This is a genomic window from Paracoccus sp. SCSIO 75233, from assembly GCF_027912675.1.
In the GTDB taxonomy this organism is placed as follows: domain Bacteria; phylum Pseudomonadota; class Alphaproteobacteria; order Rhodobacterales; family Rhodobacteraceae; genus Paracoccus.
In genome coordinates this window covers 1-56,874 of record NZ_CP115761.1, presented here as the reverse complement: position 1 = coordinate 56,874, position 56,874 = coordinate 1, and the positions used below count along the sequence as shown (strand labels likewise).

Below are 56,874 nucleotides of genomic sequence, written 5' to 3'. Positions count from 1 at the left end.
GCGACTTCGATGTTTTGCGCTGGACGCTGCTCAATGACATCCTCCGCATCTTATTGAAGCAATATGATTGTGTGATAATAGGCGATGTGGACGAACTGGTTGTGCCGGATCCCCGCTACGGTGGTAATCTGACTGAGGCGCTGAAGACGAGAGGGCATGCGCCTGCATCTTTTGTAACAGGTGTCGAAATTGTTCAAACGCCTGAAGACGAAGTCATGGATGATTCTCGTCCGATTTTGGCACAACGGCGAACCGGCCATTGGAATTGGCGATACACGAAAGCATCAGTGGTTTATGATCCTGTTGTCGTCGGACGCGGCGCACATTTTTTATGGCATAGCTCCTACTATAATGCAGAGAGCTTACTTTTGTTTCATATGAAATTTGCTAACCTTGATAACTATGATCAGGTGTTGGAGAGCAGGAAAGATATTCGGCAGCTTGGAAGTGATGGAAAGACGCGCACTCCTCGCGGGAATGGCTGGACCCGGGATACTGTAGATAACCTGCTGTTAAAAATGAAAAAACAACCCATAATCCCGTTTTATCAGGGGTTGGACACCTTCAGGGAGCAAACGCAAGTTTCTGCTGAGATTGTTAGCAGGCGGCTTTTCCCGAAGAGATATTTTATTAACTCTTGGTTCGAGCTTCCCGATGAATTCGAAAATGTTGTGTAGTGCGCGCCGGATCGATTTTTGCTCGTGTTAAGAAGGAATTTTCAGGCGCCAAGTTCTACGGTCGCGTGTATATGTTAATCATTGGAGATTGGAGCTACCATGAGGGACGAAAGGCGCTAAATTTGGTAACAGGCCTTAAACGCGCATTTTGAAGAACGAGCGTCACAGGGCGGGTGGCGAGATTGCCTCGCACACCAAGGCGCCCCGATGGCCGATCACCCGGCAACTGAGATCATGGCCCGCGCGGATTGCTGTGGCGGGGTCGGCGCCACGTAGTGTGGCGGCCAGATAGGCGGCGTTGAAGCTGTCACCTGCGGCGGTGCTGTCGACAGGCGTCTTGCGCGGCAAATCAACGATGCAGCCATTACCGGCGATGCCGCCGAAAGTCACCGGGCCGCCGCCATTTTTGACGATGACCTGATCCGCGCCCGCGTTCAGATAGCGCAGGATCGTTTCGTCGGGGTCTGCGTCACCGAAATGAGCGCTTTCATCGTCGAAGCTGGGCAGGACCAGCGCGGAGATCGAGGCGGCTGTATCTATCCAGTGGCACATCGTGGTTGCGGCGTCCCAAAGGCGTGGCCGCAGGTTGGGGTCGAAGACGATGCTGCAACCGGATTTGCGGGCGCGGGCGAGTGTGTCAAGGAAGGTGCTCCGGCGATCCTCGGGCAGAATGGCGAGGGTAATGCCCGAGAAATAGGCCAGATCGCAGCCCTGCAACGCTGCGGTCAACAGCCCGGGATCGTCAGCCAGATGGCGGGCGGCGGAGTTATCGCGCCAGTAGGAAAAGCTCCGCTCGCCGTCTTTCAGTGAAATTGAGTAGAGGCCGATTTCGTGATCGGGGTCGCGGCTGACATGGTCTGTGGTAATGCCTTCGCACTGCAGGAAATCCAGCATCCGTTGCGAGAATTCGCCCATGCCAACGCGGCTGAAATAACCCAACTGCCATTCGGGGCCGAGCAGCCGGCGCAGATACCATGCCGTGTTCAGCGTGTCGCCTGCTATACCCAGACGCCACAGGTCGCCGTCCCCGGTGCCGGAAAGCTCGACCATAGCCTCGCCGATTGACAGGATCCGGCCCCCGGTCATGACAGCCGCTCTCGCGGTACTGATCTCCGCCCCTTCGGTCATCTCAGTCCAGCGGCTTCCATGCCAGAACGTCAATTTCGACCTTGGCATCCACCATAAGTGCCGACTGCACGGTCGAGCGGGCTGGCGGGTGGTCGATGAAATGTTTTTCGAACACGGCGTTGAAGGAGGTGAAATCGCGGGGATCGTCGAGCCAGCAATTGACCTTCACGATATCCTCCATCCCGCAACCGGCCAGCGCCAGAACGGATTTGATATTGGCGATTACCTGTTCGGTCTGGGCGACGATGCCGCCGGTCACGACCTCGCCATCCACGGTTGGGACCTGTCCCGAGATATGGACGTAATCCCCGGCGCGGACGGCCTTGGCAAAGGGGCGTTTGGTGCCGCCGGCCTGCGTGTCGGCGGTGTCGTAGCGGATCAGTTTTTGTTGGCTCATCTTGGGTTCCTTAATGGATGATCTTGGTTCACCAGACCTTGCCGCGCGCGATGACGGGGGCGCTGGTCTGATACTCGTTGCCTCGGACGAGCTCGATCTGGTCGAGCATATTGCTGACGACGCAGGCATGGTTGGGGACGATGCGGACCCGCTCGCCCACGGTCAGGCTGATATTGTCGGCCTTCAGTGTGCCGTGTTCTTCGGACAGCGCCTCGATACGAATGTCGGGGCGGCCCAGCACATGTCCGTAGCCCTCCAGCCCCAGCAGGTCGGAGGTCAGCACCTTTGATCCGGCGTCGATAATGGCGCGGTCGGGGGCCGGGACCGATACCACGGTCGCCAGCACGGTCAGGGCGCAATCGTCCCATGTACACAGCCCGCGCGCCTCAAGCGAGCGATCGTTATAGATATAGGTGCCGATGCGGTATTCGGTTGCGACAGGGACATCCTGCGCCTGCCACATGCCGGGCGTGCCGCCGTTCGAGATGACGTCGACGGTCAGCCCCGTTCCCTCGATCAGATCGCGGGTGCGGCTCAGCCATTGCTGGACCTCGGCGTCGCGGCCAACGGGCGGGTAGGTCATCAGCCCGGCAAAATGCAGGCCCGGCTGGCGGTCGATCAGGGCGGCCAGATCGGCTGCGGCCTCTGGCGTGGCGACGCCGCAGCGCCCGGCGCCGGTGTCACATTCGACCAGTACGCGAAGCGGTTCGGGCGCATCGGTGAAGGCCTGTGACAGCCCTGCCACGACAGCGGCGTTATCGGCCACGACCGAAAGGCGCACGCGGGTGGCAAGCTCGCGCAGCCGGCTCAGTTTTTCTGCGCCGAGGATGTTATAGGTGATCAGCACGTCATCTATGCTGCCTTCCGAGATCATCGCCTCGGCCTCGCTAATCTTCTGGCAGGTGATGCCAATCGCCCCTGCCGCGAGTTGCTGCTTGGCCAGCATGGGCAGCTTGTGGGTCTTGATATGGGGGCGCAGTTTCAGACCGTGGCGGTCGCAATGGTCCTGAAAGCGGGCAATATTTGCTTCTGCCACATCCAGATCGACCAAAACGGCTGGCGTTGTCAGCTCTTCGAACATCATGATGTCCTCTCATGCGGGTTGTCCACGATTGGCCAGATCGCGCGTTTAAGCCGCTTGTAATCGTTGCGCTTCGGATCGTTGGGGTAGGGGCCATCGACCGCGCCATAGAGAATTTCGGAGGCGATGGCGGCGAAAGCGTCGTGGAAATGGTTGGTCGATTTCACGACCAGAGCCTGTTTGCCTGCCGCGTCGATGCCGAGATTTGTGAACAGATCGGGCGAGAAGGATTGTGAGCGGTTCGAGTTCAGCACGATCTCGATCCCGCCATCGGTGCGCACCACGGCGCAATCGCCCATTGGCACGACGGAGGCACCGAAGCTTTGCACCGCGTCCTTCTGGATGCGCAGCACCGTCACATCGGTATCGACCGGCGCGCCCGCCTGATCCGAGGTCTTGCCGCCGATGCGCAGATGCAGCCGCGCGCCTTCGCCTGCGGCATGGCACAGCCGGACCGCCATCGGGTCCCAGATCGTCCCGAAGGCGATATTGCTGAGGCCGAGTTCCATCGCCTCGCGCAGCATGATGGTCGAATCGCCCGCGACACCGCCGCCGGGGTTATCCCAGACATCGGCGACGACGACCGGGCCCTTGGGCGCGGCTGCTGCGCGTGTCAGTGCTTCATGCGCGGTCAGGAAATCGGGGCGGGTGCGGCCGCGGAAGGAAAACAGCTCCATCCCCAGATCGCCGGCGAGAGATGCGCCGGGGGCCGGGTTGCGGTCCATGATGACGATGATCTTCGCCCCGAGATCGGGGGAATCGCCCGCCATGAAACCGTGGATCGCCGAGATCGACAGCACCCGCCCGGAATTCTCAAGCGCCACCATGCGGTCGACAAAACTCCGCATGGGATCACGGCTGGTCGGCAGAACCTCGATCATCCGGACATCGAAAACTGAGATCACCGGCTCGATCTCGCCCCGTGCGGCACGAAGGGTCAGTTCGACGCAGGCCTCGCCGGTTTCCACGAAATCGGTGTGCGGGAATTCCTTGAAAACCGTGATGATGTCTGCGTTTTCATAGCGTTTCGCGCTTAGATGGCTGTGCGGGTCGAAACTGACCCCGATCTTGGCTTCCGGTCCGGCAATCTGGCGGACCGCCTCGATCAGCTCGCCTTCGCAGTCGACGCAGTTATCCGCGATCATCGCGCCGTGCAGGCCCAGAACCACAGCATCGACCGGCATCGCCTCGCGCAGTTGCTGCAATACCTCGTCGCGCAGCCGGTCCCAGGTCTGCCCGTTGACCAGCCCGCCGGGTTCGGCCCAGGTCGCCGTGCCTTCGATGAGTTCGATCTCGCCTGCCGCCTGCCGCTTGCGAAGGGCCGGAAACACGGCGGAGCACAGCGTGGGCGTTTCCGGATGCTGTCCCGGTGCGGCATAGAAGCTTTGCGCAAAATCGTTCAGATCGGTGCGCAAGGGCGAAAAAGTATTGGTCTCCGTCGCGATGGAGGCACAGAATACGCGCATTGATGTGTTCCTGATAGATCGTGAAGGCCAAGCCGGTGACCGCCCGTTCACGGGCGGGACCACAGAAGGCCCCGCCCGATTATGTTATTGCAGGTAGGTCGTTTCGTTCGCCTGCGCGACGGCATCCTTGAACATGGCCAGCAGCTCTTTTGCCTTGTCGTCCAGATTGCTTTGAACATGCTCTTCAAAGGCAGGCTGGGTGACGTCGGCCAGCGCCTGACGTTCCTCCGGCGACAGCGCCGTGATCTCCATCTGCTCCTTCAGACCGGCAAGACCGCGATCCGACGCCTCGATCACCCGGCTGAGACCACGGCTGGCCTCGACACAGTTCGCCGCCGCTTCGCGTACCGCCGATTTCTCGCTGTCATCCAGCCCGTCATAGAAGGCCCGGTTGAGAATGAAGGTATAGGGCGAGAACAGGTGGTTGGTCAGCGTCATGTATTTCTGAACCTCGGCGAAGTTCGAGAAAGAGATGATCGGGATCGGGTTCATCTGCCCGTCGATCACGCCGGTCTGAAGGCCTGAATAGACCTCGCCCCAGGCGAGCGGATACGCCTCGGCACCCATGGCCTGCACGATCTTCTGATGCGAGGGCAGGGTCATGGTGCGGATGCGGATGCCGTCGAATTGTTCGGGCGTGGTGGCGGTCTGCTTGGAGTTGGTGATTTCGAAGAAACCGCCGGTATCCGGGAAGCCCAGCACGACGACATCGCCCAGCACATCCTCGATATCGCTGGCCAGCGCCTTGCCGAACTCGCCGTCAAAGACCTGATAGGTCGCGGAATAACCGTCAAAGGCAAAGGGCAGGTTCAGCACATCGACACGCGGGTAATAGCTGGCCAGCGCCCCGGTCGAGGTCAGCGTCGCCTGCAACACGCCGTCGCGGACCATCTGCACATGCTCCTGCGCGGTGCCGAGCTGGTTCGAGCCATAGACCTCGACCGTGATGCTGCCATTGGTGGCGGTTTCTGCTTCGCTGGCGAAGACCGCGGCGCAGGCCTGGGCGGGGTTCTCGAACGGGTCGATCTTGTTGTCATGGCCGAACTTGATCAGCCCCCCGGCAGATGCCGTCCCGGCGGTCAGGCTGCTGGCAGCGATCAGCGATGCAATCGCAAGGCCATTGGTCAGGTTTTTCATCTTTTTTCTCCTCTTTGATAAGATGAAATATGTCAGGCGAAGCCCAGAAGGCGGGGCAGCAGCAGGGCCGCATCCTCCCAATAGGCGAAGATGAACATCACGATGATTTCGGCGATCAGGAACGGCATCAGCTTGACCGAGATGCGTTCCAGCTTTTCCCCCGTGACCGAGGACAGCACGAACAGGCAGGCCCCCACAGGTGGCGTCATCAGCGAGATGTTGAGCGCGAGGATGAAGATGATCCCGGCATGGATCGGCTCCAGCCCGACCTGTTCGGTCAGGGGCACCAGAACCGGACCGAGGATGATCAGGATCGCGGTTATGTCCATCACCATGCCGACCAGCATCAGAATGCCGATGATGATGGCGATGATGACGAAGCGGTTATCGGACAGGCCCATCACCGCCTCGGCAATCGCCTGCGGGATCCGCTCGAAGCTGAGATACCAGCCAAGGATGCCGGCAAAGGCGATGATGACAAAGATCACCCCGGTAATCCGCGCCGTGCGCACCAGCATCTGATAGAAATTCTTCAGCTTCAGCGTACGATAGACGAAGATCCCGATAAAGGCGGCATAGGCGACGGCGATGGAGGCCGCCTCGGTCGGGGTGACGATGCCGCCCAGAATACCGCCCAGAATGATGACCGGCATGGCCAGCGCGGTTAGCGAGGACAGGAAGGTCTGCCAGATCTCTTTCAGCGTCGCGCCGCGCTCGGCCACGGGCAGGTTTTCGCGTTTGCCGCCGAGGAAGATGACGAACATGCAGACCGCACAGATGACCAGCCCCGGCAGAATGCCCGCAGCAAACAACCCGGCAATCGACACGCCCATCAGCGAGCCATAGACCACCATCAGCCCCGAGGGCGGAATGGTCGGCCCGATGATCGAACCGGCGGCGGTCACCGCGCAGGCATAGTCGCGGCCGTAACCCTCTTTCTCCATCGCGGGAACAAGGGTGCGCCCGAAGGCGGCGGCATCCGCCGTGGCCGAACCCGTCAGCCCCGCGAAAAACACCGAGGCCAGCATATTCGCATGGGCCAGCCCGCCCCGGAACCGCCCGACCAGCACCTGTGCCAGCTTGACGAGGCGCGAGGTGATGCCGGTGTCGTTCATGATCTCACCTGCGAGGATGAAGAATGGCATGGCGAGGAAGGGAAAGATGTTCAGCCCGTTGAAGATCTTGCCCGGGCCGACGGCGAGGAAATTGGTGCCGCCCATGCTGACAAGGCCCAGCACGCCAGCCACGCCGATGGCGAAACCGATGGGCAGGCCGAAGGCGACGAAGAAAACGAATGCGAGTGCGGCAATCATTATTCTGCCTCCTCCTCAAAACTGGGCTCGAAGTAGTCGCCCATGTCGCGGATCATGGTCAGAAGGATCTGGATGGCTGCGATGCCGGCGGATACGGGAATGGCGGCGTAATAGGGCTGCAGGCTGGTGCCGAAGATCATCGCCTGCCGGGTCGCGCCGCTTTGGGCGAAGCCGATACCGAACCAGAACACATAGAGAAACAGCGCCAGTGCGACCAGATCCATCGCGATCAGGATCACCCGTCGCGCGCCTTCGGGGATGGCCCCGACCAGCAGCGTCAGCCCGATATGTTCGCGGCGCGAAATTCCGCAGGACACGGCCAGCATCGCCGCCCAGATCATCAGATAGCGCGCCAGCTCTTCCGGCCACGGCAATTGCCAGTGAAAATAATAGCGGTCCGCGACGCCCAACCACACATCCAGCACCAGCAGCAGCATCAGGGCTGCTACAATCGCCTCGACGATGGCATTGATCCGGTCACCCGCGGTTTTGCACCACGCCCTCATCCTGATTCCTCCCTGGATGTACCTTAATTACATTTATAGGGGACGTGTCAAACAAAAGGCAACAAAAATGTTACTGAAGTAGATGTTAAGAGGTAAAAATGCGGCGCTTAACGATTGAAACTTCCAGTGGTGTAACTAAGGTACAATGGATACAAGGTTTGCCGGGGAGGAAGCCGTGACGGAAAACCGTCTGTCAGATCTGCAAAGAAGGGGTGGCGTGATCGTCGCCGATGTTATCTCTGCGTTAAGGGAACAGGACGGCCATCTCGCAGCGCGCGAGCAAAAGGTTGCCGATTACGTCAAGGAGCATCTCGACCAGATCAGCACCATGACGATTGCCGAGCTGGCCGATGCCGCAGGCGTCAGCACGCCGACGGTCATCCGCTTCTGCCGCTCACTGGGCTGTGACGGGTTTCGCGAATTTAAGCTCCGCCTCGCCCAGAACCTCGCCGTGAGCATGCAATATATGCATGTCAACGAAGAGGGTGAACCGCCCGAACTGAATTCGGTTATCGACAGGGTGACGTCATCACTTCTGACAACAGTCGAAACGCTGCGCCGCCAGCTTAAGCCCGAGCCGCTGGAAGAGGCGGCGCGCGATATCCGCCTGGCCCGGCAGGTTGTCATAGGCGGAATCGGTGGCGGTTCCTCGATGGTGGCGGAGGAGGCCGCGAACCGCTTCTTTCGGCTTGGCATTCCGACGGTCGCGGTCAACGACAGCTATTTGCTGCAAATGCGCGCGGCGACGCTTCAGAAGGACGATCTGCTGCTTTTGATCTCGGCCAGTGGCGAGGCCGATGCGCTGATCGCAGCCGCCCGGATCGCGGCGGGTTATGGTGCAAGGGTCATTGCGATGACCCGATCTGACAGCACGCTGGCCAGAACGGCGCATGTCCTTATCGGGCTCGATCTCTCAGAAGACACCGACATCAACAAACCTACGGCCTCGCGCTATGCCTTTCTGGTCGTGCTGGACGCCGTGGCAATGATGCTGGCCCGTGCTCAGCAGGAGAAGAGCGCTGAAAATCTGCGCCGCATCCGTGCATCGCTGACCGCCTATCACGGACGCACGGGCCCGCAACCGCTGGGGGATTGACCGGGGGCGAATTGCGTCCGGCGGCCCCGAGATCTTTGCGATTGCCATTCCCGCGAAAAAGAACGTGGCGTAATTGTGGCGTGAAATGAGAACCCTCAATACCTAGATGCTGGTTCTGTGGCGGTGCAGCGCGCATGGGCGGAGATGGCCGAAAACCTCCGGCTAAACGGCTGTTTTGGGTCACAGAAGCGTGTAGGATGGCAAATTGGACAAGAATATTTGGCGTATTGCTGTAGCTCTCTGGTTTTTGTAGCCAGTTGTAAAAATTCAACTAAAAGCAGAATAGCCCGCCAGATTTCAGGCCGCCATGAAAGGAGCCGATATTAAAATGTAGGATTAATTGGTTGTTTTAAATATAATTCTTGATTTGTAGAAATAATTTCAACCAGTGCGGCCTGCGATGATATCGCGGAACGATTCTATCTAAGGCCGTTCGGATAGGCGGCCTGGTGCCATAGCGGTAATCAGGCGATCCTGCCATAAGAGTGATCTAATCGGATAACGATCAGACCGGCAGCGCGCCAATATAACTCGTACCCTTTTATCGAAATTGACCAGTTCCAATGCCTGGCACGGGGCCGAATGACGGACCCGCGGTATTTTATTCATGGGACGGAGCGTCAGGCCGAATTTGTAAACCCCGTTGGTAGCGGCGGGGTTGTGCATGTGAAGATTTAAGTGACGGAGACTGTCGGTATGGTCCGATATATTGGTTCTGAAAATGGCGACCTGATCCAGATTTCTCAAAAAACGGGCGCCGATGGCGTTCCGGATCGGGAACTCAATACGCTGAGGACCGTCAGCGACCGGGTCGTCATGCAGGATGAAGGCTCGTATTTGGCCGGCTATTTTCAAGCGATAGCGACTGGAGGTGGTGACGATACCATCACCGGCGAAAACATGATCTGGCTGAACGCCGGTACGCCGACGATCGCTTTTGGCTTTATCGATGCCGGTGTCGGGAACGACTATGTTTCACTCTACCGAAGCGCCGCGCGGGAGATCAATGCCGGCGATGGCAACGATACCGTCATCGGGGAGCTGACCGGTGGTGCCCAGGTCGATATGGGGGCTGGTGACGACCTGACCCGCATTGGTGGTGAGCCCGGCTCGACCGTCAGCAATGACGAGATATATCAGAAGCATAATGCCATATCCGTGGGTATGGATGGCGGCGTCGGTGTCGATACGCTGAACCTTCAGGGTGATTGGACGCTGACCCTGTCGAGTGGCAGCGTGACGATTGATACAGATGGCGACGGCCGTGGCGATCTGATAACCGATATCTTCGATTCCAGCATGGCGAATATGATCATCGGTTTCCCTTCGGTGCTGAACGGCACGGTGACCTGGGGAACGGTTACGGCGTTTCAGCCCGGCTATCCGCATATTACGGTCGAGATCGCCAACGACTCAGTGTTCTCCAATTACGAACACATCAATGCCGTGTGTTTTACTGCCGGTACGGAGGTCGCAACACCGAATGGCCGGGTGAATATCGAGCGTTTGCGCGAAGGCGATCTGGTGATGACCCGCAACGGCCCGCAGCCGGTTCGCTGGATCGGCAGGCGACGGCTCGACAGTATCGATCTGGCGGGCAACCCGAAGATCATCCCGATCCGGGTCGCCGCGGGGGCCTTCGGTAACGGTCTCCCTCGGCGCGACATCTGCTTTTCGCCGCAACATCGGGTTCTGATCCGTTCCCCGATTGCGGAGCGGATGTTTGGCACCCGAGAGGTTCTGGCGCCGGTCAAGCAACTGCTCGGTGTCGACGGGATCGAGATCGCCGGTGACGCAAGAAAGGTCGAATATGTCCACATCATGTTTGCGGAGCACCAACTCGTCGAGGTTGAGGGGATCGAGGCGGAAAGCCTTTATCCCGGCAAGCAGGCACTGAGCTTTCTGAGCGACGACCAGCTGAATGAATTGAGGGAGATATTTCCGAACTTCGATGAAATCGCACAATGCGATTACCCCTCCGCCGATCACATTCCTTTTCTGAAGGGTCGCGAGGCCAGGTCTCTGGCGGCGCGGCATATGAAAAATGGGCGCCCGTTCTATTGCTGATCGCGGCGGCGTCCCGCCTGGTGAAGGGGTCCGCCCTGTCGCCGGGAGAACATGGGTGAAATGATGACATGAACAGGCACTTCAACATCCCCGAGTCCGAAATCCGCAAGCTCGACATTCGGTTCGGTGAAGACACGGCTGACCTCCAGAAAGTCCTGCCGCTGGCGCGGCAGATGCACAAGGAGAGCATCTTTTCCGATTTGCCGTTCGATCAGCCCTATATCGAGCGCATGGTCGACAAGCTGAAGAACGACACCGGGTTCCACGGCGCGGTATATATCGAATATGACGCGGAACCTGTGGCCTTTGCCTATTTCAATTTCAGCCCCATGCTGGGCAGCCGCAAAACCTGGATCACGGTGATTCACACCATGTATATCCGCAGCGATGTCCGCTCGACGGATCTCGGCGGCTATCTGTGGCACCGTATCATGCTGGCCATCCGCGGTTGGTCGACGCCCCGCGGATCGAAAGGGGTGATGTTCAACGTCATCTCCGGGATCTCCCTTGAGGAGACGGATCTGCTGATGCGGGGGAATGGGGCGACCTATCTGGGCGGCAATTACTTCATGCGATTGTAACGTAAGGCTTTTTGGAAAAATCCGGCAGGACGAGATGTTTCTGAACGATGGACATTGAAAGACGCCATAGACATGCCTGAGTCTCAAAGCACGCATTTAGCGCAGGATGGCGATATCCCGGTCATCTCCGGTCTGAGCTGCCGTGTCAGCGGGGCGCGTGGTCAGGCGGCGATGTGGAAAGCCCTTGCCGAGGGGCGCTGCACGATCACCAGCCTGCGGGAGCAGAACTACGATCCGGCCATGTTTCTGGATTTGCGTCAGACACGGCGGGGCAAGGCCTATACGCTGGCGTCGGGTCAGTTGGACGGGATCTATGGTTTTGACGCCGGTTTCTTCGGCGTCAGCCCGCGTGAGGCGCAGGATATGGACCCACAGCAGCGGTTGATGCTGCAGGCTGTCTGGGAGGCGATAGAGGATGCCGGGCTGAACCCGGTCGATCTGGCCGGGGATCGCACCGGGGTTTTCGTTGGCTCGTCGCTGGTCGAGAACATGTCGCTGTACTACGCCGACACGGCGCGGACGAATTCCGGTTTTTCACTGGGCAATACGCTTTGCATCATTGCCAATCGCGTTTCCTCTTTCTTCGATTTCGGTGGCCCCAGCTATGTGCTGGACGCGGCCTGCGCCTCGTCGCTTTATGCGCTGCATCAGGCGTCCGAGGCGCTGTGCCGGGGTGAGTTGGATACCGCAATTGTGGGTGGCGTCCATGCGTTGCTGTCGCCATGCGGGTTTGTCGGTTTCTCGCTGGCACGGATGGTCTCGCCGAGCGGGGTTTGCCGTGCCTTCGATGCCGGCGCCGACGGTTATGTCCGGTCAGAGGCTTGCGTGGCACTGGTTCTGCAACGCCCGGAAGTCGCGCAGCGGATGCAGGCCCGGCGAAGGGCACGGCTGCTGGCGAGCGGGGTCAATACGGACGGCGCGGCGTCGTCGCTGACGGTCCCCTCGGCGGCGCGGCAGGAGGCGCTGCTGGACCGGGTTCTGCTGCAAAGCGGTCGTGACCCGGAGGAGTTCAGCTTTTATGAGGCCCACGGCACCGGCACGCAAATCGGCGATCCGGCTGAGGCGCGGGCGATTGGCCGTGCCCTTGCCATGCTGCGTCGGGAGCCGCTGCCGATCGGATCGGCCAAGACGAATTTCGGACATGCTGAACCGGCTGCGGGACTTGTGGGCGTCGCCAAGCTGCTGTTGTCGCTGGAAAAGCGGTCCCTGCCTGCGTCGCTGCATTTCAGCAACCCGAACCCCGAGATTGATTTTGAGGGGCTGAATCTGCGGGTGAACACGACGCTGCGCTCGCTGGGCGATGACAGGCCTCTGCTGGCGGGGGTCAACTCCTTTGGTTTTGGCGGGACCAATGTCGCGGCGATTATCGAATCCGCCAGTCCCGTGACGCCGCGCGTTCACGGTGGCGCAGCCCTGCCTGCCAGCGATCATGCGAAATGGTTGCTGCTGTCGGCGGCGTCTCCGGTTTCGCTGGCTGCTCTGGCGTCGGGCTGGGCGGATCGGCTTGATAGAGCTGGTGTCGAGGAACAGGTCGCGCTTTGTGCGGCAGCGGCGACGAGGGCCGGCCTGACGCACCGGCTGGCCGTGCCGCTGAATACGTCAACGCCCGCGACCCTGCGGCAGCAAGCGGCGCTTGGGTGTGAGGAGCCGGTCGCCGGGGCGATCCTCGGAAAGGCGGGGTTTCAACGCAGCCGAACGGTTTTCGCCTTCCCCGGCAATGGCGCGCAGATACCGGGCATGGGGATCGAGCTTTATGACAGGAACCCGGCTTTCAGAACCAGTTTTGACCGGGTCGCGGCGGCAATGGCGGAAGAGGCTGCACAGGACCTCGTCGGGCTTATGCATGCGCCGGATCTTGGCGACAGGCTGGGCTGCCCGGAAATCGCGCAGCCGCTGCTTTTTGCCTATCAGGTGTCACTGACCGACTGTCTGGCGGCCGACGGTATCAGGCCCGAAGCCGTGATCGGCCACTCTGTCGGCGAGATCGCGGCGCTTCATGTGGCGGGCTGCTTCGATCTGCCGACCGCCGCACGGATCATCATGACCCGCTCCCGCGCTTTCGAGACGCTGCGCGGTCGTGGCGGGATGGCGGTCATCGCGGCGAATGAGGCGGATGTCGTGCGCGCGATCTCTGGTCTGGATGAGCCGGATCTGGCGATTGCTGCCGTCAACAGCCCGCGCTCGGTCACGGTGTCCGGGCCGGATGACGCGATTTCACGGCTGGGCCGGGTGACGCTGCGCGGCAAGCGTATGGCGATGGTCCGGCTAAAGGTCGAGCTTCCTTATCACTCTCCGCTGATCGAGGCGCTGCGTCAGCGGTTCAAGGATGATCTGGACGGGTTGAGCTATGCAGGCCAGACGATCCCGGTGGCCGGCTCCGCCCTTGGCCGGGTGCTGCGTCCGGGGGAATGTGATGCGGAATATCTGTGGCGGAACGCCCGGGATTGCGTGCGCTTCTTCGATGCGTTCAAGGCGCTGGCTGGTGACGGGGCCTGTCAGGTCGTGGAGATTTCTCCTGCCCCGGTTCTGCGCCGCGATGTTAACGAAATGGCGCGGTTTGGCGGGATCGCGCATAACCATTTCCTGCCCGCCGAGGTGATCGCAGATAAGGGCACAGACAGCGATCTGGCGGATGTCGACGGGTTGCTGACGGCGCATGCTTGGGCACAGGGGCTGACGGTCGATCTGGAGCGTCTGACCGGCCCGCGTGGCGGCGCGCTGCCCGACATGCCGTCCTATCCGTGGGATGAGCGTGAATATCGCAGCCGCCTGACCCCGGACGGTTTGGATGCGTGGAGCGAACTCGGACCCCGCTACCTCACCGGGAAGCGTGCTGACCAGGATAGCCCGGTCTGGGTACGGGATCTGACCCCGACCGGGCCGGTTTGGCTGGCCGATCACAAGCTCAATCAGGAGATCGTGCTTGCCGGTGCCGTGCTTGTCGAAATGGCGCTTGCTGCGGGCTCGGAGCTTTGGCCGGATCATCCGGTCGAGCTTCAGCATTTCGACATCCTGGCCCCGACCGTGATCGAAGGTGACGGCGTGCGCATCCGGACTGAGGTCGATTTGGCGACCGGCAATATCACCATTTCGCGGCGGCCCCGGCTGACCCGGACCGACTGGCTGATCGTTGCGCGAGGGGTCTTGCGTCGGGGTGATGCTTCGGTGTCCGCCCCGGCCCGCCCTCTGCGCGAGGGGCTGTTGCCCGCAGATGATGTTTATGACGTCCTGTCCGCCCGCGGCCTGTCCTATGGTCCCGCTTTCCGGCGAATGGCGGCAGTATCCGCGCGAAATCGCAGCACGATCCGGGTTGCGTTGTCTGAACCGTTGATCGGTGAAAAATTCGTCCTCGACCCGACTGCGCTTGATGCGGCGTTTCATGGTCTGGCGGCGATGGCGCTTTCCGGAAAAGCCCGCGCGGATGAGGCGTTGACCCGGTTGATTCGTGAAGATGCGGTCCTACTGCCGACCCGGATCGAGCATCTGCTGCTGTTGAAGCATGGGGCATGTATAACACATGCAGGTTTAAAGCTGCTGCGGACGCGGCAGCGGTCTCTGGTCGTTCAGGTCGATCTTTATGACCGGGACGGGGTATTGGCTGCGCGGATTGCAGAGGCGGATTTCACCGTGGTCTGGCCCGATGCGGCGCGCCGCATGACCCCGGACCGGATCGCCACACGCCTGATCAGGCTGCGTGAGGATGGGCAGAAGGTGGTTCTGCCGGTCGGTTGGCGGATGCCTGCCCGGATTGTCGGGCGATTGGCCCCGCTGGCTGAAGCGCCGGACAATCCGATCAGCCGGGCGATCAGGGCGTTTCGGGGGCAGGGTGGTCTTGCCGGGCCGGAAACGGATGTGGCCTTGAGGGCGGTTCTGGATATGGCGCCCGATCTGGCCGATAATCTGCGCGCCCTGATGCTGCGGGCAGCAAATGAGGCAGGCCAGGATGTCGCGCGGTTCGGTTCGGTGCAGCGCCGGATATGGGCCCGCTTCGGCCTGATCGCTGCTGAGTTGCAGCGCAAATGGCCTGAGACGGAGCGTTTCAGCCTGTTGCTGTCAGGTATGCCCGATATGGATTTGCTGCGCCGCTTGGCGTCCAGCGGCCGGATCGACCGGATTGGGGTCACGGCATTTACGGCTGAGGAACGCAGCCTGCTCGCACAGCTTCTGCCCCCAGATCTGGCGGCTTTCTATGTCGAGGCGCCCGAGCCGGGCGGCTTCGACGTGGTGCTCGCCGCCGGTCAAAATGCGGCTGCCGTTCAGGCGGAGGAGGCGCTGGCACCGGGCGGGTTGTTGATTGGTATCGCTGCCCCCGATTTTAGCCCGGGTGCCGCCTCCCCTATGGGATCAGCAACCGGGTATCTCGACGATGCGGGCGTGGCTCTTGAGGTTAATGTCCGCCGTAAACCAATGACGACAGGGCCTTGCCAGCCAGCATCCGTGCGCCCGGCCCTCGCCGCGCCACTGCCTGACAAGGTTTCTGCGGCGATAGACTGGGCAGGGCATCCGGACAGCTCGCCCGATCAGGCGACCCATCGGGTTCTGTTCTGCGATTGGCAACCGGGCCTCGATCTGGCGCAGCAGATTGCCGCGCTTCTGGTTCAACTGCGCAGCATCATCCCGCAATCATCGTTGCCATTGGTGCTGATCGCCGTGAATGGGGAACCGGGCAGCGCCGGGTTCAAGCCCTTTGCGGCGGCCCTGCGGTCGGCCTGTGTCAGTGCCGCGAATGAATATGGCGATCATTCGGTTCGCTTCATCGCCCTGCATGACGGAGTGGGGGGTAATACGGCCTCGGAGCTTGCACGGCTTCTCCGCTGGTCGGATCAGGAAAGCGTGCTGCATCTGCGTGAGGGGCGGCTGCTGGCCGAGCGGCTGACGCGACTGCCGACCCGGCCGGTTATCGCGCCGGTCCTGCAGTTGCGGCAGCGCATCGCGGGCCGGCTGGATACGCTGGAATGGGGTCCGGCCCGCAAGCCACGTCTCGGCCCGGAAGATGTCGAGGTCGAGGTGCTGGCCACCGGGTTGAACTTTCGCGATGTCATGAGCGCGCGCGGTCTTTTGTCCGAACGCATTCTTGAGGCCGGGGCCTCTGGTGCGGGGATGGGAATGGAATATGCCGGGATCGTCCGGCGCGGCGGTGCAAAGACCAGATTGCGCCCCGGTACGCCGGTGATGGGGTTTGCCCGCGCGGCCTTCGCATCCCGTCTGGTACTGCCCGAGGCGGCGCTGTTTGGGATACCGGACGGCATTTCGGCGGAGACCGCCGCCAGCATTCCGGTTGCGTTCGTGACGGCATGGGAGGCGCTGATCAATCTGGCGCGGATCATGCCGGGCGAAACGGTGCTGATCCACGGCGGTGCTGGTGGAGTGGGCCTTGCGGCTATTCAGATTGCACGGACGATTGGGGCACAGGTCCTTGCGACCGCTGGAACCGTGGAAAAGCGGGCGCTGGCGCGCGCCTATGGGGCCGATGCCGCGTTCAACAGCCGCGATCTGTCTTTCGCGGGTGAGGTCATGAGGGCCACCGGCGGCAAAGGCGTGGATGTTGTCCTGAACAGCCTGTCGGGCGAAGCGATGCAACGCTCGGTCGGCTGTCTCGCGCCGTTCGGGCGATTTGTCGAACTAGGCAAACGGGATTATCTGGAAGGCACGCCGATGGACCTGCGGCCTTTCTCTCGCAATCTGAGCTATTATGGGCTGGACCTAGACCAGCGGCTTGCGGCCAGTCCGAGCCGGATTTCAGAGATTATGGAGGGCATTCGGGCGGGTTTCGCCGATGGTCATCTGCGACCGATCCCGGTCACACGTTTTTCCGCAGGGATGGCGGAGGAAGCATTCCGTCACATGCTATCCGCGCGCCACACCGGCAAGATCGTGATGACACCCGCACGCGGCGCGCGGCGTGGCAGGACGAGGCCAATTCGCGATGATTGGGTCATTATCGGCGGGACCGGGGGGTTGGGTCTGGCCGTGGCGCAATGGTTGCTCAACTCCGGCGCGGCCCATGTCCATCTTCTCTCCCGTTCGGGCGAGGTGAAGCCGGGGTCCGGCCAACCCGGTCGCTGGGCTGAAGCCGAGGCGCGGCTGTCCATCCATGCCGTTGACGCGACGGATCACGCCGCGCTGACCGGGTTCTTTGAGGGACTGTCCGGGCAGGGTCGCCGCGTTGGCGGGATTATCCACGCCGCGATGATCCTGCGTGACCGGCTGTTGAAGGATGTCGACGGGCCAGAGGCGCGTCAGGTCATCGACGCCAAGCTGACCGTTGCCGCCCGGCTGGCAGGGTTGCTGCGGGATGGGCGGGTCGCGCCGGATCACGTCATCTTCTTCTCTTCCATCGCGTCCCATCTCGGCAATCCGGGACAGGCTGCCTACAGTGCCGCCAATGCGGCTGTCGATGCGCTGGCCGATCAGCTTCGGCAGGAAGGCTTCCCGGTATCCGCATTTGGCTGGGGGCCGGTCGACGATGCCGGCCATCTGACCCGTAATGCGGTTGTGGCGGCGCAGCTTTCGAAGATGGAGGGCATTGGCTTCCTGCGCTCGGGTCAGGTGATTGCGGAACTTGAGAAGACGATCCGTGAGCATCCGCCGCAGAATTACAGCTTTGCGCCGGTCGATTGGGTGCAGCTGGCGCCGGCCCTGCCTGCATTCCGACAAAATCTCTACGCGCGGCTGGTTCCCGCAGCGGCGTTCGACATGCGTAGCCTCGCCGCGCTGACCGAGGATATTCGTGCGCTGGACTGGCCTGCGGCAATCGCCCTGACCGAGGCGGAGATGTGCCGCATCCTGTCCGGCATCATGCGCATGCCGGTCGAGCAATTCGAGCCTCAGCGCCCGCTGAGCCGCTACGGCATCGACTCCCTGATGGCGCTTGAACTGCGGCTTGAACTGGAGCGCCGCTTCGGGACCGCCGTGACGAGCTTCTCCTTCACCGAAGACATGACGGCAGCGTCATTGGCGGCGCAGATGGTCGAGCGTGTCAAATCCGATCAATCCGGCGAGGGCGATGACCCGCCGTCGCCTTCCTCTTCCTGAAAGGTCTGTTGCCATGTCCCATCGGCTGCTCAGCTATGACGACCCGAGGTTGCGGCTTCATTCTGCAGAGGCGAGCATTGATAATTCTCTGGCCCGAGCGGCGGTCAGGATACTGGACGAGGCGCTGTCCAATCCGGTGGATAATGTCGTCTCGGCGGCGGCGCTTGGCCTGCCGCTGCGGATCATTTCGGTACGGATCGGGGAATGGCGGCATCATCTGTTCAATCCGGTGATAAGCGGGGCGCGGCATATCCGGGTCAACTGGAAAGAGCGGTCGCCACATACCGGGCCGGTTCTGCGCAATGTTTACCGCGCCGGTGAAATCGACCTGATCGGGACCGATCTGGCCGGAGAGAAGCGCGAGATGACGTTGGACGGCAAGCTTGCGATCGCCGCCCAGCAGGCGTTCGAGCTTCTTGACCGCGCCGATCCGTTTGCCTGGCTGACCAGCTTTCAGCGTAACTGGCTGCGGGCATCCAGCCAACAGGCTGCGGATCGTCTCGCCGGGATTGCAAACGCGCTTTTCGATTGCCCGCGCACCGGCGGGGATGGTGCCGCATCCGGGCCGCTGGCTTTCAAAACCATGAATGAAGTGGAGCTGAGGGGCGACGATGCAAAGCGCCCGGTTCTCGCACGGCTCGACGTGCATGATCCGGGCCGCCCGCTCTGCCCACGGGATATGGAGATTCTGGCAATATTGCTTGGAACCTGCCGTATGGGCCATGTCTTGATCCGGTCGCCGCGCCGGATAGGGCTTGCGGTCGCGCTTCTGGCGATGCTGACCAATCTGAAACTGTCCTATCGGCCGGAGGGCTGGCCGGTGCAGGCGACAGATATGCTGGGTCTCGGGTCCGTCATGAAACCTTGTGACGTTGACCTGATCGGGGCCGAAACCCGTGGGCCGCGACAGCAATTCGATGGCATCGTCATGGAGCTGGACGATCCGAATTTGGCTGAGCTGTCAGGACGAAACCCGCTGAGCGGGCTGGGCAAATCGCTGTCAGGCCTGAATGCCCCGTTGCTCATTGCGGGGGACGCGCGTTCACCTGCGATTGAGGACGCGCTGCTGGCGGCGCTGCCCTTTGTCTACCAGATGGATTCGCGCGATGGCGGGGTGATCTATGTCTGTCTGAAAGATCGCCTCAGCCTCGATACGGTCTATGGCCGCCTACTGGCCCTCGAAAATGTCAGCGCGCTCGGCGGTATGATCGAGGCGGTATCACAGGGCTGGCATCTGCTGACCAAATCGGGCGAGAGAGAGCCGCTATGACGGATGAAGCCCCGGCCCGTATCAATGCTGCCAGACCGAAAATCCTGTTCCTGCATCTGTCGAGTCCTGCGCAGTTCGAGTTCCTGGGCAAGTGGCTTGCACGGCAGGGATGGGATGTCACCTTTGCGCATGGTGGCGACGGCGTCGATACGGAGGAGGACGGGGTCCGGACCCGCTGGTTCCGGCTTCGCGAGACGGTTATCAAGAACAGGAATGATGTCCGGCATATTCTGGATTACGCGGCAACGAACTGCATCAGCGCCTCCGATCTTCTGTATCGTATGCACTATGCCGAGGGCTATGTCCCGGATCTGGTCATGGCGCATGTCGGTTGGGGTGTCGGGCTTTGCGTCAAGGATGTCTGGCCCGAATGCAAATATATCGCCTATCACGAATGGTACTACACCAAGCGCAACTGGGCGACCGGGAAGGACGAAGCGCCCCGGCCCGGCTTGGCGATGGTGTCAGACCGCATGCGAAATCTGCCGATTGCAGGTGAATTCGATCTGGCGGATGCAAATTGGTGTCCGACTGAGTTTCAGGCCAGCCGCTTTCCGCCCGTGCTGCGCCGCCAGATGACGGTTATTTCGGATGGTGTCGATTGCAGGCTGCACGCGCCGGACCCGGATGCCCGGATTGATCTGGACTGGGTCAGGCTTCCCAAAGACCGCCATATCGTCACCTATGCCACCCGCGGGATGGAGCCCTTGCGCGGTTTTCCGCAGTTCCTGCGTGGGCTGGAGCTGCTTCAACAACAACGCGACGATTTTGATGCGGTTATCATCGCCAATAACTCGGTCGCCTACGGAGATTCTCTGCCGGACGGTGACAGTTGGTGGCTGCGAATGGTCGACGATCTCGATCTGGATCATCGACGGATTCATATGAACGCGATGTTGCCGCGTGAGGAATATACCCGCATCCTTCAGGCGTCCTCGGCCCATGTCTATTTCACGGAACCCTTCGTGACCTCATGGTCGCTGTCGGAATCGATGGCTTTGGGATGTCTCATCATCGCCTCGAACACAGCCCCGGTCACGGAGCTGATCGAGGATATGGAAAACGGCATCATTGTCGATATGGACGATCCCGAGGAGATTGCCGAGATGGTGTCCTGGGCCTTCGACCATCCGCAGGAAGCGGCCCAGCTTTGCAACCGGGCGCGGCAGTTCATCCTGGACCATCACAACGCCGAACATGTTTTCCCCGCAAAGGAAGCTGTCCTGCGACAGTTGATCGCCGAAACGGATCGGTAACAGCCAAGCCCGTTCCGACATCGGCCAAACATGCGGCGCTGGCCGGAACCGATGACACTTGATTGGCAGAACAAAACGGGCAAACCTGTCCATAACGGCAGGTCCTCGGCGGGGCTGCCGGGACAGTTTGCTGAAATGTTTCACGAGGAGATTTGATATGCGTCGTAATGCTTCCCTGTTTACCGCGTCCGTTCTGGCCCTGACCGCCGGACCGGCGCTTTCGCAAGCGGTCCTTGGCGATACCGAAGTGATGGCGATTCACGATGGTTTCCTGACCATGGACACCCATGTCGATATCGGCGCGAATTACGGCACCGCCGCGCTCGATCCCGGCGTCATTAACACGGCGCAGGTCGATCTGCCGTCGATGCGCATCGGCGGCCTCGATGCAGGTTTTTTCATCGTTTATATCCCGCAGGGAGATTTGACCGAAGAAGGTTACGCAACCGCGATTGATGCGGCGGAAGAGAAATATCTCGGCATTCAGCGAATGCTGCGGGCCAATCCGGAGAAAATCGGCCTTGCAACCACGGCTGACGAGGTCGAGGCGCTGAATGCCGAAGGCAAGTTGATCGCGCTGATCGGGATGGAAAACAGCTATCCGCTGGGCACCACGCCGGAAGAGGTGACGGAGCGTGTTGCAATGTGGGCGGATCGTGGGGTGCGTTACGCGTCGATCACCCATTTCGGGCATAACCAGTTCGGTGGCTCGTCCAACCCGTCTTCCGCGCGTGGTGATGGCGAGGACCCGGGCCTCAATGATCTTGGCCGGGCATTGGTGGCGGGGCTGAATGACAACGGCATCATGGTCGATATCAGCCATGTCGGCCCCAAGACCGCCGCCGACGCGATGGAGGTATCGCGCACACCGATCCTCGCCTCGCATTCGACGGCGCAAGGGGTTTATGACAACCCGCGTGGCCTGACCGATGAACAGTTGATGGCGATCCGCGATGATAATGGCGTGGCGCAGATCACGGCCTACCGGTCCTACCTCGCCGAGGTCGATCCGCAGATCACGGAGGCGGTCGCCTTGTTGCAGGAACGCATGGGCCTTGCCAGTTCGGCGGACCGGCGTGCTGCCTCTGCCGAGAAGATGGAGGAATACGGGCGCGAACGGGCACGCATCTATGAACGTTATCAGGATGTGACGCTGGCGCAGTTCCTTGACCATATAGACCATGCGGTTGAGGTCGCCGGGATCGATCACGTCGGCATCTCCAGCGATTTTGACGGCGGCGGCGGCGTTGAAGGCTGGGACAACGTGGCTGAGACACCGAATATTACCGCTGGCCTGCTGGAGCGCGGCTATTCGGAGGAAGATCTGGCCAAGCTCTGGGGTGGCAACCTGTTGCGCGTCATGCGCGAGGCCGAGGCGGCGGCGATCCAATAACATAGGGTAGGGGACCCGGTAACGGGTCGCCATTTGTCGGCATTTTGGGCGGGAAACCTCCAAGATGCCGACCAATTTCAACAGGTTCCGCCGGGCGTTGCGGCGTTCAGAACCCGGCGATAATGATCTCGGTGCCCGCCTGCTGCAGTTGTGCGCATAGCGGACCGGGCGGCTCCGCATCGGTTATCAGCGCGTCAATCTGATCGAAGGAGGAAACGCGAACAGAAGAATTCATGCCGAATTTAGAGCTGTCCGCCAACAAAACCCGTTTCGAAGTGTGCTTGATAATTGCCTTCTTGATCTCTGCATCATTAAAGGAAAAATCAAACATACCGCCGAGCGTAATTCCTGCAACTCCAAGAAAGCAAACATCAAAATTGAAATTCTGCAGATAAGATATGGTCTGCGCTCCACTTATGGAGGGTTCAATCCCGCCGATTTGTCCGCAGGGGGCGAAAACAGACATATTCCGCTCGGCCAATGCGATCTGGATCGGCAGCGAGGTCGACACGATCCGGACACTCGAATCAGTCATCAGCGTCGCGAGTTCGTAGGCTGTGGTTCCAATGTCGAGCGCAATCGTGGTGTGCGGCTGAACCCAGCCTAGCGCCGCCCTTGCAATCCGTTGTTTTTTATCGCGATTTAAGGCGCGCCGGTCAGTCGAATTTCGCTCAAAGCGACCGGGGGTTGCGTCCTCGAACATGCCCGGCAGATGCGCACCGCCATGAGTCCGCACGACCAGCTTTTCTTCCGCGAGAGATTCAAGATCGCGACGCACGGTCATATCGGAAACGCCTAATTTCTCTGCGAAATCAACGATATTAATATGGCCATCTTTTTGCAGCGCGGACAGAATTTCTTTTCTGCGCAATGTAGCCGGGAGTTTCTTTCCGACAATGCCGTCCATTACAATCACCTGCTTCGTCGCGCGCATTAACAGCCACGCTCGAACATATGATAACGGGACGCAACCGGTATTTACCAGTTTTCGATCTTGGCACCGACGTGATTGCCCGGCTGAGGCCCAAAAAGCAGGCGCGGAATTTCACTGAGCGCCTGCACCCGGAAGCGCACATCCAGAGGCTGCTCACCAAATCCGATGACCGGAATTCGTGCCTTCTGGGCGCTTTGCACACCTGCCGGGCTGTCCTCCACCACGCGCGCTTCGGCGCCGCGTAGCCGCAGCTTTTCCAGCGCAGTCAGATAAGGCTCCGGATTCGGCTTGCCCTGCGAGACATCGTCGAGGCTGACCGTGTGGTCCATCATGTCCGAGATGCCAAGAAATTCGAGATTTGCGTCAACGATGGCGCGATTGGAATTGGAAACCGCACACTGCCGCAACCCGGCCAGACCGATCCGGCGAATGGTCGAGGCTGCTCCGGGCATTGCGCGCAGGCCGCTGATATTCGCAATATAGAACCTGTTAAGTTGTTCGAGCCAGGTCGAAAACTCCAGATCCTGCGGAAACCGTTCGTGAAGCGCATCCCAGACCGCGTTGACGGTAACGCCGAGGAAATGGTCGTTTGACAGATCGGATATGTCCACGCCGTAGCCGCTGCATACATGTCTCAGCGCTTGCAAATGCAGAGGTTCACTGTCGACGAGCGTGCCGTCGATGTCCCAGATTATTGCTTTGAGGTGCATTATATCCCCCGCGCTTCGACCGCCGCGCCACCTTTCGCGCGCCGACGCTCTTGATCCATGCGCGGAGTTGGCCGAAGCGGAGTGCCGGAGGCTATGCTCTGGGACATTTTTACAAATTCATCTTTCGATCCAGCGCTTTTCGCGTCCCCATTGGTTCCCTTTGAACAGCAACCCATCTGACCCCGGAAAAGTTGCATATGTTGCCCGATTAGATAGTGCAGGCTTTTTTCAATTGGCGGGGTGTTGTGGTGGTGGGTGGTCAGATCGCCGCTGATCGGCGTCGATTTGATGCCGATGCCAGCCAGATACTCCGTCATTGGTGCCGCGTCCGTCCTGTTCTGCCACGCGCAAAATGCGCGGGATGCGCCCCGTTGCCACTGCAGGTCAGCCTGAACCGACCGCTGAATTGCCGAGCAATGCGCCGCACAATGGCACCTGATTCACTTGGGAACCGCGCCGCCCGGCGGCATAATCACGCATTTGAACAAAATATGCCAGATAAATTTACAATATATGACCATATAGAACAATTTCCGTGGCGACGTGAAAATTAATCAATTTTCGTTCTAAGTTATTATTTTACATCAATATTTTATCCTCAATGGGCTTGCGTATTTAACACAGATCGACGTCCTCTGCCGTCGGGCTGGCCATTCCGCCCCTGAAACAATGTGACGCGCTGTGGTGCTGGCCCCATAGCCTCAGGGGTAAAAATCCGTCGCGGCTGGAACCCCGGCGCTTTCACATCGCTTCCGTTTCAGGTCCCCCGCAAAGGACCCGCAAAAGAAGGTGTTTGTCATGAGTTGGAATCCAGCGCTTGAGCCAGGTTGCCCGGACGATGTCGGGGTGGATGCGATCGAGACCCTGATTATCCCCCGTGCCCGCGATCTCGGCGGGTTCGAGGTCCGGCGCGCCCTGCCTGCGCCGAAACGCCAGATGGTCGGGCCGTTCATCTTCTTCGATCAGGCAGGACCTGCGGAGTTTCTGACCGGGCAGGGGATCGATGTCCGACCGCATCCGCATATCGGGTTGGGGACGGTGACCTATCTCTATCGCGGGGATTTCCATCATCGCGACAGCATCGGTTCGGATCAGGTGATCCGTCCCGGTGCGCTCAACTGGATGGTTGCCGGGAAGGGCGTGACGCATTCCGAACGCACCAGCAGCCCCGCCCGGCAGGGACCGCACAGCCTGTTCGGCATTCAGACATGGATCGCGTTACCGGAAGATCGCGAGGACATGCAGCCGATTTTCGAACATCACGGCAAGGACGCCCTGCCGCTGATCGAAGCGGACGGGGTCAGCGCGCGGCTGATCCTTGGTCATGCCTATGGCGAGACCGCACCGGCGACGCTATATTCGGAGACCTTCTATCTGGACGTCACGCTCAACCCCGGTGCCAGATTTCCGCTGCCCGACGATCACGAGGATCGCGGCCTCTATATCACCGAAGGCGAGGTGCATATCGCCGGGCAGGTCTTCGAGGAAGGCCGGATGATGGTGTTCCGCCCGGGCGACAAGATTACCGTTCAGGCAGGTCCGCAAGGCGCGCGGCTCATGGCGCTCGGCGGGGCGACGATGAACGGGCCGCGTTATATCTGGTGGAACTTCGTTGCCTCCAGCCGCGAAAAGATTGAGGCAGCGAAAGAGCAATGGCGCGCCGAAAACTGGGGGCAGGGGATATTCGATCTGCCTGCGGGCGACCGGGACGAATTTATTCCATTGCCCTGACAACACATGGTTTATCCGCAACTTGACGCGGGCAGGGCGGTTCACTACGGCTCGGCCTGCGGGATGATGGCGTCATCCGGTGTGTTTGCGTGAAATCCTGTCCTGTACGCCCGGACCTGTTCCAGCACCGGCCAAGGGTGCCAGAGGAGGTTTTATGAACCGACCGACGACCGCCCCGAACGCGGCAACCGAAAAACGTATCGGCATCGCCGTGCTGTGCGTCGCAATGATCCTGCTGCCACTGGGCGATGCGATCTCCAAGCTGCTGACGGCGATCATCACGCCGTTTGAGGTCACGCTCGGGCGGACCATAGCGCAGGCCACTCTGTTCGTGCCGGTCGCCTATGTGATGCGGCGGCATCTGTCGGGGTCCATCTTTTCGCTGGCGTCGCTGATCTCGGCGGTCATGCTCGGCGTGGTGACGCTGTGTCTGGTGACAGCTTTCGCCGTCATGCCGATCGCGACGGCGATTGCGATTTTCTTTGTCGAACCCCTGCTGCTGACGCTGCTTGCCGGGCCGCTTCTGGGCGAGGTGCCGGGGCCGCGCCGTTATGCCGCTGTTGCGGTCGGGCTGATCGGCGCGCTGATCGTGATCCGGCCGAATTTCGCGGCGTTCGGGCCGGTTGCGCTGCTGCCGGTTCTGGGCGCGTTTGCCTATGCGCTGAATATGATCGTGATGCGCAAATCGACGCGCAAACGCTCAGCGCTCAGCTTTCAGTTCGGGGCGTCGATCTTTGCGGCCGGGCTGTTGCTGCTGGTCCAGATCGTCATCGTGGCAGTCACCGGTCAGCCAAGCGGGTTATTGGACCTGCCGGTCTGGGCCTATCTGCTGCTCCTGCTGGCCGGGGTGCTGGCGATGATGGCGTTTCTGTCTATCACTTATGCGTTCAGCAAGGTGGAGGCGAGCCTGCTGGCCCCGTTCCAATATCTGGAAATCGTCGGCGCGACTCTGGTCGGGTTCCTGTTCTTCAGCGAAATCCCCGACGGGCTGACCATGCTGGGAACGGCGATCATCCTCGCCTCGGGCATCTACGTCTTTCACCGCGAAAGACAGCTTGAGATCGAAGCCGCGGCGAGCCAGCCGGTCGAGCGTTAGCGGCGCGCCTGTCCGCGCCGTTCAGCCGACGATAAGCTGCTTGAGCTGCAAGGCCTCATGTTCCAGCTCGTTCAGCCGGTGGCTGACCACGTCGCCGATGGTGACAATGCCCAGCAAGCCGCTGTCATCCGCAACCGGCATGTGACGGAACCGGCCCTCGGTCATGCGGCGCAGGACGGAGACGAGAAGCTCATCCGGCTTACACAGCTCCACCTTCGAGGTCATGATATCCTCGACATTGTGGCCCAATGTCCGGCCCGGTGCATCGGCGAGTTTGCGGACGATGTCGCGCTCCGACAAAATCCCCTGAAGCGCGCCGTTCGCGTCGGTGACCACAAGCGCCCCGATCCGGTTATCGCGCAACGCCTCGACCGCGACTTGCAGACCATCCTGCGGGCGGACAGAAATCAGCTTGCCGCCCTTGCGGTCCAGCACATCCTGCACCGTGGCCTTCATCACCGAGATATTGCTCTGCGTGGTCTGGCTGTGGCTCTGTTCGGACTTGTCGTCCTTGCGCAATGGCGGTCGATAGGATTCAGGCATTGATCTGGCTCCACGCTTGAATGTCTGTTTGCCATAGTGGCAATGAGAATACACACATTGCCTTCATGCAAGGATTTTCGCTGTCTTGGCCGATCTGACCCTGTCTTCGCCTGTCGCCACGCTGATTTTCGTCGCCGCCTGTCTGGCTGGCTACCGATACCGCCGGGCCTGGAAAGAAGAGGCGCCCGCGTGGCAGCTGTGGCTGTTCGGGCTGATCGCGGTCATATGTCTGCTGATCGTAGGCTTTATTCCGCTGGCCTAGGCCGCGTTGCCTTCATCCGTTCCGGCGCGTTCCATCATCTTGCGGGCGCGCGGGCATTGCAGGCGCTCGCGCAGCGGGCTGTCCGGGTCGATTTCCTTGTTGCAGACCAGACAATGATCTGCGCCTGAAATCGCGTTCAGCCCGCCGCAACTTCCCTTGATCGTCTTGCCCATGAAAATGACCCCAAGCGCCATTCCCAGCATGACCAGCATCAGAAGGCCGAATGCAAGCAGGAATGTGGTCATGGGTCTCTCCTCAAGGTGCTCCGGCCTGCAGCGTGCGCCGCAAGCCGGTCTTATTGCCGGATCAGGCCTGCAATTCCGCGAAGCGGCTGCTTTGCGTGATCGCGAATGGCTGATCCGATCCGCTGTTCCGTTCAACGAACATCACGGCGAGGTCGTTCCGCTCGGCGATTTCCAGCCCCCGCTCACGGCCCAGAATCAGCATCGCCGTCGCCCAGCCATCCGCCAGCATTGCGTTTTCGGTCATGACCGTAGCGGAGGCGGTCTTATGGGTGATCGGCCGCCCGGTGCGGGGGTCGATCAGATGCGAATACCGCACGCCGTCCTGTTCGAAATAATTGCGATAATCGCCGGAGGTCGCCATGCCGAGATCCGACGCACCGACGACTTTCAGCACCGAGCGTCCGGTGACATCCGGCGTCTCGATCCCGATGCGCCATGACATGCCCTGTGCGTTGCGCCCGGATGTGTACAGATCACCGCCGATTTCGACCATGTAATCGGTCAAACCAAGCGAGGCGATTGCGTCAGCGACACGGTCCACACCATAGCCCTTGCCGATGCCGGAGAGGTAGATTTCCACGCCTTGCGCTGATTTCTCAAGCTGCTTGCCCTGCAAGCGCAGATGCCGTTCCTGCCCGGAGATTTCCAGCGCAGCGGCGATTTCGTCGTCGCTCGGCGCGGTAACGCGCGCCTGACCAGCACCGAAGCCCCAGACGTCGATCAGCGGACCCACGGTGACGTCGAACTGACCGTCACTTTCCAGATGCACCTGTTGCGCTGCTGCCATGACCCGCGCCAGCCCGTCGGACATCTGTGCGGCACCCGCACCCTGTGCGTTGAAGCGCGAGATTTCGGAACTTGCATCCCAGTTCGACATCTGCGCGTTCACCTCGGCCAGCGCGGCCTCGATCGCGCCGCGCAAGTCCTGCTGGCTGATCGCGTTGTCCGGGTCGATTGCAGCGACATTATATGTCGTGCCCATCGTCGCACCCGAAGTCTCGATCACGGCGGCGTTCGCCTTGCACGCGGCCAGCACCAGCGGCATGATAAGAAAGTTGCGGCGCGACATCGTCGTTAGATTTGCCAAAGCGGAGGCCTCCGGTAGACAGTTATTTGATTGACCATCGAGTCGATTCAGGGCTTTTTTGCAACATCGTCGCCGGATTCAACAGGCTTTTTGCGGGATGGTCCAGACGGTTTTTCCACTCTAGTGGTGGGGCATGAGAATAAAGAACGATCAGGAAGACGCAGACGTGCAGCAATTCAAGCTACGAAAAGGTCTGGATGTTCCGGTGCTTGGCGCGCCGGGTGTAGGGATCGGGGACGGTCCCGCCATCACGACCGTTGCCATTCTTGGCGCAGATTATCTGGGTCTGAAACCCCGGCTTGCGGTCGAGGAGGGGGACGTTATCGGTGCAGGTGCGCCGGTCATGGTCCACAAGGATACGCCCGATGCACAGATCGTATCGCCGGTTTCGGGGCGCGTGAAGGCAATCAATCGCGGCGCGCGCCGGATGCTGATCAGCGTCGAGATCGAGGTGGATGAAAACGCCGCCCCTCCGGTCGATTTTTCCGCTGTGGGCAATGAAACCAGCGCCGAGGGGCTGGCAGAAAAGCTCTGCGCCGCAGGGCTTTGGACGTCTTTCCGCACCCGGCCCTATTCGAAGATTCCCGCACCCGAGACGCGTCCGGCAGCAATTTTCGTCACCGCGATGGATACCGAGCCGCTGGCCGGCGATGCGGCGGAGATCATCCGGGACGCGGGCGATTCGTTTGCCCGTGGCCTTGCCGCGATCACGCTGCTGACCGAAGGCAAAACCTATCTCTGCCACGCCGAGGGCGAGGCGTTGCCCGGGGCGGAACATCCCGGCGTCACGGCGGCAGCGTTCTCCGGTCCGCATCCGGCGGGTCTTGCTGGCACGCATATGCATTTCCTCGAACCGCCTGCCGCCGACAAATTCGTCTGGACAATCGGTTTTCACGACGTGATCGCCATCGGGCGGCTGCTGGAGACGGGACTTTTTGACGCATCCCGCGTGATCTCGCTCAGCGGGCCACTTTGCGACAATCCCCGACTGATCCGCACGATTGCCGGTGCCTCCCTTGAGGAGATCGCACGGGGCGAGGTCAACGCGGATGTTCCGGCGCGCCTGATCTCCGGCTCCATCCTCAGTGGCAGGGCGGGGGAGGGGCCGTCGGCCTATCTGGGCCGCTACGCGCGTCAGGTCACGCTGATCGAGGAAGATCACAAGCAGATCCCGCTGGGTTGGATCCGTCCCATGCCCTCGAAATACGCTTTTCAGCCGGTGCTGGGCTCTGCCTTCTCGAAAAAGCTCTATGCGCTCACCAGCAATCTCAACGGTGGCCGCCGGGCAATGGTGCCGCTTGGCACGTTCGAGGAACTGATGCCGCAGGATTTCCTGCCGACGCAACTCTTGCGTGCGCTTCTCGTCATGGATACGGACACGGCGCAGGCGCTTGGCGTGCTCGAACTGGACGAGGAGGATCTCGGCCTGGTCGGGTTTGCCTGTCCGGCAAAATATGAATATGGTCTCGCGCTGCGCGACTGCCTCACCAAGATCGAAAAAGAGGGCTAGCCCTTGGGTCTACGCAATTTCTTTGACCGCATTGAGCCGCATTTCCTGAAAGGCGGCAAATGGGAGAAGTTCTTCCCCGTCTATGAGATGGTGGAAAGTTTCGTCTGCACACCCAAGACGGTGACGACGGCCGCGCCGCATGCGCGATCCTATATCGATATGAAGCGGATCATGACCTATGTGGTCATCGCGACGATCCCCTGCATCCTGTTCGGGCTGTATAATACCGGGCTTCAGGTCAATACGGCGATCCAGACCCTTGGCCCGTCGGGCTGGCGTGCGGGGCTGATGGAGGCGCTTGGCATCGGGTTTAACCCGGCGAACCCGTTTGCCAACATGATGCACGGGCTGACCTATTTCCTGCCGATCTACATCACCACGCTGGTGGTTGGCGGCATCTGGGAGGTCATCTTCGCCACGGTCCGCAAGCATGAGGTCAACGAAGGTTTCCTCGTCACCTCGATGCTCTACACGCTGATCCTGCCGCCCGCCGTGCCGCTGTGGCAGGTGGCGCTTGGCATTTCCTTCAGTGTGGTCATCGGCAAAGAGGTCTTCGGCGGCACCGGCAAGAACTTCCTGAACCCGGCACTTGTGGGCCGCGCATTCCTGTATTTCGCCTATCCGGCCTATATGTCGGGCGACACGATCTGGACACCGGTCGACGGGTTCTCAGGCGCCACGGCGCTCGCCGTGTCGGCGTCCGAGGGCTATCAGCAACTGGTTGCGAATGGCGTGACCTGGATGGACGCCTTTATCGGCACCATTCAGGGCAGTCTCGGCGAGACATCGACGATTGCCGCCTTTATCGGGCTGGCCTTCCTGCTGGTGACCAAGATCGCAAACTGGCGGCTTGTGGTCGGCTGTCTGGGCGGGATGATCGCGTTTTCCTCGCTCTTGAACCTGATCGGATCGGATACGAACCCGATGTTCGCAATGCCGTGGTACTGGCATCTTGTCGTCGGCGGCTACGCCTTCGGGCTGGTCTTCATGGTGACGGAGCCGGTGTCGGCCAGCCACACCAATCTGGGCCGCTATATCTACGGCGCGCTGATCGGCTTCATGGTGGTGATGATCCGCGTCGTGAACCCGGCCTTCCCGGAAGGGATGATGCTGGCGATCCTGTTCGGCAATGTCTTCGCGCCGCTGATCGATTATTTCGTCGTGCAGGCCAATATCCGCCGGAGGGCAAAGCGTCATGTCTGAGCAGAACTCCGAACCGCAAGGCCCGATTCAGCGCTTCCTCGCCATGCCGAACGATTCAGTGGCAAAGACCCTGATCGTCGCGGTCTCGCTGTGCCTTTTGGCCTCGATGATCGTGTCGGCGGCGGCTGTGGCGCTGCGCCCGAAACAGGCCGAGAACCAGCTTCGCGACAAGCAGGTCAACATCCTTCAGGTCGCCGGTGCCTATGAAGAAGGCACCGATATCGGCGCCGCCTTCGACGCGTTCGAACCGCATGTGCTGGAGCTGGCGACGGGCCAGTTCACCGACCAGTTCGACCCGCAAAGCTTCGACGACCGCGCTGCGGCGGATGATCCCGAATTGTCGCGGGAGCTAGAGGACGACCCGGCCGGAATAGGGCGGCAGTCTGATTATGTGACCGTTTACCTGCTGCGCGACGATGCCGGAGCTTTGGACAAGGTCATTTTGCCGATCTACGGCTATGGGCTTTGGTCGACGCTTTACGGCTATATCGCGGTTGAAGAGGACGCGAACACGATTTTCGGCCTGCAATTCTATGACCACGCCGAAACCCCGGGTCTGGGGGCGGAGGTGGACAACCCCCGCTGGCGCGCGCTCTGGAACGAAAAGAAGCTCTATGACGAGAACGGCGAATTGCAGATCACCGTGGCGAAAACCCCGCCAGCAGCGGGGGGCGAGTATTTCGTGGACGCATTGTCCGGCGCGACGCTGACCTCGCGCGGCGTGGATAATCTGGTAAGGTTCTGGATGGGCGAGCAGGGCTATGCCCCCTTCCTTGAACGACTGAAAGCGGGAGACATCGAATGAGCAGCCAGACACGCAAGGAATTGCTGGTCGATCCGCTGGTCGACAACAACCCGATCACGCTTCAGGTGCTGGGCATCTGTTCGGCGCTTGCGGTGACATCGTCGCTGAAGGTGGCGATGGTGATGGCGATTGCCGTGACCTTCGTGACGGCATTCTCGTCAATGTTCATCTCGATCCTGCGCAACCAGATCCCCAGCTCCATCCGCATCATTGTGCAGATGGTCATCATCGCCAGCCTTGTGATCGTGGTCGATCAGGTGCTGAAAGCCTATGCGTTCGAGATCTCAAAAACGCTTTCCGTGTTCGTCGGGCTGATCATCACCAACTGTATCGTCATGGGCCGGGCAGAGGCGTTCGCGATGAAGAACCCGCCTGTCGCCTCCTTCCTTGACGGGGTCGGCAACGGGCTGGGCTACGGGCTGATCCTGATGCTGGTCGGCTTCATCCGCGAGCTTTTCGGCTCTGGCAGCCTGTTCGGGATCACCATTCTGGAAACGGTGAATAACGGCGGCTGGTATGTGCCGAACGGGCTGCTGTTGCTGCCGCCATCTGCGTTCTTCGTGATCGGCCTGCTGATCTGGGCATTCCGGACCTGGAAACCGGAGCAGGTCGAAGAACGTGAATTCCGCATTCAGACGGTCGAGGCGCATTGATGGACGGGCTGCTTTCACTCGCCGTAAAGGCCATATTCGTCGAGAATATGGCGCTCGCCTTCTTCCTTGGGATGTGCACGTTTCTGGCCGTCTCCAAGAAGATTTCCACGGCAATCGGGCTGGGGATTTCGGTCGTGGTGGTGCAGGCCATCACCGTACCGACCAACAATCTACTGCTGACCTATCTGCTGAAACCCGGCGCGCTTGCCTGGGCCGGGTTCCCGGATGTCGATCTGACCTTTCTGGGGCTGATCTGCTATATCGGCGTCATCGCGGCGATGGTCCAGATACTTGAGATGGCGCTCGATAAATATTTCCCGCCACTTTACAACGCTTTGGGTATCTTCCTGCCGCTCATCACGGTGAACTGCGCCATTCTGGGCGGCTCGCTGTTCATGGTGGAGCGGGATTACAACTTCCCCGAATCCGTGGTTTACGGCATGTCGTCGGGCCTTGGCTGGGCGCTGGCGATTACCGCGATGGCCGGGGTGCGCGAGAAGCTGAAATATTCCGATATTCCCGACGGCCTGCAGGGTCTCGGCATTACCTTCATTACCGCTGGATTGATGGCCATGGCGTTCATGTCCTTCTCCGGCGTGAAACTCTGAAAAGGGGTCCAGCGATATGGAAACCTTCACGCTCGGCATTTTGCTGTTCACCATCATCGTCCTCGCGCTGGTGACGATCATTCTGCTGGCGCGCTCCAAACTGGTCTCGTCCGGCGACGTCAACATCACCATCAACGGCGAAAAGACCATATCCGTCCCGGCGGGCGGCAAGCTGTTGCAGACGCTTGCCTCGCAGAAACTGTTCGTCTCATCGGCCTGCGGCGGCGGCGGCACCTGTGCGCAGTGCCGGGTGCAGGTGCTGTCGGGCGGCGGCTCCATCCTGCCGACGGAGGAGAGCCATATCACCAAGCGGGAGGCGGCGAATGGCGACCGGCTATCCTGTCAGGTCTCGGTCAAGCAGGACATGGACATCGTTGTCCCCGAAGAGGTGTTCGGCGTCAAGAAATGGGAATGCACCGTCCGTTCGAATGACAACGTGGCGACCTTCATCAAGGCGCTCGTGCTGGAATTGCCGGAGGGCGAGGACGTGAATTTCCGCGCCGGCGGCTATATCCAGATCGAGGCACCGCCCCACAAGCTGAGCTACAAGGATTTCGACGTCGCGGAGGAATATCGCGAGGATTGGGACAAGTTCAATCTGTGGAAATACGAATCCAGCGTGGCGGAGCCGGTCGAGCGGGCCTATTCGATGGCCAACTATCCGGAGGAGAAGGGCATCATCATGCTGAATGTCCGCGTGGCCTCGCCGCCGCCCGGATCTGACGGCATCCCGCCGGGCAAGATGTCGTCCTATATCTTCAACCTGAAACCGGGCGACAAGGTCACCATCTCCGGCCCGTTCGGGGAGTTTTTCGCGCGCAAGACCGACAAGGAGATGATCTTCGTCGGCGGCGGCGCGGGCATGGCCCCGATGCGCAGCCATATCTTCGACCAGCTCAAGCGGATCAAGACCGACCGCAAGATCAGCTTCTGGTACGGCGCCCGCTCCAAGCGCGAGATGTTCTTTGTCGAGGATTTCGACCAGCTCGCCGCCGAGAACCCGAATTTCGAGTGGCATGTCGCCCTGTCCGACGCGCTGCCGGAGGATGACTGGAAGGGCTATACCGGCTTCATCCATAATGTGCTGTTCGAGGAATATCTGAAGAACCACCCCGCACCGGAAGACTGCGAATATTACATGTGCGGCCCGCCGATCATGAACCAGTCGGTCATCAACATGTTGCTGGAGCTGGGCGTGGACCGCGAAGACATCATGCTCGACGATTTCGGCGGCTAACGCCAGGAATCACTGCAAAGATCGCGCGCCCGGTCCTCTTGGCCGGGCGTTTTGCATGGGCCGAGGTTGTTTTGCGTTTCCGCAGCGAATGCAGTCAGCGTCCGATTGCCAGAAGGCGACAAATCGTCCCGCATTACTGCAATATGCCGGAATTTATTTTCTTTCGTGGCAACATCCATTGCAATTTCAGGAACAATCATACCATTTGCGGGGCAGAACAACATCCCAGGAAGGAACCTGAAATGGCTTCTTACACCCTTGCCCGCCGTCTGCCGCACAGCCTTGGCGTGGCCGCCATTGCGCTCGCCGGGCTTTTCACCCCTGCACAGGCGCAGGAACGTGACATTCTCAACGTCTCCTACGACATCGCCCGCGAGCTTTACGCCGCGCTGAACCCGGTCTTTGCGGAGAACTGGGCCGAAGAAACCGGCGAGACACTGACCATCGAACAAAGCCACGCAGGTTCCTCCAAACAGGCCCGCGCCATCCTGCAAGGTCTCAAGGCCGATCTGGTCACGTTCAATCAGGTGCTGGACGTGCAGGTACTGGCCGATAACGGTTTCGTCGATGAGGACTGGCAGCAGGACCTGCCGAACAACGCCTCGCCCTATTACTCGCTGCCCGCCTTCCTCGTGCGCGGCGGCAACCCGAAAAATATTCAGGGCTGGGACGATCTGATCCGCGAAGATGTCTCCATCGTCTTCCCGAACCCGAAAACCAGCGGCAATGCGCGCTACACCTATCTGGCCGCCTATGCCTATGCGCTCGACAAGTTCGAGGGCGATGATTCGGCCGCGCAGGACTTCGTCGGCAAGGTGCTTGGCAATGTCGCGGTGTTCGACACCGGCGGGCGTGGTGCCACGACCAGCTTTGTCGAACGCGGCATCGGTGACGTGCTGATCACCTTCGAGGCCGAGGTGGAGAATATCCGCGCAGCCGAAGATGAAGGCGCTTATGAGCGTGTCGTCCCGTCCGTCTCGCTGCTGGCGGAATTCCCGGTCGCCCTTGTCCGCAAGGTCGCTGACGAACGCGGCACGACCGATGTGGCCGAGGCCTATCTGAACTTCCTCTACAGCACCGAAGCGCAGGAGATCATCGCCTCCTTCAACAACCGTGTGCATGACCCGGAGGTGGTGAAGGCAACCGCCGATCAGTTCCCGGAAGTGCGCCTGATCACCGTCGACGAGGTCTTCGGAAGCTGGGCCGAGGCGCAGGAAACCCATTTCGCTGATGGCGGCACGCTTGACCAGGTCTTCCGGAACTGATTTTCCGGCACGCAAATCTGCCTCCCGCGCGGTTGCCGTGCGGGAGGCGCAGCTTTTCAGGACTGACAGATGACCGCTCTGGCCCGACCGCAGCCGCGCATATTGCCGGGATTTTCCCTGTCACTGGGAATCACCCTGCTGTTTCTGTGCCTGATCGTCCTGCTGCCGCTCAGTGGACTGTTATGGCAGTTGGGCAAGCTCGGGCCGGGGGATTATATCCGCGTCGTCTCGTCCGAACGCGTTCTGGCCGCGCTGCGTGTAACGATCTCGGCGGCGGCTTTGGCGACGCTGATCAACGGCGTGTTCGGCCTGATCCTCGCCTGGGTACTGACCCGTTATCGATTTCCGGGCCGGGGCATCATGGACGCGCTTGTCGATCTGCCCTTCGCGCTGCCCACGGCGGTCGCAGGCATTGCGCTTGTCGCGCTTTACGACCGTTCCGGCTGGGTGGGACAACTGCTGGAGCCGCTTGGCATCCAGATCGCCTATACTTGGTGGGGCATCGTGATCGCGATGGCGTTTACCTCCATCCCCTTTGCCGTTCGCGCTATCCAGCCCGCCATCGAGGAACTCGACCCGGCGGAGGAGGCCGCGGCCCTGACCCTCGGCGCCAACGGGCGGGAAATGTTCTTCCGCGTGTTGCTGCGCCCGCTTCTGCCGTCGATTCTGACCGGGGTCGGGCTGTCCTTTGTCCGCTCTCTGGGCGAGTTCGGCGCTGTCATCTTCATCGCCGGGAACATGCCGTATGAGACCGAAATCGCCTCGCTGCTGATCCTGATCCGGCTGGACGAATTCGACTATCCCGCCGCCGCCGCTGTCGCCGGCACGCTGCTGGCACTGTCGCTTGTGCTGCTGGTGGCGATCAATGTGATGCAGAACCGGCTGCAAGCCTATCTGCGGACGGAGGGTTGAGCGATGGCGAAACCGATCCTGATCGCACTGGCGCTCGCTTTCCTCGGGGTGATGGTGCTGATGCCGGTCGTGGCCATCTTCGACCGGGCCTTCGCTGACGGGGCAGGGGCCTATCTGGCGGCGATCCGCGACCCGGAAACGGTCGCCGCAATCCGGCTGACCGTCATCGCCGCGCTGATCGTGGTGCCGATCAATATCGTCTTCGGCGTCGCCGCTGCGTGGCTGGTCGCCCGCTACCGCTTCTGGGGCCGCCGCGTCCTGCTGATCCTGATCGAACTGCCCTTTGCCATGTCGCCTATCGTCGCCGGGCTGTGCTTTTTGCTGATATACGGCGCATATGGCCCGGTCGGCGCGGCGTTGGAGCCCTATGGCATCCAGCTCATGTTCAACCTGATCGGCATCGTGCTGGTCTCGCTGTTCGTGACCTGCCCGTTTGTGATGCGGGAAATCCTGCCGGTCCTGCAAGTCACCGGCGAGGATGAGGAGCGGGCGGCCCTGACCCTCGGCGCGAATGGCTGGCAGATTTTCCGCCATGTGGTGCTGCCGAATATCTCCTGGGGGCTGGCCTATGGCACGGTGCTGACGATGGCCCGGGCAATGGGGGAATTCGGCGCGGTCAGCGTCGTCTCCGGCGCGATCCGGGGCCGCACCATGACGCTGCCCCTGCAGATCGAGCTGATGTATAACGACTACAACGCCACCGGCGCATTTGCCGCAGCGACCGTACTGGCCGGGCTGGCTTTCGTGACGCTGATCCTGCGCGGCGCGCTGAACCGCTTTGGCCCGCAAAGGGAAGCCCATCCATGACATTCGAAGCGCGTGAGATCTATAAATCCATCGGTGACACCGACATCCTGAAAGGCGTGTCGCTGACCGTCGAGGCGGGGGAGTTCGTCGCCCTGCTCGGCCCCTCCGGCTCCGGCAAGACGACGCTCTTGAACATCATCGCCGGGCTGGCGCATGCCGACCGCGGGCAGCTTCTGCTGGACGGGCAGGACATCACCCGGCTGCCCTCCGGCAAGCGGCATTTCGGCATGGTGTTTCAGAATTACGCCCTGTTCCGGCATATGACCGTAGCGCAGAATGTGGGCTTCGGGCTGAAGGTGATGAAGGGCGGCCGCCGCCCGAGCCGTGCCGAGATCGCGGATCGCGTGGCGGAACTGCTGGAGATGGTCGAACTGCCGCATCTGGGCGACCGCTACCCGGCCCAGCTATCCGGCGGTCAGCGCCAACGGGTCGCGATGGCCCGCGCGCTTGCCATCGACCCGCAGCTTCTGCTGATGGATGAACCGTTCAGCGCGCTTGACGCACAGGTCCGGCAATCGCTGCGTGGCGAGGTGCGGGCGCTTCAGAAGAAGGCCGGGGTCGGTGCGATCATGGTGACGCATGACCGGGCGGAGGCGTGGGCGCTTGCCGACCGGATCGCGGTCATGGATCACGGGCGCATCGTGCAGTTCGACACGCCCGATGCGCTTGTCGAGGATCCTGCAAACGATGCCGTCCGATCGCTGGTCGCCGGCGTCGCCTGAGATCAGACCCCCGCATCCCAGATCCGCACCAGTTCAGCCGCCTTCCCGGCAACCGTCGCCGCATCGTCGCCGGGCCTATACAGGGCCGAGCCGACGCCGATCCCGGTCGCCCCGGCCTTGCGCCACGCGGGCAAGGTCTCTGCATTGACGCCGCCGACCGCATAGCAGGCGGTTTGGGGCGGCAGCACCGCACGCATCGCCTTCAGCCCGACCGGGCCGATCAACTCTCCGGGAAACAGTTTCAGCCCGGTTGCGCCTGCGTCAATCGCGGCAAACGCCTCGGTCGGGGTCATGATGCCGGGATAGCTGTCCAGCCCCGCCTGCCGCGTCGCCCGGATCACATCGGTGTCGCAATTCGGGGACACCACCAGCCGTGCGCCGAGTTCCGCCACCTGCGCGACCTGCTCGACCCGCAGCACCGTCCCCGCCCCGATCTGCGCGACATTACCGAAGGCGCGGACGATCTGCCTGACCGAGCCAAGCGCATCCGGCGAATTCAACGGCACCTCGATCACGGTCACACCCGCATTGATCAGGGCTTCCGTCACGCCAAGCGCCTCGGGCGGGGTAATACCGCGAAGAATGGCAATGATCGGTCGGGTCATGATCTGCCCTCATATTTGCGCCACGCCGCCAAAAGCCCGGCCCGGGTTGCGGTATCAGCATCGCCGACAACGGAAGCGACACCCTGCATACGCAGCGCAGCATCGTAAAGCGCCGCCAGCCTACTATTGCCGAGGATAAGCACCTGCTCACCCAGCCAATAGGCCCGCGCCGCCCCGAGATCGAGGCCGATCAGCGAACCGGACAGCCGCGACACAGCCTCCCCCGGCGCGGCGTCCCCGACCAGCGAGGCCGCGCGCAGCCGGAACAGCCGCGCCCATGCCTGATGCGGCTGGCTGAGCGCGCGATCCGTCTCTTCCGCGAAAACCGCCGGATCGTGATCACCGCTGATAAGGGAGTGGCGCAGGACCGATTGCCGTGACAGCAGACCGAAAATCTCACCCGTCATCACAGTCTGGAAATGGCAGATTTCCCCGGCAGAGATCCGCGCCCATTTCGTATGCGTCCCCGGCAGGCAGATCACCCCGTCAAAATCCGGCTTCGCTGCCAGCACCCCGGCAATCTGCGTTTCCTCGCCGCGCATGACATCAGGCGGATCAGTCTGCATGACGCCGCCTGCGATCAGCACGGGCCGACCGCCTGGATCACCCGGCACCGCCGTCAACTCCGGCGCGGCCGGGCATGGAACGGCGCGATACGGCACCTCGACCCAGCCCTGACGCGCGCCGACCATGCCGCAGGCGATGACCGGAACCGGCGGCCAGCCTTCGGTGAGACGCGCCAGCTCATCCGCAAAATCCTCGGGTCGGGGCATCGCGCCCATGCCATTATTCGATCTGCGTTCCACCAGTGCCTCGTCACCACGCATTGCCCAAACGCGCAGATTGGACGTGCCCCAATCCGCAGCGATCCAGTCCGCGTCCGCGGCAGATAATGTCATGTCTCAATCCCCGTCATTCTGTCGGATCGCTTATAGCGGCCCACGCTGGACTGACAAACGAGCTTGCCCCGCTCAGCCCTGCGGCGTCATCGCCTTGCGCTGCCGGGTCCGCTCCAGCCCCAGACGCCGCTCTCGCCAGATGATCAGCAGACCGGCGAAAATGATCAGCGCCGCGCCGAACAGCGTTGTCGGGGTGGCGATTTCGTCGAAGAAATACCAGCCGATAATAAGCGACAACAGCATCGAGGTATATTCGAACGGCGCAACCAGCGACGCCTCGCCATAGCGGTAAGCCGACGTCATCAGGATCTGTCCAAGACCGCCCAGAAGACCAATCGCAACCAGCATGGCAAAGGTCGCAGGACCCGGCAGCACCCAGCCAAATGGCAAAGTGAGCAGGCTCAGCAGGGTCGAGGTCATGGAAAACCAGAACACGATGGCAGAGGTCGATTCCTCATGCACCATCCGGCGGATAAACACCTGCGCCAGTGCGGCAAGGCTGGCCCCGGCCAGTGCCGCCAAAGCGCCTAGCGCCTGACCGGACCCCCCGCCACCGGAAAGCTGCGGCACCAGAATGATCAACACCCCGGCCAGCCCAAGTCCGACCGTCGACAGCCGGAACAGGCGCACCTTCTCCCGCAGGAAAATCGCGGCGAACACCACCACGATCAGTGGCATGGCATATCCGATCGCCGTCGCCTCCGGCAGCGGCAGCAAGGCGAGCGAGGTGAACACCATCGCCATTGCCCCCGTGCCCGCGATCCCGCGGACGAAATGGCTCATCGGGCGAACCGTGCGCAGCCCCTCCGGCATCTTGCCCTGAAGGATGAGCCAGACGAGGATCACCGGCAGCGCGAAGAAAGAGCGGAAGAAGACCTGCTCACCCGGCGGGACGTTCATCCCCTCGCCGGACGTCGCCTTCACCAGCGAGGCCATGACTATAAACACGGTTACACTGCAGCATTTCAGGAATATGCCGCGAAGAGGTCTGTCCATCTGCTGGCACTCTCGAAAGCCAAGGCGGGCGGGGCAATTGCCCATTTACCCGCTGCCTATGCTCATCAGGAAGGGGGGTCAATGCTCCCGAAGCGCAGCGGAGGTTATCGCATGATCGCGGTAAACCCTAACGCCATGAGCAAAAGGCACAGCGTTTCCAGCCCGATCACGATCACGCCGCGCGGTCCGGCAGCGAATATCTGCTTCAGCGATGTCCTGACCCCAAGTGCCGCTATCGCCGTGACCAGCATGAAACGCGATGCGCCCGACGTCATCTCCAGCACCGCATCGGGCAGCGGCAGCAGGTTGCGCACCGCCATCAGCAGCACGAACATCACCACGAACCACGGCAGCCGGGCTTTTGCGCCACCGCCCGCCCCACGATAGCCCAGCCCGATGGCGATCAGGATCAGGGGCAGCATGGCAACCCGCAGAAGCTTGGTGAATGTGGCGATCTCGCCCGCCTCCTCACTGATGGAGTAGCCAGCGCCCACAACCTGCGCGACATCATGGATCGTCGCCCCGATCAGATAGCCGCTTTCAATATCGCTGAGGCCAAGCGCAACAAACAGCACGGGATAAAGCACCATTGCCACGGTCGAAAGCGCCGTGACCCCGATCACTGTCAGCAACACATCCTCCTCCCGCACCCGCCCACGCGGCAATGCGGCAGCAATCGCCAGCGCCGCTGAAACCCCGCAGATCGCGACCGATCCCCCGGTCAGCAATCCGAAGGCCAGCGGGCGACCCATCACGCGCGCAATCCCGATCCCCGCCAGAAGCGTCAGCACCAGCATTGCCACGACAGCAATAACGGCAACCGGGCCAAGCTGCGAAATATCCCCGAAGGTCAGTTGCAGCCCCAGCAGACCGACCCCAAGCCGCAGAACCGTATTCGAACAGAACGCAATCCCCGGTGCCGCCCGGTCATCATGGGCCAGAAAATTGAACGCCATCCCGAGCAGCAGCGCGAACAGCATCGCGGGCGCACCGTAATGCTCACCAAGGAAGCTCGCCGCCAGCGCAATCGTCGCGGCCAGCGCGACGCCGCCTTTCTTCTCGGCAACCTGCCCGAGCGTCGCGCCGAACAGCGTGGCGGGATCAGAAAGGCGCATGAGCCGCCCCAAAGCGTGAAGGACGAAAATTCCAAATCTTCGAGGTTTTCAAGTCCCGCTTCCCTGCCTGACGGAGTCAGGTGGAACTTGCGCAAGTTTATTGCACAATGCAAGACGTCAGCGACCCCGCCTCCAACGGCAGAAAACGCTCTTCGACGATGGTCCCGAGAACTTCGGCCAGCCCCTCGGTCTCTTTCAGGCGCACCCGATATGAGCCTTCCGGCAGTCGCGCCTCCGACAGGATGCTGCCCGGCTCCACAAGCGCGATCAGGGGCCGCCCGGCGGCAAGGTAGTCGGCATATTTCGACGGCAGATAGGGATTTTTCTCGAACCGCTCGGCCCGTTTCGTGTCCCCGATCAGCAGATAATCCATCTCCCGCATCCGGCTGAACGCCTCCAGATAGGGCAGCGCCTCCTCCGCGCGGATAAGCGCCGCGACGCCCAGTCCGGTCACGGCATCGCAGAACTCGGCGGATTGTCGTCCGAAGATATGGAACCTGATCGCGGCCCGGATCTCCATCGGCAGCGCCGCCAGAGCATCCAGTATCTCGGCACCGCCACGGCGCGGATTGGCATGACCGAAATAGCCGATCCGCGCCGGATGCAGCCCGTCATCCGGCCTGGCAGAGGGCGGGGCCGCCGCGATCAGATCCGGTGCCGGGAGGGGATGCGGCGCGATCCGGGCACAGGCCACAGCGCGGGCCAGCACGTCGGACGGGTAATCCTGCGTCAGCATGGCGTCGCGCTGGTTGGGATTGGTGAACACAATTTCATCGGCAAGGCAGAACGCCAGATATTCGCACCAATAGAGCAGCGACCTGCCCGCAGGCACCGGAAAACCCCGCTGCCGGAGTTCATCGGCCAGGCCGCTGGTCTCAATCCAGCCATCATCATTCGCCGCACGGGATTCCTGCCCGAAAATATCGAGGCGGCAGGGGTCCGAAAACTCCGCCGTCCAGCATCCCGCCCGGCCCTGCCGCTTCATCAGCGCGGCGGCGAAATGCGATTGCGGCCACATGGAGCGGGAATAGACCCGTTCATATTCCTCGCGCCCGAACCGGCGGGAGGCCAGCGCCGCGACTGCCCCTTCGGCAAAATCCCGGCAGGAGGCCGCACTCGCGGGCCGGTTTTCGCAGTTCAGCACCAGATGCTGACCGATCAGGGGCCGAATGGCGGTATAAAACCCTGTATCCAGCCGCGACCGCCCCGACATGTCGTTGGAGATGATATCCGCAGGCGCATCCATATCGGCCAGACGCTTGGCCATGACATAACCCGCACTTTCCGCGAAAGGCGGAAAGCAGAATGACAGGATCAACTGTCCCGCCGGATCACCGGGCGCGGACAGGCCGTATCCCTCACGCATCTTCGCCGACCAGCCGCAATCCGGACCATCCGGCCCCATCATCCAGTCGGGGATCGCCGTCAGCATATCGGCGGCAAGCGGCCCGCGCCCGGTTTCATGCAGCACATCGACACATCGCCGCAGACAGCTCAGCGACGGATCGGCACGCCGCGCCCGGTCGAGCAAGTCGAGAAACAGCTTATCCGGCCCCTCCCGACCCAGATCCGCTGCAGCCGCCAGAAGTGCTGCGGCGCGCGCGCCACTCATCCGACGGATTTCCTGAACAGGCCGATCATGCGGCGCAGCGGCGCGGTGACACGCCATGACCGGCTGGCCGTGACAGACATAAGCTGCTGTTCCACGCTGCCCAGCCGTGCATTCAACCGGTCGATTTCGCGGCACGCGGCGGCATAATCGTCCCGACTGCGGATCAATTCACCATCCAGCCGCCCGAGCCGCGCCTCGTTCTCCTCACGCTCGGCCTGCAACTCAGCAGAAAGCCGCGCCGCTTCGGCCAGGCTCACATCCAATGCGCACCGGGTCAGGACGAGGCGTGCAGCCTCGCTCAGTGACTGCGTATCTTGTTGGTCCATGGTCAGCATCCCAATCAGGTTAACGGCCACGACATGCGATTATGTGCAGATACTGGTGAAGATGGAAACACTGGCGTCATTTAAACAAGGAGAGGCCCGGCCGACAACCACAACCCGCGATTAAGTAACTGTTAGATTGGTCAAATTGACACCGGGGACTTCAGGCACCGCACGCACGTTTCGGTTGCGTTTTATCATAAAGTTCTTCTATGTGGGCGGTCACGGGACAAATCCGGCGCGTCGGTCTGTCCCAAGGGGTCTGGTCAAATCGCCTTTTCATTTGAATTGTGCGCAGAGGGGTGTTTCTATCCCGCCAGAAAAGAAAAAACGGGGAGGAGGCCGCATGATCGTCAGAGCGATCGACGGGCTTAACGAGGTCGTCGGCAGGATTGTTTCCGTGGTCGCAATCTTTTTTGCGGCAATCATCATCTATGACGTCGTCATGCGCTATGTGTTCAATGAACCGACACGCTGGGCGTTCGATGTTTCCAAACAGCTTTATGGGTTTTACTTCGTCATGCTGGGCGGTTACGCGCTGCGCCACAAGGCGCATGTCCGCGTCGACATCCTGACCGAGCGGTTCAGCCTGCGCACGCAGCGTATCGTGGATATCCTGGGTTATTTCATCTTCTTCTTCCCCTTCGCATGGGTGTTCACCTTCCGGTCGTGGGAATTCGCGGCCCGGTCCTGGTCCCAGAAAGAGGTCACTTACGGCGCGATCCAGTTGCCGGTCTATCCGCTGAAAATGGCAATGTGCGTCGCGGCAGGGCTTCTGTTCCTGCAAGGCATATCAGAGGTGCTGAAGCTGATCTTCGGCGAACCGCAGGAGGCCGCGGAATGAGCCCGGAATATATCGCACTTCTGATGTTCGGCCTGCTGCTGCTGGGCCTGTTCATGGGGCATCCGCTGGCCTTCGTGCTGGGCGGCACGGCGGTGCTGACGGCGGTGATCTCCGGCAAGGCAATGGTGCTGGGGGTCGTCATCAACCGCATCTTCGGCGACGTGCTGGACAATTACACGCTGATCGCGATCCCGCTCTTCGTGCTGATGGCGCGGTTCCTGTCCGATTCGGGCGTGACGGACCGAATGTTCGAAACGCTGCGCCTGCTTCTGTCCAGTGTCCGGGGCGGGCTGGCGCTTGCCGTGGTGTTCATCTCCATCCTGCTGGCCGCCACAACCGGGGTCATCGGCGCATCCATCACCGTGATGGGCGTCATGGCGCTGCGCCCGATGCTGCAATATGGCTATGCGCCGACGCTGACCACGGGCGTCATCGCGGCGTCAGGCTGTCTGGGCATCCTGATCCCGCCCTCGATCATGCTGATCCTGATGGCCAGCTACTCCCCGCTTTCCGTGGGGGAGTTGTTCGCGGGTGCCATGATCCCCGGCATTCTTCTGGGGCTGAGCTATGCGATCTATGTCTATGTGATCTCCGTCCTGCGGCCCGATCTCGCCCCGACGGTCGAGCCGGATGAGAAAATCCCCGGCGGCCAGCTTTTCCGCATGCTGCTGATCGAGGCGCTGCCGCCGCTGGTCTTGATCTTCGGCATTCTCGGCTCACTGCTCGCCGGTATCGCGACCGCGACCGAGGCATCGGCCATCGGCGCAGGTCTCGCCCTGCTGATCGTCATCGCACGCCGCAAGTTTGAATGGCGAACCTTCTACGGCGCGTTTCTGGAAACCGCCCGGACCTCGGCCATGATCCTGTTCATCGTCGTCGGTGCCACGGCCTTTACCGGCGTGTTCAACATCACCGGCGGGCTGCGCGCCACGCAGGAAATCATCCGCTCGCTCGATATGCAGCCCTGGATGCTGATCACGGTGATGATGATTATCGTCTTCATCCTCGGTGCCTTCCTCGACTGGACCGGGATCGTGCTGCTCTCCTTCCCGATCTTCCTGCCGATCGTGCAGGAAATCCCGGATGTCAGCCTGCTGTGGTTCGTCGTTCTGATGGCAGTGGTGCTGCAGACATCCTTCCTGACACCACCTTTCGGGTATGCGCTGTTCTACCTGCGCGCCATCGCCCCGAAAGAGGTGCGCACCGGACATATCATCCGTGGGGTCATGCCGTTCATCGGCCTGATCGTGCTGATGTGCCTTCTGGTCGCCTTCGTTCCGCCGCTCGTCACGTGGCTGCCGGAAGTTCTTTACTAGACGTGACCATAACCAACTGGGAGTAAGATCATGAAAATCAGAACCACAGTTCTGGCAGCATCCGCCGCCGCCGCTGCGCTGGCCACGCCGCTCATGGCACAGGAAAACTGGACCATGACCTCGACTTGGCCGTCGTCTCTGGAGCTGATCGAGATCGACAAGAAATTCGTCGACCTGGCCAACAAGCTGACCACCGGTGACCTCACCATCGAATTCTTCGAAGGCGGCGCCATCGTCCCCGCGGGCGAGGTGTTCGGCGCGGTCGAATCCGGCACCATTCAGGCCGGCGCGGACTGGCCGGGCTACTGGGCTGGCCGCGATGCCGCCTTCTCGCCGCTCGCCACCACCCCGGCACTGTTCAATGCCGTGGATTATGTGAACTGGATCAACGAATGGGGCGGCCGCGAGCTCTATGAAGAGATCTACGGCAATTTCGGCATGATCTACCTGCCTTACGGCGTGACCAACAACGAATCCGGCTTCCGCACCGCCGAACCGATCGTGACGCTCGAAGACCTTCAGGGCAAGCGCCTGCGCCTCTCCGGGCTGGAGCAGGGCCGTCTGCTGGAAAAACTCGGCGGCAATCAGGTCTCGATGGCCGGCGGCGAGATCTATCAGTCCCTCGAACGCGGCGTGATCGACGGCGCGGAATTCTCGACCCCGAATGTCGACTGGTCGGGCGGCTTCCAGCAGGTCACCGATTACTGGGCGACACCGGGCTGGCACCAGTCGGCATCGGTGTTCGGCGTCATGATCAACAAGGGCGCATGGGACGCGCTGAGCCCGGAGACGCAGGAAAAGCTGCGAATCGCGGCGGACGCCACCATGCTCTGGTCGCTGGCCAATACCGAGAAGCGGGCAACCGACGCCTATGAGAAGTTCCAGCAGGAGGTCGAGATCAACCGCTATGACGACGTCGCTCTGGAGCAGATCCAGCAGATGGCCAATGAAACCATCGTCGAAACCGCTTGCGAGAACCCGAACTCCGCCAAGGTTTACCTGAGCATGGTCGAGTATCTGGAAAACTACGCCCAGTGGCGCGACGCTTCGGCCCCGTATAATCTCGGCCGCACGCCGAACGGCCCGACCTCGGAACAGCTCAGCGCCTGCGTAGACGGCTGATCTGTAAATAAATCGTTAAAATGCAAGACAATGCCCGCCGATCCGGCGGGCATTTTTCGTTCCCAAAACTTCCCCGGCGGTTTAACGTCAAGAAATGTATCCACGCGGGGCAGCAGATGAAAGCCATTGTGTTCGACATCGGGAATGTACTGGTCCGCTGGAACCCCGGACCGGCCTTTGCGCCATATCTCGCAGCAGGCGACAGCGTCGCGGCATTTCTGGACCGGGTGGAGTTCGATCAGCGCAACCTGCGCGCCGACGCGGGCGTGCCTTTCGCCGATCTTGCCGCGGAACTGGATGACCCCGCCGACCGCGAGTTGCTGGCCGCTTATCCCGCGCGCTTCGGTGCAACCGTAACCGAACTCATCGAAGGAAGCTGGGTGCTCATCGACCGGCTGCGCGAAAAAGGTCTTGCGATCCACGCCATTACCAACTGGTCAGACGAAACATGGCCGCAAGGCCTCGCCGCCCATCCCCGGCTGGGCAGCGCCTTCGGCACCGTCGTCGTCTCGGGGGAAATCGGCATGGTGAAGCCCGACCCGGCAATCTTCCAGTATTTCTGCAAACGCGCCAGGCTGGCTGCGGAAGATTGCCTGTTTATCGACGACAAGCCCGAAAACGTTGCCGCCGCCCAATCCATCGGCATGGCGGGGGAGGTATTTACCTCACCCGAAAATCTGGAAGCCGCACTGATCCGAAGGGCAATCCTGTAAACGAACGGCCTGAACAGACCCCTGCTCTGTCATTAACAAAACTTTAATAATGTAGATTATGTAACCTGACTATTCTTCCACCGCCGCCCGGTCGCGCTCCGCAATCGCCCGCCTGATAATCCGCGACATCTGCCTCAACCGCCAGTTCCTGCGCTCAGGCGGCACCGTCGCCAGCGCTGCTTTCGCCAGATCGAGATGCCCGCGACTCACCGCATCCTGCAACATTTCCACCAGATAGATCGGGCAATCCCGACGCTTCCGCAGCAATGCGAAGTAGCGCTCTCGGGTCAGCGTCCCCGCCAGCCCCTCAAGCGCAATAGGCTCAAGAATACCCATCCGTCTGAGCCGCGGCGGAACCTTATGCGTCAGATTGCGCCAGCGCAGGTCAATGACATTATCCCCCCGCATCCGATCCACATGCATCCGGTCCGGTTCGATATTCCGGTCATAGATAAAATAAACCTTACCCGCCGCCCGGACCCCCTCCGCCGCATCCCGGTATCGCGGCGAGGTCCAGTCCAGCGCCGAAACCGCCCAGTCATAGCGGTCCTCAAACGGCACCAGATCGGGCGCAAGGCTGGATTGCGGCGCGAGTCCCAGCACCGTACACCCCGGCGCCAGCGGTGCAAAGACTGTAGCGGCAAAAGCACCCATCGAGGTGCCGAACATCGAAACCGCCGGATAGGCCGCAAACACGCTACGATCCCGCATATCTTCCAGCACATCGAAAAGCTCGGGCGAGCGGTACCAGTCCGGCAGCTTCGGAACCACGCCGACCACACCCCAGCCCTGTTTGCGCACCAACGCCATCCCCCAGGGCTGACGCGGCCCCTCCGCCGTGATCGAGGCGATATTGTCAAAGCAGAAAACAAGCCGGTCACGGCCCGGAACATAGATGACCAGATGCCATTTCGTCTCGTGCAGCTCCGCACCCGGCATCTGCGAAAGCGCATGAATCTCGCTGAAATCGTGATTGAGACCCGGAAATCGCGTAAGCCGCTCCACCGGATCGTATTCCATTGATCCCGTCAAACTTCCGCCACCACCAGATCGGTTACAAAGTCCAGCCCCGTTGCGCCATACTCATAGGCCAGAATATCCGACAGGACGCGCGCATATTTCGGCTCCTTGACCAGCTCCGCATATCGCTTCGCCCGCCACTCGACTGCCGCGCGATGCAGCTTCAGCGCCTCGCCGCCACAAATCCGGTCGATCCGTTCGATCTCGTCCCGGATCATTTCCGACTTGCTGCGAAATGTCTCGTCCCGTTGACCTTTTGCGTTCCAGATCTTCCAATATGGCAAATCCATTTCGCGGCCCGGATGACCAGATTTCCCCCGGTCACATTTCAGAATATAGTTCTGAATGTCCTTCACAATATAATGGTGAACGCTGCCCAGCGTTCCTCCTTCAGCATCGTTAATGGCAAATATATTCAACTGGCTGGGATCGGTCCGATTCCCCGACCCGGTATAGGAATTCCACGTTTCAAACAGATGCTCTTTTGGTAAATGAACACCAAAGCGGGAAAACGAGGCGGTCTTGAACAGCGTCTTCGTCGGCATCTGCAACCGCCGCGCAAACTGCTCCGGCAGTGTCGCGTCAAACCGCGACGTGACCAGATCATCAGACATTTCCTTATGCCCGGCACAGCCGAACACCCGCCACACAAGGCGTATTTCCTCAGCATCTTCAGGATACGCTGCAATCAGATCCGGCAGAGTTCCTCCGGGCACGTTGATACGGACAAACTCGTCAATATCGATCGCCATCGCCCAATCGGCGGACCTGTACCGCTCGGATCGCGAAGCGCAACGATAGGAATAGCGTTGCGGCGATTTATAGCGAGCGCCGTCATTATCCTGATAATGGATCAGGTTGTGATCGGCCAGAAGCTGCAACAATTCCTTCGTGCCGTCAGTGGAGTCATTCTGGAACATCATGAAATCGGTAAAACCGATCAGGCGATTCCAGGCCAACCACTCCAGTATAAATGCGCCCTCGTTTTTTACGGTGCATACGGCAAGAATCTTCATGCAGCTTCCCATCTATCCGATAACACATTTTCAGGTTGTTTATTTAATATCCAAATAAATGTAAAGTTGTTAGATCGCTTGCCGCCCACCCCGTCTCATGGGCGGCAACCATAAAGCCGGTCGACATCATGGCAGAACCCTCTGGCGACAAAACAACCTACCTACTTCTCGGGCCTGGAAGATATCACCTCCCCTCCAACTGCCCGAACATCTTCAGCAGACGGATGGACGCCTCCTGCGACAGCACCGCGCTGTCCGGCGAATGCAGCACCTGGCAGTAGAGGCTGTAGGGCTCGCGCTGGCGGACCAGTTCGGCGAAGCGGTTGTCGTGCCATTGAACGGCGCGTTCATGCAGCGCGGCGATGCCGGGCAGGGATTTCAGCCGGGCGATCTCGTCCGTCAGCCTGTCCTGCATTGGCAGCGCCGCCCTGTTATCGATGCTGTTGTAATTCCGCTCCACCCAATAGGTCAGGTCAATATTCTTGCCGGTCCGGTTGGGCAGGCCGCGTTCGGATTTCACGACAAAGGCGCGGGCGGAGCGGAGCGAGTAGTGATGTATCTCCACCAATGTCCGCGCCGCGTGAACGCCCAGCAGCGACAGGCGCTTGTCGTTCGCTGCATAAACATCCGGCAGCGCCACGCCATTGCCGCCGACCCAGACCGGGCGCGAGTCCTTCTTGTGCTTCGGCCGGTGGACGCCAGCCCCGGAAAAGGCTGAGGGCCGGAACAGCGACTTGAAGAACGTCCCGGCTATCGGGTGCAACAGATCCGGCGGGGCCGAGCGGGTCAGCTGCGCCGTTACAGGCGCGTCCGCCAGCGAGTCCAGACCGCTCGCCCCGAACAGCCGCCACGGCAGGGCCACGGCATCGGTATTCGCGGGCACAGCGGCAAAGAGATCGGCCAGACGGCGGTCGCCCCGATGGATCACCGGAAATTCGTCAACATCGGCAATCATCATCCAATCGGCGGATTTGCGCAGCGGATGATCCCAGCCCGCCTTCAGCGCCGACCATTGCAGCGATTTCCCCTCAACCGCCGGGTTGGGCGCGTGCCGCAGCACATCCTCGCGCGCCAGGGCATCGAGCATCGCATCGGTGCCGTCCTCGCAATCATTCGAGTAGACGAGGAAATCGGTCACGCCGATCAGCCGCTGCCAGGCCAGCCACTCCAGCAGATAGGGCCCCTCATTCCGCATTGCCGTCAGGCAGACTATCCGCATGACCCCCCTGCCCTCCTAATGCTGGGTGTCGCCGGCATGTTCGACGGTGAAGAAGAACTCCTCGTCCGGCTCTCTGGCGACGATTTCGTCGGGCACCACACCCGGCCCGGCCAGATAGACATTCGCGCCGAAATGCCCGTGCAACCGCGACAGCTTGCGCAGCCGCGCCCCGATCAGTTCCTGGTGGAACGCCTGATATTTCGGCTGTGCCTTCAACTCCTTGATCTTTGCGGCGTGGGCGGCCACGCAGCCCTCATGCGCCGCGCGGATCTCCGGGTCGGCCATCAGCCGGTCGAACTCCGCCTGCAGGATCGGCAGGATCTGCTGCATCCGCCGGTCCTCGACGACATTGTGGTTCATGCGGAACCAATAGGCCATGCCCTGATCCCGGTCGACATGGTTCACCCGGCCCCGGTCGCGCTTGACCAGAAAGCTCTCGGCGGAGCGGACCGCGTAATGGTTCAGCGACACCAGATCATACCCATATGTCCCGGAATGCGACCGCCACGCGTTGCGCCACTGGTTCTGCGGCATCGGCCTGCCCGACCCATTCACCCAGTTGATCCGGTCGACCGCCGTCGGCAGCAGCCCCTTGGGACGGTGAACGCCCAGCTTCTTGAACAGCCCGGCATTGCGGCACAGCGTCTTGAAGCCCCAGGCCTGATGCGGCTTGTTGGCGAACTCGCGCGCCGCACGGGTGAATGACTGGGTGATGAACCCATCCTCGAACTTGTCGATGTCGTTATTGCCGTAAAGCCGCCAGGTGAGCGAGATCATATTGGCGTCCGGCACGGCCGCGAACAGCGATTTCATCGTGTGATCGCCGGTATGGACGGCGATATATTCGTCGACATCCATACAGATGACCCAATCCGCCGCCTTCACCATCGCCTCATCATTGGCGGCATCGAGCGCGGCGTGCTGCGGCTTCATCTGCACCTCGCGGAACGGGTTCTCGCGCCATTCGCAGATCCCCTTGCGCGCCAGCAATTGCAGGAAGCTATCGGTGCCGTCGGTGCAGTCATTGGTGTAGATCAGGAAGTCTTCAATGCCGATGGCCCGGTGATAGGCGATCCATTCCAGAATGAACGGGCCTTCATTCTTCATCGTCGTCACGATGGCGACGCGATTGCCGGAGGCCGCGCCATTCTGAACCGCCAGCGCCTCGGGCGGAAGCTCCTTTGGCTGGCGCATCGGATCCGCGCCGAACAGCGCCGACCGGGCAAGCAGCGCCTCATCCTCGACAAGGCTGGTCTTGGGCACGATCTGCCCGACGGATGCGCTGCCCGGACGTGCGAAGCGCAGCGCCATGCAGCGCGTGAACATGGTCGGCGAAAGCTGCGGGGCCGGGCCGAGGATCCGCACCCACATCCAGATCGCACCCTGTGGCAACGCAGCCGGCGCCACGCACCAGCGACTGTCCCGCGGCGGCGCATCAAAGCGCAGGCAGATATGATCGCCGAAACCGGGTTCGGTGTCCTTGCGCAAGCTCCACGGATAGGCGCGCTGGCCACGGATCAGCAGGAACCCGGTTTCCGAGGCCAACGCCTGATCGAAGATCGTCCCTTCGCCTTCGGGGATCGCCAGCAGGTCCATCACCTCTAGGTTGACGACCGCCCTTGCCTCCCCCAGAAAGCGCTGCCGCATCAGATCGAAGGTCAGACGGTAGCCAAGCGGCGCATACCACGGGTCCGGCTCTGGCGGGTCCATCCGGTCCTTGCCCGGCGAATCCGGCGCGTAAAGCGGATGCCATTCCGGACCATGATCCGCCGCACCCATCGGACGGTCAAAACCCACGACCATCAGCGTCATCCCGGCCAGTTCCGCCGTTTCATCGGCGCGGATCAGTGCGGCCAGATCGGCGGCGAAACCATCCGTCTCCGCCGGGGGGCCGCGATCCAGGATCAGCGCCGCGTCGGCACGGTGGTGGCTTCGGTGCCATCGCAGCCAGTCCAGCACGACCTCTGCCGTCTCTCGGCTGCGCTTGCCCAGCAGCACATTGCGCCCGGCAAAGATCCCCGTCTCATCCGGGTCAAGCGCCGCGCTGGCCGTCATATCACGGATTGGCAGCGGGGCGGTGCCATCGCTGTTCAACCGCACGGTCATCGTCGGCGCGTCAGAGACTACCCGCGACCACATCACACCCCCCTGCCCTTCCGGCAGCAGCAATCCGAGATCGGGCGTGTCGCGGAAATACAACCGGCCAAACTCCCCCGCCGGATGCGCCGCGATCAGCTCACCCTCAGGCCCGCTGCCGCCATTCATCTCCCGCAAAGATCGCGCAATGATTGTGCGCCGCAGGATGGGTTGCATTGGTTTCACCACTCGCTCCGTCCGGGTTCCTCTCCGGCTCAATTGCATATCCTCAACCAGACCGGGAAACCACAGCTATCATGGTATTTGCGTGGATAATTTAGCTGAAATGGTTGCCGCGCGTGGTTTTGAGCGGGTCTTGGTTGTGGCACGGGCCGATACAGGGGGCGAATTGATCGGTATAATTATGCGCTGTAGCAGGCCGCTTGATTGAGGCGCCCTGCCCCGCCAGCATCGGCCAAACTGTCAAGAGAAACAACCGTTCCGTGCGGTTGACGATGAGACCAGCTAAGGATGACAGCGGTAATACCATTCGGTATTACCGCAAAATACTGTCGCCACAGAACCGGCCCACCACCCTCCCCCGGGATCAGAAACCTTCCCCGCGGGGAAGGTTTAGTCGAGTTGGTCGAGCAGCGAGGCGACTGCCGCTTCCAGTCGCCGCCGGTCCACGGTGGAGAAATCGCGTGGCAGGCGGATCTCCAGCCGGCCATTTGCGGCCGTGCATTTCGCGCTGCCCTGCGGGCGGACAAGCTGGAAAGTGGTCTTTGCCTTGCCGGCGGGCGGAGATGTTTTCTTTACCGAGACGGCGTCCTCGGCCTCCGCCACGTCACCCCCCTGCCCCACATAGCGGCGCAGAATGTCGAGCTCATCCTGAACGGAACGGTTGTCCCAATCCTTCAGATCGGCCTTGATGGCGGCGGCCATGCCCGGCACCTCCTCGAGCTGCTGCGCGACGGCCAGACCGAGCGCGCGCGGGATTTCCTGCGGGAACTCCAGCACCTCGCCAAGCCGTTCGACCAGCGGGATGAATTTGCGGATATAGCTGCGCTTCTGGTAGCCCGCCGATTTGAACAGTTTCTTGACGGCCTTGTCGGCGTCGGTTTCCTGCGTCTCGGGGTCCATTGCGTAGTGAACGGCAAGCTGCGCCATTTCCGCGAAGGAGATGTCCTTGCGCACGAGGTTTTCATCCACCATGCGGCGGTAAAGCTGTTCCAGCGCGTCGCCCTTTGCGGCAATGCCTGCCGGGATCTTGCCCCAGCTTTCGGCGTCGCCGGTTTCCTTCAGCAATTCGCGATAAGCGCAAAGGCGGCGATAGCCCTGGATCAGTTCGTAGCGGCCATCGGCGGACGGCTCCACCCGGATCGGGTTGGACAGGCCGATGTCGCGTATCGATTCGACCAGTTCCGCCAGTTCGAAATCCGCCCCCGGCGCGCGGTCGCGGGTCAGCTTGTAAGTGTCGATGGCATCGAGCTGGATCAGGTCGGTGATCAGCCCGGCCCGCTTCATGCGGACATGTTCCTGCGCAAGAGCGTCGTTCTCGGCCCTGATTTCCGCCTCGATCCTTGCGCGGTCGCGGCTGGATTCGGCGGTCTCGGCGATGGCGGTGGCCATCGGCCCCCGGCGCGGTTCCTTCTCGGAAACCTTCCCCGCGGGGAAGGTTTCGGCGTCTTCCGATGGCATTTCGATGTCGAACATACGGCGTTTGCGGCTCATGCCTCTGCCTCCAGACCATCCCATGCGGCGAGCACATGGGTTTTGAACTCTTCATAAGCGCGGTCGAAACTGGCGCGGGCGCGCCGCCATGTGCCGCGTGTCATTTCGCGATAGTCGATTTCGTAGATGGAACTGAGGAAGCGGCCGGATTGCTCGACCGCCCGCGTCAGCTCGATCGGGTGTTCGGCCATGCGGTCCCCGAAAACCTGCTGGAAGGCGTGGAACATCGCTTGGTGAAGCTCGTTCGAGGCCTCGTAGCGGGTCATCAGGAAGCGGATATCGGTGAAGGCTTTCGGCAGCGCAATCTTCCCCGTGGGGAAGTTTTCGAAGCCGTGCGAGAGGTCTTCCAGCGCCTCGGCAAGCTGGCCGATGAAGCTGGTGGTCGAGTCGTATTCCCAATAGCCGGGGCCGGACGGGATATAGAGCATGTCGGCGGCAAACACCGCGTTCATGGATTGGTAACCAATTGCGGGCGGGCAATCGAACAGGATCAGGTCATAGGCGTCATCCGGCAGCGCATCCAGAAAGCGGGAGACGGCACCGAAGAAGGTCCATTCCGGGTTCAGATGGCGGTACTGGGCGGAGGCGAATTCGACGAAGGCCGCGTTGGCGCAGCTTGGCACGATATCGATGGTCGGCCATGCGGTCGGCTTGATGAAGTCGGCAGGCCGGAGCGCGCCGAGGCCCATGTCGCGGATCGAGGCCGGCAGCTTTCGCTGGGGCAGGGCGGTTCCACTTTCCGCGCCCTGGCTGGCGGCGTTCATCCGGTCGGTTTCGCGTTCGAGGTCGCGGGCCATGATGCCCCAGACCGTGTGATCCTCCCCGACATCGGTGAGGCCCATGCTGTGGGACAGCGTCGCCTGCGGGTCGAAATCGACCGCAAGCACCCGGTAGCCGTCGAGGGCTGCGGCATGGGCGAAATGCAGCGCCACGGTGGATTTCCCGGCACCGCCCTTGAAATTGGCGATGGCGGCGCGGAAGGCCCGCTTGCCCTGCGGTCGGGCCGGCAGGAGGGATTTCTTGCCGACGCGGATGCGGCGACGAAGCTCGTTGATCTCTTCCAGGCTGAACCAGCGTTGACGCCCGTCCTCCTCAACTTCCCCGAGGGGAAGGTTCGGGTCGGCGGCCAGCTTGCCGCGGAAGGTCGATTGATTGATGCGGAAGATCAACTCAGCCACCTCCCAGCTTGAGAAGCGGCGCAGGGTTTTCTCCAGCTCCGGGCTGAAGGTCTGGCGGCGGATCCAGCCCTGCATCTTCAGGGATTGTGCCTGCAACTGCGCGAGGTCTTGATGCGTATACATGTTGTGCCTGCTCTCTCGGACGCAAATTTTTTCTCCTTTCCGTTTTACGCTGAGTTTGCATTTTTCGCAAAGCCCATTTTTACTGGGTCCGTAGTATAGCCGATGCCAGCGCCTGTTGCGCGAATCGGTCTTGCAACGCACGGCGGGTTTACTTGTGGGTTACCGCTTGATTTAGGGGGACAGGCTGGGTGCCGATACCAGCAATTGGGGGACATCCGTGAACAAATAGG

Annotated in this window: 50 protein-coding genes (1 of these 50 only partly in view); 25 read left to right on the top strand and 25 right to left on the bottom strand. The window is 61.3% G+C overall.

What is annotated here, in order from left to right:
- Positions 1-677, top strand: partial view of a glycosyltransferase family 2 protein gene (locus PAF12_RS17965; RefSeq protein WP_271109870.1) — the 3' portion only. 181 nt of this gene lie to the left of the window's left edge; the window shows 677 of its 858 coding nt (coding positions 182-858); its start codon lies off the left edge, out of view; the stop codon is at positions 675-677.
- 162 nt (positions 678-839) lie between these two features.
- Here PAF12_RS17965 and PAF12_RS17960 read toward each other — a convergent pair whose 3' ends face one another.
- The 7 genes from PAF12_RS17960 to PAF12_RS17930 all read right to left on the bottom strand — a co-directional run bounded on the left by PAF12_RS17960 (position 840) and on the right by PAF12_RS17930 (position 7,705).
- Positions 840-1,805 (bottom strand): sugar kinase, encoded by a 966-nt coding sequence (locus PAF12_RS17960; protein ID WP_271109869.1) that lies wholly within the window; start codon positions 1,803-1,805, stop codon positions 840-842.
- 1 nt (position 1,806) lies between these two features.
- Positions 1,807-2,202 carry a RidA family protein gene (locus PAF12_RS17955; RefSeq protein ID WP_271109868.1) on the bottom strand — a complete coding sequence of 132 codons (396 nt, stop codon included), beginning with the start codon at positions 2,200-2,202 and terminating at the stop codon, positions 1,807-1,809.
- Positions 2,203-2,230: 28 nt separating this feature from the next.
- A complete protein-coding gene (locus tag PAF12_RS17950; RefSeq protein ID WP_271109867.1) occupies positions 2,231-3,283 on the bottom strand; it encodes a D-TA family PLP-dependent enzyme in 1,053 nt (350 codons plus the stop codon).
- Complete coding sequence (locus PAF12_RS17945) at positions 3,283-4,749, bottom strand: M81 family metallopeptidase (protein ID WP_271109866.1); 1,467 nt, start codon at positions 4,747-4,749, stop codon at positions 3,283-3,285. The genes PAF12_RS17950 and PAF12_RS17945 overlap by 1 nt, the downstream gene beginning before the upstream one ends.
- 84 nt (positions 4,750-4,833) lie before the next feature.
- On the bottom strand, positions 4,834-5,886 hold the full coding sequence (locus tag PAF12_RS17940; RefSeq protein ID WP_271109865.1) for a DctP family TRAP transporter solute-binding subunit: 1,053 nt from the start codon (positions 5,884-5,886) through the stop codon (positions 4,834-4,836).
- A gap of 32 nt (positions 5,887-5,918) precedes the next feature.
- Positions 5,919-7,199 (bottom strand): TRAP transporter large permease, encoded by a 1,281-nt coding sequence (locus PAF12_RS17935; protein ID WP_271109864.1) that lies wholly within the window; start codon positions 7,197-7,199, stop codon positions 5,919-5,921.
- Positions 7,199-7,705 (bottom strand): TRAP transporter small permease, encoded by a 507-nt coding sequence (locus PAF12_RS17930; protein WP_271109863.1) that lies wholly within the window; start codon positions 7,703-7,705, stop codon positions 7,199-7,201. Before PAF12_RS17930 ends, PAF12_RS17935 begins: the two co-directional genes overlap by 1 nt.
- Before the next feature lie 145 nt (positions 7,706-7,850).
- On the opposite strand from PAF12_RS17930, the gene PAF12_RS17925 reads away from it, so the two are divergent.
- The 7 genes from PAF12_RS17925 to PAF12_RS17895 all read left to right on the top strand — a co-directional run bounded on the left by PAF12_RS17925 (position 7,851) and on the right by PAF12_RS17895 (position 22,403).
- Positions 7,851-8,801: a MurR/RpiR family transcriptional regulator gene (locus PAF12_RS17925; RefSeq protein ID WP_271109862.1), complete on the top strand. Its 951-nt coding sequence runs from the start codon at positions 7,851-7,853 to the stop codon at positions 8,799-8,801.
- A 696-nt stretch (positions 8,802-9,497) separates the two neighbouring features.
- A complete protein-coding gene (locus tag PAF12_RS17920; protein WP_271109861.1) occupies positions 9,498-10,868 on the top strand; it encodes a Hint domain-containing protein in 1,371 nt (456 codons plus the stop codon).
- A gap of 68 nt (positions 10,869-10,936) precedes the next feature.
- On the top strand, positions 10,937-11,449 hold the full coding sequence (locus PAF12_RS17915; RefSeq protein WP_271109860.1) for a hypothetical protein: 513 nt from the start codon (positions 10,937-10,939) through the stop codon (positions 11,447-11,449).
- Positions 11,450-11,521: 72 nt separating this feature from the next.
- Positions 11,522-18,484, top strand: a complete 6,963-nt coding sequence (locus PAF12_RS17910) for a type I polyketide synthase (RefSeq protein ID WP_271109859.1) — start codon at positions 11,522-11,524, stop codon at positions 18,482-18,484.
- Between the two features lie 13 nt (positions 18,485-18,497).
- Positions 18,498-19,754, top strand: a complete 1,257-nt coding sequence (locus tag PAF12_RS17905) for a peptide deformylase (protein ID WP_271109858.1) — start codon at positions 18,498-18,500, stop codon at positions 19,752-19,754.
- Entirely contained in the window at positions 19,751-21,010 is a 1,260-nt protein-coding gene (locus tag PAF12_RS17900) for a glycosyltransferase (RefSeq protein ID WP_271109918.1), read from the top strand. The genes PAF12_RS17905 and PAF12_RS17900 overlap by 4 nt, the downstream gene beginning before the upstream one ends.
- A 157-nt stretch (positions 21,011-21,167) precedes the next feature.
- Positions 21,168-22,403: a dipeptidase gene (locus PAF12_RS17895; RefSeq protein ID WP_271109917.1), complete on the top strand. Its 1,236-nt coding sequence runs from the start codon at positions 21,168-21,170 to the stop codon at positions 22,401-22,403.
- A 106-nt stretch (positions 22,404-22,509) separates the two neighbouring features.
- Here PAF12_RS17895 and PAF12_RS17890 read toward each other — a convergent pair whose 3' ends face one another.
- From PAF12_RS17890 to PAF12_RS17880, 3 genes are all read right to left on the bottom strand, one after another.
- Complete coding sequence (locus tag PAF12_RS17890; protein ID WP_271109916.1) at positions 22,510-23,310, bottom strand: DeoR/GlpR family DNA-binding transcription regulator; 801 nt, start codon at positions 23,308-23,310, stop codon at positions 22,510-22,512.
- A 71-nt stretch (positions 23,311-23,381) separates the two neighbouring features.
- Positions 23,382-24,047, bottom strand: a complete 666-nt coding sequence (locus PAF12_RS17885; protein WP_271109915.1) for an HAD family phosphatase — start codon at positions 24,045-24,047, stop codon at positions 23,382-23,384.
- Positions 24,047-24,364: a hypothetical protein gene (locus PAF12_RS17880; RefSeq protein WP_271109914.1), complete on the bottom strand. Its 318-nt coding sequence runs from the start codon at positions 24,362-24,364 to the stop codon at positions 24,047-24,049. The genes PAF12_RS17885 and PAF12_RS17880 overlap by 1 nt, the downstream gene beginning before the upstream one ends.
- Positions 24,365-24,845: 481 nt before the next feature.
- On the opposite strand from PAF12_RS17880, the gene PAF12_RS17875 reads away from it, so the two are divergent.
- Both PAF12_RS17875 and PAF12_RS17870 read left to right on the top strand, forming a co-directional pair.
- Positions 24,846-25,778 (top strand): pirin family protein, encoded by a 933-nt coding sequence (locus PAF12_RS17875; protein WP_271109913.1) that lies wholly within the window; start codon positions 24,846-24,848, stop codon positions 25,776-25,778.
- Positions 25,779-25,932: 154 nt separating this feature from the next.
- Positions 25,933-26,874 carry a DMT family transporter gene (locus PAF12_RS17870; RefSeq protein WP_271109912.1) on the top strand — a complete coding sequence of 314 codons (942 nt, stop codon included), beginning with the start codon at positions 25,933-25,935 and terminating at the stop codon, positions 26,872-26,874.
- Between the two features lie 21 nt (positions 26,875-26,895).
- On the opposite strand, the gene PAF12_RS17865 is transcribed toward PAF12_RS17870, so the two are convergent.
- Entirely contained in the window at positions 26,896-27,417 is a 522-nt protein-coding gene (locus PAF12_RS17865; RefSeq protein ID WP_271109911.1) for a CBS domain-containing protein, read from the bottom strand.
- Between the two features lie 85 nt (positions 27,418-27,502).
- Between PAF12_RS17865 and PAF12_RS17860 the strand changes: the two genes are divergently transcribed.
- Positions 27,503-27,679 carry a hypothetical protein gene (locus tag PAF12_RS17860; protein ID WP_271109910.1) on the top strand — a complete coding sequence of 59 codons (177 nt, stop codon included), beginning with the start codon at positions 27,503-27,505 and terminating at the stop codon, positions 27,677-27,679.
- On the opposite strand, the gene nqrM is transcribed toward PAF12_RS17860, so the two are convergent.
- The gene (gene nqrM, locus PAF12_RS17855) at positions 27,676-27,924 is read right to left on the bottom strand and encodes a (Na+)-NQR maturation NqrM (RefSeq protein WP_271109909.1); all 249 of its coding nucleotides are present in this window, start codon (positions 27,922-27,924) and stop codon (positions 27,676-27,678) included. The two genes, PAF12_RS17860 and nqrM, sit on opposite strands and share 4 nt — an antisense overlap.
- A 61-nt stretch (positions 27,925-27,985) precedes the next feature.
- A complete protein-coding gene (locus PAF12_RS17850) occupies positions 27,986-28,993 on the bottom strand; it encodes an FAD:protein FMN transferase (protein WP_271109908.1) in 1,008 nt (335 codons plus the stop codon).
- 184 nt (positions 28,994-29,177) lie between these two features.
- On the opposite strand from PAF12_RS17850, the gene PAF12_RS17845 reads away from it, so the two are divergent.
- The 10 genes from PAF12_RS17845 to PAF12_RS17800 all read left to right on the top strand — a co-directional run bounded on the left by PAF12_RS17845 (position 29,178) and on the right by PAF12_RS17800 (position 38,733).
- Entirely contained in the window at positions 29,178-30,521 is a 1,344-nt protein-coding gene (locus PAF12_RS17845; RefSeq protein ID WP_271109920.1) for a Na(+)-translocating NADH-quinone reductase subunit A, read from the top strand.
- A gap of 3 nt (positions 30,522-30,524) precedes the next feature.
- Entirely contained in the window at positions 30,525-31,724 is a 1,200-nt protein-coding gene (locus tag PAF12_RS17840) for an NADH:ubiquinone reductase (Na(+)-transporting) subunit B (RefSeq protein WP_271109907.1), read from the top strand.
- On the top strand, positions 31,717-32,529 hold the full coding sequence (locus PAF12_RS17835; RefSeq protein ID WP_271109906.1) for a Na(+)-translocating NADH-quinone reductase subunit C: 813 nt from the start codon (positions 31,717-31,719) through the stop codon (positions 32,527-32,529). Before PAF12_RS17840 ends, PAF12_RS17835 begins: the two co-directional genes overlap by 8 nt.
- Positions 32,526-33,182, top strand: coding sequence for an NADH:ubiquinone reductase (Na(+)-transporting) subunit D (locus tag PAF12_RS17830; RefSeq protein WP_271109905.1), 657 nt, complete (start codon positions 32,526-32,528; stop codon positions 33,180-33,182). The genes PAF12_RS17835 and PAF12_RS17830 overlap by 4 nt, the downstream gene beginning before the upstream one ends.
- On the top strand, positions 33,182-33,790 hold the full coding sequence (gene nqrE / locus PAF12_RS17825) for an NADH:ubiquinone reductase (Na(+)-transporting) subunit E (protein ID WP_271109904.1): 609 nt from the start codon (positions 33,182-33,184) through the stop codon (positions 33,788-33,790). Before PAF12_RS17830 ends, nqrE begins: the two co-directional genes overlap by 1 nt.
- A gap of 16 nt (positions 33,791-33,806) precedes the next feature.
- Complete coding sequence (gene nqrF / locus PAF12_RS17820) at positions 33,807-35,027, top strand: NADH:ubiquinone reductase (Na(+)-transporting) subunit F (RefSeq protein WP_271109903.1); 1,221 nt, start codon at positions 33,807-33,809, stop codon at positions 35,025-35,027.
- A gap of 242 nt (positions 35,028-35,269) precedes the next feature.
- On the top strand, positions 35,270-36,292 hold the full coding sequence (gene cysP / locus PAF12_RS17815) for a thiosulfate ABC transporter substrate-binding protein CysP (protein WP_271109902.1): 1,023 nt from the start codon (positions 35,270-35,272) through the stop codon (positions 36,290-36,292).
- Between the two features lie 69 nt (positions 36,293-36,361).
- Entirely contained in the window at positions 36,362-37,204 is an 843-nt protein-coding gene (gene cysT / locus PAF12_RS17810; RefSeq protein ID WP_271109901.1) for a sulfate ABC transporter permease subunit CysT, read from the top strand.
- 3 nt (positions 37,205-37,207) lie between these two features.
- Complete coding sequence (gene cysW / locus PAF12_RS17805; RefSeq protein ID WP_271109900.1) at positions 37,208-38,011, top strand: sulfate ABC transporter permease subunit CysW; 804 nt, start codon at positions 37,208-37,210, stop codon at positions 38,009-38,011.
- Positions 38,008-38,733, top strand: a complete 726-nt coding sequence (locus PAF12_RS17800; protein WP_271109899.1) for an ABC transporter ATP-binding protein — start codon at positions 38,008-38,010, stop codon at positions 38,731-38,733. The genes cysW and PAF12_RS17800 overlap by 4 nt, the downstream gene beginning before the upstream one ends.
- Before the next feature lie 2 nt (positions 38,734-38,735).
- Here PAF12_RS17800 and PAF12_RS17795 read toward each other — a convergent pair whose 3' ends face one another.
- The 6 genes from PAF12_RS17795 to PAF12_RS17770 form a co-directional block, all read right to left on the bottom strand.
- Positions 38,736-39,338, bottom strand: a complete 603-nt coding sequence (locus PAF12_RS17795) for a 2-dehydro-3-deoxy-6-phosphogalactonate aldolase (RefSeq protein ID WP_271109898.1) — start codon at positions 39,336-39,338, stop codon at positions 38,736-38,738.
- Positions 39,335-40,237, bottom strand: coding sequence for a 2-dehydro-3-deoxygalactonokinase (locus PAF12_RS17790; protein WP_271109897.1), 903 nt, complete (start codon positions 40,235-40,237; stop codon positions 39,335-39,337). Before PAF12_RS17790 ends, PAF12_RS17795 begins: the two co-directional genes overlap by 4 nt.
- 72 nt (positions 40,238-40,309) lie before the next feature.
- A complete protein-coding gene (locus tag PAF12_RS17785) occupies positions 40,310-41,173 on the bottom strand; it encodes a DMT family transporter (RefSeq protein WP_368045180.1) in 864 nt (287 codons plus the stop codon).
- Positions 41,174-41,337: 164 nt separating this feature from the next.
- The gene (locus PAF12_RS17780; RefSeq protein ID WP_271109895.1) at positions 41,338-42,348 is read right to left on the bottom strand and encodes a YeiH family protein; all 1,011 of its coding nucleotides are present in this window, start codon (positions 42,346-42,348) and stop codon (positions 41,338-41,340) included.
- A 97-nt stretch (positions 42,349-42,445) separates the two neighbouring features.
- Complete coding sequence (locus tag PAF12_RS17775; protein ID WP_271109894.1) at positions 42,446-43,960, bottom strand: hypothetical protein; 1,515 nt, start codon at positions 43,958-43,960, stop codon at positions 42,446-42,448.
- Positions 43,957-44,286: a hypothetical protein gene (locus tag PAF12_RS17770; protein ID WP_271109893.1), complete on the bottom strand. Its 330-nt coding sequence runs from the start codon at positions 44,284-44,286 to the stop codon at positions 43,957-43,959. Before PAF12_RS17770 ends, PAF12_RS17775 begins: the two co-directional genes overlap by 4 nt.
- A 343-nt stretch (positions 44,287-44,629) precedes the next feature.
- Here PAF12_RS17770 and PAF12_RS17765 point away from each other — a divergent pair, with 343 nt between their 5' ends.
- The 4 genes from PAF12_RS17765 to PAF12_RS17750 all read left to right on the top strand — a co-directional run bounded on the left by PAF12_RS17765 (position 44,630) and on the right by PAF12_RS17750 (position 48,278).
- The gene (locus tag PAF12_RS17765) at positions 44,630-45,127 is read left to right on the top strand and encodes a TRAP transporter small permease subunit (RefSeq protein ID WP_271109892.1); all 498 of its coding nucleotides are present in this window, start codon (positions 44,630-44,632) and stop codon (positions 45,125-45,127) included.
- Positions 45,124-46,443, top strand: a complete 1,320-nt coding sequence (locus PAF12_RS17760; RefSeq protein WP_271109891.1) for a TRAP transporter large permease subunit — start codon at positions 45,124-45,126, stop codon at positions 46,441-46,443. The genes PAF12_RS17765 and PAF12_RS17760 overlap by 4 nt, the downstream gene beginning before the upstream one ends.
- A 30-nt stretch (positions 46,444-46,473) precedes the next feature.
- Positions 46,474-47,565, top strand: coding sequence for a TRAP transporter substrate-binding protein DctP (dctP, locus tag PAF12_RS17755; protein WP_271109890.1), 1,092 nt, complete (start codon positions 46,474-46,476; stop codon positions 47,563-47,565).
- 116 nt (positions 47,566-47,681) lie between these two features.
- Positions 47,682-48,278 carry an HAD family phosphatase gene (locus PAF12_RS17750; RefSeq protein ID WP_271109889.1) on the top strand — a complete coding sequence of 199 codons (597 nt, stop codon included), beginning with the start codon at positions 47,682-47,684 and terminating at the stop codon, positions 48,276-48,278.
- A 69-nt stretch (positions 48,279-48,347) separates the two neighbouring features.
- Here PAF12_RS17750 and PAF12_RS17745 read toward each other — a convergent pair whose 3' ends face one another.
- From PAF12_RS17745 to PAF12_RS17720, 6 genes are all read right to left on the bottom strand, one after another.
- On the bottom strand, positions 48,348-49,298 hold the full coding sequence (locus PAF12_RS17745; RefSeq protein ID WP_271109888.1) for a hypothetical protein: 951 nt from the start codon (positions 49,296-49,298) through the stop codon (positions 48,348-48,350).
- 8 nt (positions 49,299-49,306) lie between these two features.
- On the bottom strand, positions 49,307-50,314 hold the full coding sequence (locus PAF12_RS17740) for a glycosyltransferase family 2 protein (protein ID WP_271109887.1): 1,008 nt from the start codon (positions 50,312-50,314) through the stop codon (positions 49,307-49,309).
- A gap of 184 nt (positions 50,315-50,498) precedes the next feature.
- Positions 50,499-51,533: a glycosyltransferase family 2 protein gene (locus PAF12_RS17735; RefSeq protein ID WP_271109886.1), complete on the bottom strand. Its 1,035-nt coding sequence runs from the start codon at positions 51,531-51,533 to the stop codon at positions 50,499-50,501.
- A gap of 15 nt (positions 51,534-51,548) precedes the next feature.
- Positions 51,549-53,846: a glycosyltransferase family 2 protein gene (locus PAF12_RS17730; protein ID WP_271109919.1), complete on the bottom strand. Its 2,298-nt coding sequence runs from the start codon at positions 53,844-53,846 to the stop codon at positions 51,549-51,551.
- Positions 53,847-54,242: 396 nt separating this feature from the next.
- A complete protein-coding gene (locus tag PAF12_RS17725) occupies positions 54,243-55,343 on the bottom strand; it encodes a ParB N-terminal domain-containing protein (RefSeq protein ID WP_271109885.1) in 1,101 nt (366 codons plus the stop codon).
- Positions 55,340-56,644 (bottom strand): AAA family ATPase, encoded by a 1,305-nt coding sequence (locus PAF12_RS17720; protein WP_271109884.1) that lies wholly within the window; start codon positions 56,642-56,644, stop codon positions 55,340-55,342. Before PAF12_RS17720 ends, PAF12_RS17725 begins: the two co-directional genes overlap by 4 nt.
- Between the last annotated feature and the right edge of the window lie 230 nt (positions 56,645-56,874).

What these genes read in the sequence shown, in the direction of transcription:
- PAF12_RS17960 (WP_271109869.1), bottom strand. Translation starts at nt 1,805, where the DNA reads ATGACCGAAGGGGCGGAGATCAGTACCGCGAGAGCGGCTGTCATGACC.
- PAF12_RS17780 (WP_271109895.1), bottom strand. Translation starts at nt 42,348, where the DNA reads ATGCGCCTTTCTGATCCCGCCACGCTGTTCGGCGCGACGCTCGGGCAG.
- PAF12_RS17790 (WP_271109897.1), bottom strand. Translation starts at nt 40,237, where the DNA reads ATGACATTATCTGCCGCGGACGCGGACTGGATCGCTGCGGATTGGGGC.
- PAF12_RS17920 (WP_271109861.1), top strand. Translation starts at nt 9,498, where the DNA reads ATGGTCCGATATATTGGTTCTGAAAATGGCGACCTGATCCAGATTTCT.
- PAF12_RS17770 (WP_271109893.1), bottom strand. Translation starts at nt 44,286, where the DNA reads ATGGACCAACAAGATACGCAGTCACTGAGCGAGGCTGCACGCCTCGTC.
- PAF12_RS17745 (WP_271109888.1), bottom strand. Translation starts at nt 49,298, where the DNA reads ATGGAATACGATCCGGTGGAGCGGCTTACGCGATTTCCGGGTCTCAAT.
- cysP (WP_271109902.1), top strand. Translation starts at nt 35,270, where the DNA reads ATGGCTTCTTACACCCTTGCCCGCCGTCTGCCGCACAGCCTTGGCGTG.
- PAF12_RS17885 (WP_271109915.1), bottom strand. Translation starts at nt 24,047, where the DNA reads ATGCACCTCAAAGCAATAATCTGGGACATCGACGGCACGCTCGTCGAC.
- nqrF (WP_271109903.1), top strand. Translation starts at nt 33,807, where the DNA reads ATGGAAACCTTCACGCTCGGCATTTTGCTGTTCACCATCATCGTCCTC.
- PAF12_RS17925 (WP_271109862.1), top strand. Translation starts at nt 7,851, where the DNA reads ATGGATACAAGGTTTGCCGGGGAGGAAGCCGTGACGGAAAACCGTCTG.
- PAF12_RS17910 (WP_271109859.1), top strand. Translation starts at nt 11,522, where the DNA reads ATGCCTGAGTCTCAAAGCACGCATTTAGCGCAGGATGGCGATATCCCG.
- PAF12_RS17950 (WP_271109867.1), bottom strand. Translation starts at nt 3,283, where the DNA reads ATGTTCGAAGAGCTGACAACGCCAGCCGTTTTGGTCGATCTGGATGTG.
- PAF12_RS17850 (WP_271109908.1), bottom strand. Translation starts at nt 28,993, where the DNA reads ATGTCGCGCCGCAACTTTCTTATCATGCCGCTGGTGCTGGCCGCGTGC.
- PAF12_RS17765 (WP_271109892.1), top strand. Translation starts at nt 44,630, where the DNA reads ATGATCGTCAGAGCGATCGACGGGCTTAACGAGGTCGTCGGCAGGATT.
- PAF12_RS17735 (WP_271109886.1), bottom strand. Translation starts at nt 51,533, where the DNA reads ATGCGGATAGTCTGCCTGACGGCAATGCGGAATGAGGGGCCCTATCTG.
- cysW (WP_271109900.1), top strand. Translation starts at nt 37,208, where the DNA reads ATGGCGAAACCGATCCTGATCGCACTGGCGCTCGCTTTCCTCGGGGTG.
- PAF12_RS17830 (WP_271109905.1), top strand. Translation starts at nt 32,526, where the DNA reads ATGAGCAGCCAGACACGCAAGGAATTGCTGGTCGATCCGCTGGTCGAC.
- PAF12_RS17880 (WP_271109914.1), bottom strand. Translation starts at nt 24,364, where the DNA reads ATGACGGAGTATCTGGCTGGCATCGGCATCAAATCGACGCCGATCAGC.
- PAF12_RS17945 (WP_271109866.1), bottom strand. Translation starts at nt 4,749, where the DNA reads ATGCGCGTATTCTGTGCCTCCATCGCGACGGAGACCAATACTTTTTCG.
- PAF12_RS17875 (WP_271109913.1), top strand. Translation starts at nt 24,846, where the DNA reads ATGAGTTGGAATCCAGCGCTTGAGCCAGGTTGCCCGGACGATGTCGGG.
- PAF12_RS17900 (WP_271109918.1), top strand. Translation starts at nt 19,751, where the DNA reads ATGACGGATGAAGCCCCGGCCCGTATCAATGCTGCCAGACCGAAAATC.
- PAF12_RS17720 (WP_271109884.1), bottom strand. Translation starts at nt 56,644, where the DNA reads ATGTATACGCATCAAGACCTCGCGCAGTTGCAGGCACAATCCCTGAAG.
- PAF12_RS17775 (WP_271109894.1), bottom strand. Translation starts at nt 43,960, where the DNA reads ATGAGTGGCGCGCGCGCCGCAGCACTTCTGGCGGCTGCAGCGGATCTG.
- PAF12_RS17890 (WP_271109916.1), bottom strand. Translation starts at nt 23,310, where the DNA reads ATGGACGGCATTGTCGGAAAGAAACTCCCGGCTACATTGCGCAGAAAA.
- PAF12_RS17835 (WP_271109906.1), top strand. Translation starts at nt 31,717, where the DNA reads ATGTCTGAGCAGAACTCCGAACCGCAAGGCCCGATTCAGCGCTTCCTC.
- PAF12_RS17955 (WP_271109868.1), bottom strand. Translation starts at nt 2,202, where the DNA reads ATGAGCCAACAAAAACTGATCCGCTACGACACCGCCGACACGCAGGCC.
- PAF12_RS17750 (WP_271109889.1), top strand. Translation starts at nt 47,682, where the DNA reads ATGAAAGCCATTGTGTTCGACATCGGGAATGTACTGGTCCGCTGGAAC.
- nqrM (WP_271109909.1), bottom strand. Translation starts at nt 27,924, where the DNA reads ATGACCACATTCCTGCTTGCATTCGGCCTTCTGATGCTGGTCATGCTG.
- PAF12_RS17760 (WP_271109891.1), top strand. Translation starts at nt 45,124, where the DNA reads ATGAGCCCGGAATATATCGCACTTCTGATGTTCGGCCTGCTGCTGCTG.
- dctP (WP_271109890.1), top strand. Translation starts at nt 46,474, where the DNA reads ATGAAAATCAGAACCACAGTTCTGGCAGCATCCGCCGCCGCCGCTGCG.
- PAF12_RS17915 (WP_271109860.1), top strand. Translation starts at nt 10,937, where the DNA reads ATGAACAGGCACTTCAACATCCCCGAGTCCGAAATCCGCAAGCTCGAC.
- PAF12_RS17800 (WP_271109899.1), top strand. Translation starts at nt 38,008, where the DNA reads ATGACATTCGAAGCGCGTGAGATCTATAAATCCATCGGTGACACCGAC.
- PAF12_RS17930 (WP_271109863.1), bottom strand. Translation starts at nt 7,705, where the DNA reads ATGAGGGCGTGGTGCAAAACCGCGGGTGACCGGATCAATGCCATCGTC.
- PAF12_RS17795 (WP_271109898.1), bottom strand. Translation starts at nt 39,338, where the DNA reads ATGACCCGACCGATCATTGCCATTCTTCGCGGTATTACCCCGCCCGAG.
- PAF12_RS17725 (WP_271109885.1), bottom strand. Translation starts at nt 55,343, where the DNA reads ATGAGCCGCAAACGCCGTATGTTCGACATCGAAATGCCATCGGAAGAC.
- PAF12_RS17740 (WP_271109887.1), bottom strand. Translation starts at nt 50,314, where the DNA reads ATGAAGATTCTTGCCGTATGCACCGTAAAAAACGAGGGCGCATTTATA.
- cysT (WP_271109901.1), top strand. Translation starts at nt 36,362, where the DNA reads ATGACCGCTCTGGCCCGACCGCAGCCGCGCATATTGCCGGGATTTTCC.
- PAF12_RS17730 (WP_271109919.1), bottom strand. Translation starts at nt 53,846, where the DNA reads ATGCAACCCATCCTGCGGCGCACAATCATTGCGCGATCTTTGCGGGAG.
- PAF12_RS17935 (WP_271109864.1), bottom strand. Translation starts at nt 7,199, where the DNA reads ATGATTGCCGCACTCGCATTCGTTTTCTTCGTCGCCTTCGGCCTGCCC.
- PAF12_RS17895 (WP_271109917.1), top strand. Translation starts at nt 21,168, where the DNA reads ATGCGTCGTAATGCTTCCCTGTTTACCGCGTCCGTTCTGGCCCTGACC.
- PAF12_RS17870 (WP_271109912.1), top strand. Translation starts at nt 25,933, where the DNA reads ATGAACCGACCGACGACCGCCCCGAACGCGGCAACCGAAAAACGTATC.
- PAF12_RS17905 (WP_271109858.1), top strand. Translation starts at nt 18,498, where the DNA reads ATGTCCCATCGGCTGCTCAGCTATGACGACCCGAGGTTGCGGCTTCAT.
- PAF12_RS17865 (WP_271109911.1), bottom strand. Translation starts at nt 27,417, where the DNA reads ATGCCTGAATCCTATCGACCGCCATTGCGCAAGGACGACAAGTCCGAA.
- PAF12_RS17940 (WP_271109865.1), bottom strand. Translation starts at nt 5,886, where the DNA reads ATGAAAAACCTGACCAATGGCCTTGCGATTGCATCGCTGATCGCTGCC.
- nqrE (WP_271109904.1), top strand. Translation starts at nt 33,182, where the DNA reads ATGGACGGGCTGCTTTCACTCGCCGTAAAGGCCATATTCGTCGAGAAT.
- PAF12_RS17785 (WP_368045180.1), bottom strand. Translation starts at nt 41,173, where the DNA reads ATGGCCTCGCTGGTGAAGGCGACGTCCGGCGAGGGGATGAACGTCCCG.